58 protein-coding genes (2 of these 58 only partly in view) are annotated in these 56,674 nt (G+C 64.8%); 19 read left to right on the top strand and 39 right to left on the bottom strand.

Annotated features, from left to right (window positions below; all coding sequences use genetic code 11):
• From CH290_RS27170 to CH290_RS27145, 5 genes are all read left to right on the top strand, one after another.
• Positions 1 to 354: the 3' portion of a plasmid mobilization protein gene (locus CH290_RS27170; protein ID WP_033188213.1), read on the top strand. It extends 27 nt beyond the left edge of the window; only the last 354 of its 381 coding nucleotides appear in the window; the start codon falls outside the window, past its left edge; the stop codon is at positions 352 to 354.
• A 26-nt stretch (positions 355 to 380) separates the two neighbouring features.
• Entirely contained in the window at positions 381 to 2,111 is a 1,731-nt protein-coding gene (locus tag CH290_RS27165; protein ID WP_230620861.1) for a relaxase/mobilization nuclease domain-containing protein, read from the top strand.
• Between the two features lie 146 nt (positions 2,112 to 2,257).
• Entirely contained in the window at positions 2,258 to 3,709 is a 1,452-nt protein-coding gene (locus tag CH290_RS27160) for a DUF8370 family protein (RefSeq protein ID WP_033188215.1), read from the top strand.
• An 11-nt stretch (positions 3,710 to 3,720) separates the two neighbouring features.
• Entirely contained in the window at positions 3,721 to 3,936 is a 216-nt protein-coding gene (locus tag CH290_RS27155) for a hypothetical protein (protein WP_033188216.1), read from the top strand.
• Positions 3,937 to 4,190: 254 nt separating this feature from the next.
• Positions 4,191 to 4,871, top strand: coding sequence for a hypothetical protein (locus CH290_RS27145; protein WP_033188218.1), 681 nt, complete (start codon positions 4,191 to 4,193; stop codon positions 4,869 to 4,871).
• Positions 4,872 to 5,077: 206 nt separating this feature from the next.
• On the opposite strand, the gene CH290_RS27140 is transcribed toward CH290_RS27145, so the two are convergent.
• The 4 genes from CH290_RS27140 to CH290_RS27125 all read right to left on the bottom strand — a co-directional run bounded on the left by CH290_RS27140 (position 5,078) and on the right by CH290_RS27125 (position 10,282).
• Positions 5,078 to 6,646 (bottom strand): hypothetical protein, encoded by a 1,569-nt coding sequence (locus CH290_RS27140; RefSeq protein ID WP_052082998.1) that lies wholly within the window; start codon positions 6,644 to 6,646, stop codon positions 5,078 to 5,080.
• On the bottom strand, positions 6,643 to 7,422 hold the full coding sequence (locus CH290_RS27135; protein ID WP_230620862.1) for a DUF4913 domain-containing protein: 780 nt from the start codon (positions 7,420 to 7,422) through the stop codon (positions 6,643 to 6,645). The genes CH290_RS27140 and CH290_RS27135 overlap by 4 nt, the downstream gene beginning before the upstream one ends.
• On the bottom strand, positions 7,419 to 9,299 hold the full coding sequence (locus tag CH290_RS27130) for a type IV secretory system conjugative DNA transfer family protein (RefSeq protein ID WP_033188219.1): 1,881 nt from the start codon (positions 9,297 to 9,299) through the stop codon (positions 7,419 to 7,421). The genes CH290_RS27135 and CH290_RS27130 overlap by 4 nt, the downstream gene beginning before the upstream one ends.
• A gap of 344 nt (positions 9,300 to 9,643) precedes the next feature.
• A complete protein-coding gene (locus tag CH290_RS27125) occupies positions 9,644 to 10,282 on the bottom strand; it encodes a hypothetical protein (protein ID WP_033188220.1) in 639 nt (212 codons plus the stop codon).
• 225 nt (positions 10,283 to 10,507) lie between these two features.
• Between CH290_RS27125 and CH290_RS27120 the strand changes: the two genes are divergently transcribed.
• Entirely contained in the window at positions 10,508 to 12,172 is a 1,665-nt protein-coding gene (locus CH290_RS27120) for a hypothetical protein (RefSeq protein WP_094623552.1), read from the top strand.
• 37 nt (positions 12,173 to 12,209) lie between these two features.
• Here CH290_RS27120 and CH290_RS27115 read toward each other — a convergent pair whose 3' ends face one another.
• The 16 genes from CH290_RS27115 to CH290_RS27040 all read right to left on the bottom strand — a co-directional run bounded on the left by CH290_RS27115 (position 12,210) and on the right by CH290_RS27040 (position 28,196).
• A complete protein-coding gene (locus CH290_RS27115; RefSeq protein WP_033188222.1) occupies positions 12,210 to 12,788 on the bottom strand; it encodes a hypothetical protein in 579 nt (192 codons plus the stop codon).
• The gene (locus CH290_RS27110) at positions 12,785 to 14,482 is read right to left on the bottom strand and encodes a M23 family metallopeptidase (protein ID WP_033188223.1); all 1,698 of its coding nucleotides are present in this window, start codon (positions 14,480 to 14,482) and stop codon (positions 12,785 to 12,787) included. The genes CH290_RS27115 and CH290_RS27110 overlap by 4 nt, the downstream gene beginning before the upstream one ends.
• A complete protein-coding gene (locus tag CH290_RS27105; protein WP_033188224.1) occupies positions 14,479 to 14,844 on the bottom strand; it encodes a hypothetical protein in 366 nt (121 codons plus the stop codon). The genes CH290_RS27110 and CH290_RS27105 overlap by 4 nt, the downstream gene beginning before the upstream one ends.
• Positions 14,841 to 16,748 carry a putative type IV secretion/conjugal transfer ATPase gene (locus CH290_RS27100; protein ID WP_033188225.1) on the bottom strand — a complete coding sequence of 636 codons (1,908 nt, stop codon included), beginning with the start codon at positions 16,746 to 16,748 and terminating at the stop codon, positions 14,841 to 14,843. Before CH290_RS27100 ends, CH290_RS27105 begins: the two co-directional genes overlap by 4 nt.
• A gap of 72 nt (positions 16,749 to 16,820) precedes the next feature.
• The gene (locus CH290_RS27095) at positions 16,821 to 18,314 is read right to left on the bottom strand and encodes an SCO6880 family protein (protein WP_033188226.1); all 1,494 of its coding nucleotides are present in this window, start codon (positions 18,312 to 18,314) and stop codon (positions 16,821 to 16,823) included.
• 100 nt (positions 18,315 to 18,414) lie between these two features.
• Positions 18,415 to 19,974, bottom strand: a complete 1,560-nt coding sequence (locus CH290_RS27090) for a hypothetical protein (RefSeq protein ID WP_176460606.1) — start codon at positions 19,972 to 19,974, stop codon at positions 18,415 to 18,417.
• Complete coding sequence (locus tag CH290_RS27085; RefSeq protein ID WP_052082999.1) at positions 19,971 to 20,852, bottom strand: DUF8175 domain-containg protein; 882 nt, start codon at positions 20,850 to 20,852, stop codon at positions 19,971 to 19,973. Before CH290_RS27085 ends, CH290_RS27090 begins: the two co-directional genes overlap by 4 nt.
• Entirely contained in the window at positions 20,849 to 21,538 is a 690-nt protein-coding gene (locus CH290_RS27080) for a DUF8175 domain-containg protein (protein WP_052083000.1), read from the bottom strand. Before CH290_RS27080 ends, CH290_RS27085 begins: the two co-directional genes overlap by 4 nt.
• Before the next feature lie 47 nt (positions 21,539 to 21,585).
• Entirely contained in the window at positions 21,586 to 21,972 is a 387-nt protein-coding gene (locus tag CH290_RS27075) for a hypothetical protein (RefSeq protein ID WP_080748608.1), read from the bottom strand.
• A 21-nt stretch (positions 21,973 to 21,993) separates the two neighbouring features.
• Positions 21,994 to 22,287, bottom strand: coding sequence for a hypothetical protein (locus tag CH290_RS27070; protein WP_052083001.1), 294 nt, complete (start codon positions 22,285 to 22,287; stop codon positions 21,994 to 21,996).
• A 100-nt stretch (positions 22,288 to 22,387) separates the two neighbouring features.
• Positions 22,388 to 22,753 (bottom strand): hypothetical protein, encoded by a 366-nt coding sequence (locus CH290_RS27065; protein WP_033188229.1) that lies wholly within the window; start codon positions 22,751 to 22,753, stop codon positions 22,388 to 22,390.
• Complete coding sequence (locus CH290_RS27060) at positions 22,750 to 23,316, bottom strand: hypothetical protein (protein WP_052083002.1); 567 nt, start codon at positions 23,314 to 23,316, stop codon at positions 22,750 to 22,752. Before CH290_RS27060 ends, CH290_RS27065 begins: the two co-directional genes overlap by 4 nt.
• Complete coding sequence (locus CH290_RS27055) at positions 23,313 to 24,206, bottom strand: hypothetical protein (RefSeq protein ID WP_141216179.1); 894 nt, start codon at positions 24,204 to 24,206, stop codon at positions 23,313 to 23,315. Before CH290_RS27055 ends, CH290_RS27060 begins: the two co-directional genes overlap by 4 nt.
• Positions 24,203 to 25,246 (bottom strand): DUF8176 domain-containing protein, encoded by a 1,044-nt coding sequence (locus tag CH290_RS27050; protein WP_052083004.1) that lies wholly within the window; start codon positions 25,244 to 25,246, stop codon positions 24,203 to 24,205. The genes CH290_RS27055 and CH290_RS27050 overlap by 4 nt, the downstream gene beginning before the upstream one ends.
• A 143-nt stretch (positions 25,247 to 25,389) precedes the next feature.
• Positions 25,390 to 26,619 (bottom strand): hypothetical protein, encoded by a 1,230-nt coding sequence (locus CH290_RS27045; RefSeq protein WP_052083005.1) that lies wholly within the window; start codon positions 26,617 to 26,619, stop codon positions 25,390 to 25,392.
• Between the two features lie 29 nt (positions 26,620 to 26,648).
• On the bottom strand, positions 26,649 to 28,196 hold the full coding sequence (locus CH290_RS27040; protein ID WP_230620863.1) for a cutinase family protein: 1,548 nt from the start codon (positions 28,194 to 28,196) through the stop codon (positions 26,649 to 26,651).
• Positions 28,197 to 29,346: 1,150 nt separating this feature from the next.
• Here CH290_RS27040 and CH290_RS27035 point away from each other — a divergent pair.
• From CH290_RS27035 to CH290_RS27015, 5 genes are all read left to right on the top strand, one after another.
• Positions 29,347 to 29,820, top strand: coding sequence for a helix-turn-helix domain-containing protein (locus tag CH290_RS27035; protein WP_254924966.1), 474 nt, complete (start codon positions 29,347 to 29,349; stop codon positions 29,818 to 29,820).
• Positions 29,821 to 30,076: 256 nt separating this feature from the next.
• The gene (locus CH290_RS27030) at positions 30,077 to 30,760 is read left to right on the top strand and encodes a helix-turn-helix domain-containing protein (RefSeq protein WP_052083006.1); all 684 of its coding nucleotides are present in this window, start codon (positions 30,077 to 30,079) and stop codon (positions 30,758 to 30,760) included.
• Complete coding sequence (locus CH290_RS30035) at positions 30,744 to 31,298, top strand: hypothetical protein (protein ID WP_141216178.1); 555 nt, start codon at positions 30,744 to 30,746, stop codon at positions 31,296 to 31,298. The genes CH290_RS27030 and CH290_RS30035 overlap by 17 nt, the downstream gene beginning before the upstream one ends.
• A gap of 8 nt (positions 31,299 to 31,306) precedes the next feature.
• Positions 31,307 to 31,909 (top strand): hypothetical protein, encoded by a 603-nt coding sequence (locus CH290_RS27020; protein ID WP_141216177.1) that lies wholly within the window; start codon positions 31,307 to 31,309, stop codon positions 31,907 to 31,909.
• Complete coding sequence (locus tag CH290_RS27015) at positions 31,897 to 32,856, top strand: hypothetical protein (RefSeq protein WP_141216176.1); 960 nt, start codon at positions 31,897 to 31,899, stop codon at positions 32,854 to 32,856. The genes CH290_RS27020 and CH290_RS27015 overlap by 13 nt, the downstream gene beginning before the upstream one ends.
• On the opposite strand, the gene CH290_RS27010 is transcribed toward CH290_RS27015, so the two are convergent.
• A complete protein-coding gene (locus CH290_RS27010) occupies positions 32,846 to 33,445 on the bottom strand; it encodes a methyltransferase family protein (protein WP_033188235.1) in 600 nt (199 codons plus the stop codon). The two genes, CH290_RS27015 and CH290_RS27010, sit on opposite strands and share 11 nt — an antisense overlap.
• A 71-nt stretch (positions 33,446 to 33,516) precedes the next feature.
• On the opposite strand from CH290_RS27010, the gene pgfA reads away from it, so the two are divergent.
• From pgfA to CH290_RS26990, 4 genes are all read left to right on the top strand, one after another.
• Entirely contained in the window at positions 33,517 to 34,557 is a 1,041-nt protein-coding gene (gene pgfA, locus CH290_RS27005; RefSeq protein ID WP_052083007.1) for a cell envelope lipid trafficking protein PgfA, read from the top strand.
• The gene (locus CH290_RS27000; RefSeq protein ID WP_230620864.1) at positions 34,550 to 35,686 is read left to right on the top strand and encodes an acyl-CoA dehydrogenase family protein; all 1,137 of its coding nucleotides are present in this window, start codon (positions 34,550 to 34,552) and stop codon (positions 35,684 to 35,686) included. Before pgfA ends, CH290_RS27000 begins: the two co-directional genes overlap by 8 nt.
• 114 nt (positions 35,687 to 35,800) lie before the next feature.
• On the top strand, positions 35,801 to 36,013 hold the full coding sequence (locus CH290_RS26995; protein WP_033188236.1) for a hypothetical protein: 213 nt from the start codon (positions 35,801 to 35,803) through the stop codon (positions 36,011 to 36,013).
• A gap of 174 nt (positions 36,014 to 36,187) precedes the next feature.
• Positions 36,188 to 38,059, top strand: a complete 1,872-nt coding sequence (locus CH290_RS26990) for a hypothetical protein (protein WP_141216175.1) — start codon at positions 36,188 to 36,190, stop codon at positions 38,057 to 38,059.
• 76 nt (positions 38,060 to 38,135) lie between these two features.
• Here the strand turns inward: CH290_RS26990 and CH290_RS26985 are convergent, their stop codons facing one another.
• Positions 38,136 to 39,554 (bottom strand): GTPase, encoded by a 1,419-nt coding sequence (locus CH290_RS26985; protein ID WP_033188237.1) that lies wholly within the window; start codon positions 39,552 to 39,554, stop codon positions 38,136 to 38,138.
• The gene (locus tag CH290_RS26980) at positions 39,551 to 41,485 is read right to left on the bottom strand and encodes a dynamin family protein (protein WP_052083009.1); all 1,935 of its coding nucleotides are present in this window, start codon (positions 41,483 to 41,485) and stop codon (positions 39,551 to 39,553) included. The genes CH290_RS26985 and CH290_RS26980 overlap by 4 nt, the downstream gene beginning before the upstream one ends.
• Before the next feature lie 323 nt (positions 41,486 to 41,808).
• On the opposite strand from CH290_RS26980, the gene CH290_RS26975 reads away from it, so the two are divergent.
• Positions 41,809 to 43,125 carry a DUF7373 family lipoprotein gene (locus CH290_RS26975; RefSeq protein WP_170947512.1) on the top strand — a complete coding sequence of 439 codons (1,317 nt, stop codon included), beginning with the start codon at positions 41,809 to 41,811 and terminating at the stop codon, positions 43,123 to 43,125.
• Between the two features lie 187 nt (positions 43,126 to 43,312).
• Here the strand turns inward: CH290_RS26975 and CH290_RS26970 are convergent, their stop codons facing one another.
• The 7 genes from CH290_RS26970 to CH290_RS26940 form a co-directional block, all read right to left on the bottom strand.
• Positions 43,313 to 43,870, bottom strand: a complete 558-nt coding sequence (locus CH290_RS26970; RefSeq protein ID WP_033188238.1) for an RNA polymerase sigma factor — start codon at positions 43,868 to 43,870, stop codon at positions 43,313 to 43,315.
• Between the two features lie 168 nt (positions 43,871 to 44,038).
• Positions 44,039 to 44,476, bottom strand: a complete 438-nt coding sequence (locus CH290_RS26965) for a hypothetical protein (RefSeq protein WP_052083010.1) — start codon at positions 44,474 to 44,476, stop codon at positions 44,039 to 44,041.
• Positions 44,477 to 44,585: 109 nt separating this feature from the next.
• Positions 44,586 to 45,695: a C39 family peptidase gene (locus CH290_RS26960; RefSeq protein WP_052083011.1), complete on the bottom strand. Its 1,110-nt coding sequence runs from the start codon at positions 45,693 to 45,695 to the stop codon at positions 44,586 to 44,588.
• A gap of 131 nt (positions 45,696 to 45,826) precedes the next feature.
• The gene (locus CH290_RS26955; RefSeq protein WP_176460154.1) at positions 45,827 to 47,011 is read right to left on the bottom strand and encodes a RodZ family helix-turn-helix domain-containing protein; all 1,185 of its coding nucleotides are present in this window, start codon (positions 47,009 to 47,011) and stop codon (positions 45,827 to 45,829) included.
• Positions 47,012 to 47,239: 228 nt separating this feature from the next.
• Positions 47,240 to 49,219 carry an Hsp70 family protein gene (locus tag CH290_RS26950; protein ID WP_052083012.1) on the bottom strand — a complete coding sequence of 660 codons (1,980 nt, stop codon included), beginning with the start codon at positions 49,217 to 49,219 and terminating at the stop codon, positions 47,240 to 47,242.
• Between the two features lie 203 nt (positions 49,220 to 49,422).
• Complete coding sequence (locus tag CH290_RS26945; RefSeq protein WP_141216174.1) at positions 49,423 to 49,803, bottom strand: hypothetical protein; 381 nt, start codon at positions 49,801 to 49,803, stop codon at positions 49,423 to 49,425.
• Positions 49,800 to 50,117: a hypothetical protein gene (locus CH290_RS26940; RefSeq protein ID WP_033188240.1), complete on the bottom strand. Its 318-nt coding sequence runs from the start codon at positions 50,115 to 50,117 to the stop codon at positions 49,800 to 49,802. Before CH290_RS26940 ends, CH290_RS26945 begins: the two co-directional genes overlap by 4 nt.
• Before the next feature lie 133 nt (positions 50,118 to 50,250).
• Between CH290_RS26940 and CH290_RS26935 the strand changes: the two genes are divergently transcribed.
• Positions 50,251 to 50,442, top strand: coding sequence for a hypothetical protein (locus tag CH290_RS26935; protein ID WP_141216173.1), 192 nt, complete (start codon positions 50,251 to 50,253; stop codon positions 50,440 to 50,442).
• A 40-nt stretch (positions 50,443 to 50,482) separates the two neighbouring features.
• On the top strand, positions 50,483 to 50,851 hold the full coding sequence (locus tag CH290_RS26930; protein ID WP_033188242.1) for a hypothetical protein: 369 nt from the start codon (positions 50,483 to 50,485) through the stop codon (positions 50,849 to 50,851).
• A gap of 154 nt (positions 50,852 to 51,005) precedes the next feature.
• Here CH290_RS26930 and CH290_RS26925 read toward each other — a convergent pair whose 3' ends face one another.
• The 8 genes from CH290_RS26925 to CH290_RS26890 all read right to left on the bottom strand — a co-directional run bounded on the left by CH290_RS26925 (position 51,006) and on the right by CH290_RS26890 (position 54,983).
• Positions 51,006 to 51,530 (bottom strand): hypothetical protein, encoded by a 525-nt coding sequence (locus CH290_RS26925; protein ID WP_033188243.1) that lies wholly within the window; start codon positions 51,528 to 51,530, stop codon positions 51,006 to 51,008.
• A gap of 380 nt (positions 51,531 to 51,910) precedes the next feature.
• Positions 51,911 to 52,534, bottom strand: coding sequence for a hypothetical protein (locus CH290_RS26920; RefSeq protein ID WP_141216172.1), 624 nt, complete (start codon positions 52,532 to 52,534; stop codon positions 51,911 to 51,913).
• On the bottom strand, positions 52,531 to 52,764 hold the full coding sequence (locus CH290_RS26915; RefSeq protein WP_141216171.1) for a hypothetical protein: 234 nt from the start codon (positions 52,762 to 52,764) through the stop codon (positions 52,531 to 52,533). The genes CH290_RS26920 and CH290_RS26915 overlap by 4 nt, the downstream gene beginning before the upstream one ends.
• A 71-nt stretch (positions 52,765 to 52,835) precedes the next feature.
• A complete protein-coding gene (locus CH290_RS26910; RefSeq protein ID WP_033188246.1) occupies positions 52,836 to 53,087 on the bottom strand; it encodes a hypothetical protein in 252 nt (83 codons plus the stop codon).
• A 134-nt stretch (positions 53,088 to 53,221) separates the two neighbouring features.
• Positions 53,222 to 53,602 carry a histone-like nucleoid-structuring protein Lsr2 gene (locus CH290_RS26905; protein WP_033188338.1) on the bottom strand — a complete coding sequence of 127 codons (381 nt, stop codon included), beginning with the start codon at positions 53,600 to 53,602 and terminating at the stop codon, positions 53,222 to 53,224.
• A 290-nt stretch (positions 53,603 to 53,892) separates the two neighbouring features.
• The gene (locus CH290_RS26900; protein WP_033188247.1) at positions 53,893 to 54,099 is read right to left on the bottom strand and encodes a hypothetical protein; all 207 of its coding nucleotides are present in this window, start codon (positions 54,097 to 54,099) and stop codon (positions 53,893 to 53,895) included.
• A gap of 134 nt (positions 54,100 to 54,233) precedes the next feature.
• The gene (locus CH290_RS26895) at positions 54,234 to 54,419 is read right to left on the bottom strand and encodes a hypothetical protein (protein ID WP_141216170.1); all 186 of its coding nucleotides are present in this window, start codon (positions 54,417 to 54,419) and stop codon (positions 54,234 to 54,236) included.
• Between the two features lie 117 nt (positions 54,420 to 54,536).
• Entirely contained in the window at positions 54,537 to 54,983 is a 447-nt protein-coding gene (locus CH290_RS26890) for an Hsp20/alpha crystallin family protein (protein WP_052083036.1), read from the bottom strand.
• Between the two features lie 217 nt (positions 54,984 to 55,200).
• Here CH290_RS26890 and CH290_RS26885 point away from each other — a divergent pair, with 217 nt between their 5' ends.
• A complete protein-coding gene (locus CH290_RS26885; protein ID WP_230620865.1) occupies positions 55,201 to 55,539 on the top strand; it encodes a hypothetical protein in 339 nt (112 codons plus the stop codon).
• Between the two features lie 355 nt (positions 55,540 to 55,894).
• Here the strand turns inward: CH290_RS26885 and CH290_RS30990 are convergent, their stop codons facing one another.
• Positions 55,895 to 56,674, bottom strand: the 3' portion of a protein-coding gene (locus tag CH290_RS30990; RefSeq protein ID WP_080748614.1) for a GGDEF domain-containing protein. 393 nt of this gene lie beyond the right edge of the window; only the last 780 of its 1,173 coding nucleotides appear in the window; its start codon lies off the right edge, out of view; its stop codon occupies positions 55,895 to 55,897.

Raw genomic sequence — 56,674 nt, 5'->3', positions numbered from 1 at the left:
CGCACCCGTCAGTCGAACGTCGTCGGCGGCCGGATGCACCGGCATGTCGTCAAGTTGACCGATGAGCAGGAGCTCGCGGTGCAGGCTGCTGCGCGGGTGCAGGGTGTGACGGTGGCTCGGCTGCTAGCGGACTCGGCGTTGAAGGCTCCGCGGGCGTCGGTGTCACGTGAGGATCTGACGGAGTTGTTCGCTGTCACCAAGCTCATCGCTGCGGTCGGTCGCAACCTGAACCAGCTCGCGAAGGTCGCGAACGCGGCGGGCGAGGTGCCACCGGAAACTGCGGCGGCCGTGGATGCAGTGCGCAGGGTTTTCGATCGTCTCGAACGGCTTCCACGCGATTTGGTCGGTCGTTGATTCCGAACATCACTCGGGGAGCGAAGATGACCGGGCTGGTTCTGTATCTCGCCGGGCCGGGCAAGTCGAACGAGCATGAGAACCCGCACATCGTTGCCGGGCATGAAAGCATCATGTACGCGGCGGCTTCGGGAGAGCTCTCGCACGAGGACGCGATCGAGCTCGCTGGAAAGTTGGACGCTGCGCGGGTGGTGTTCGGTACCGAGGTGACCGTCACGAGCAAGCGGAAGATGAACGCCGCGATCGACGACGGCGTATCCCGGTCGGTCGCGTTGGCCGATGCGACATCGGATCAGAACGTGTGGCATTGCTCGCTGTCGCTGAACCCGGACGAGGGTAAACTGTCGGACGAGAAGTGGGCTGCGATCGCTTCGGACTTCATGAAGGAAATGGGGTTTGACGACCCGGACTCTCCACGCGCACCGGCCCGGTGGGTGGCCATCCGTCACGGCAAGACCACGGCGGGCGGTGACCACATCCATATCGCTGCATCGGCTGTTCGTGAGGACGGTACGAAGGTCGACACGTTCAACGATTTCAAGCGCGCCCAGACCGCCTGCAACGTTCTCGAACACCGTCATCAGTTGGTGGTCCTGGCCTCGCGTGAAGCAGACCGCGGAAGCCGCGGTATCAAGCCCGCCGAAGCGGCACGCGCTCGTCGCGCGAATGCGCCGGAGACCGCGCGTGAGGCGATGGAGCGGACGGTGCGGGCGTGCGCAACGGCATCGAAGACCGAAGCGGAATTCGTGCGACGACTGCGCGCACGAAAGTTGTTGGTGCGCCCGCGCTACGAGAAGGGAACCACCGGCGCAGTCGTCGGATATTCCGTTGCCACGGCACCGACACCGGCCGAGCGAGTAAACGGCGGCCGACCAGTTTGGTACGGCGGCGGACGGTTGTCGAAGGACCTCACACTGCCGCGGTTGCGCGACGAGTGGGACCAGAGCGAAGACGCACGTACAGCGGCGGCCGCGGAGTGGGGGGCAACGCGCCGCGGTAGCGCGGTGACCGTGAACAACGGCCGCGAACGTACGCCGATCGACCCGACGTTGATCGCCCGCGCCGCGCAGGACATCGGCAAGTGGAACACCTACCTGGCGTCGATACCGACCACCGATACCGCGCAATGGGCGCGTGCTGCGGGCCGCATATCGGGTGTGTTCGCAGCATGGTCTGCGCGAATGGAACCGACACCGGGACCACTTGCAGCAGCGGCACGCACGTTGGCCGACTCGGCGCAGATTTCAGCGCACCAGCGTGCCCCGGTGTCACCGAAGAGACTGTCGGCAGGCGGGGCCGCACTGATCTTGTTGCAAGTGGGGACCACCGATCCGGCCGCGGGGTACATGCTGCTGTTGCACCAGTTGACCAAGACAGTGCAAGCGATAGCGGACGCGCACCGTGCCGCAGGGGATCTGGCCCGAGCGTCGACGGTGGAAACGTTGGCGCGAACCGAACTCGCGGCTGTGCGTGCACGATTGCAACCCGTTCCGGACGCACAGGCTTTGTCGTCGTCACCGGTCTCGGTTGCCGAGCGCACGCGGCCGTTGACTGCCAGTGAACAACGCAAGGCGTACACCGCGGAAGTCGATGCGCGCACCGACATCTCCGAAGAGATTAAAGAAGTCCTCAAAGCACGGCATGTCGACACTGTCGGGCTTCCTGTTCAGGCCCGTGCCTCGGGCCAATCTCAGTCTCCGCAAGCTGCACCCAATCGATCATCGACCCGCCAAAACGAACCCGGTGTAGAGCGTTGACATACAGACACGTCTGACAGCTTTGGGTCATGCGTGTGCCAGAGCTGCTGTCCTTCGGCGTGGCAGCTGGCAGCGATGGCATATTCATGATCCGGTAAAGAATTAGCTTCGGGCAGACCGGGGCTCCGAATGCTTCGGGGGCAGTGATGCGGTTCTCAGACGAGTTCTCGATCTCTCGCAACGACGACGACGACTGGTTCGATCTCGAGTGCACCGAAGACACGCCGTTGTATGTCGACCCGTTCCTTGTCTTCGACGATGCTGACCCGTATTGGTCCGGCACACATGACCAGTTGACAGACTTCTTCGGACTTGCTCTTGGATACGTCGCGCGAGCCAACGGAGACAAGAACTCGCCAGCATGGCGCAAGGCCGAACGCATGCTTCTGTTCCCCGAACCGAAAGAGTTCGCGCTCGGTCTGTCGATGGGACACCCAGAAGGATCGGGGACCGGTAAAGACTTTGCCCGGCGCATGGCCGAAGCACTCGGCATCCTGAACTCACACGCGATCGACACAGTCGATTACGTCGAGGCATTCGCTCTGTTCTGCGATGGGATGGGCGTGGACCGGATCAGCGATGCGTTCTGCAACATCGTCAAAGCAACCTTCGTCGACTACACCAACCAGATTGTCGACCGGCACACGATTCCGACGACCGACGTCATGGTCAAGCACGCTTCGTGGACCAAAGAAGGGCGATGGAACGACCAGCGGCTCGCGCTGCCCAAGAGCCCCGCCGTCAGTGGCGGACTTCTGCTGGTGCCAGAACGTTTCCTGAAGGACATCCCTCGTGTGACAGCCGACGGCTTCTGGGGATGGGCCGAGGTCACCGAGGCCGACGTACTGCGAGATGATCTGAATTACGATCTGGAGGAGTCTCTGACAAAGCAGGCAAAGACCGCGCGCGGTCATGCTGTCGCCCGAGCTCGACCGGACATTGCTTTGCGCTACCTCGAAACTCTCGAAGACGAAGAACTTCTGCCGTACGACGTGCAACAGGATCCCAAACTGTTGGTCGGCTGGGCTGAGGCCGGTCGCCAGGCTGCAGCGGGGGCGAGTTCGAGCGTGTCGCAGCCGAAGTCGCAGTCCGACTTCATGGACTGGGTCAAGGATCTTGCCGATGAGTTCAGGACGGCAGTCGAAGACACCGACCTGTGGAAGGCTCTGTGGAACGACGACCTCACCAAGCACCGCGACGAGAAAATCGTCCAAGCAATTGCTGGAGCTATGTGGGTGCAGCAGTGCAAAGCCGCCGACGTCGATATCAGCAAGGAACCCAACATGGGCCGAGGGCCGGTCGACTTCAAATTTTCGGCCGGTTGGACCAAACGCGCTCTGATCGAAGTGAAGTTCATCGCCAGCACCAAGTTCTTCCAAGGCGCGGAGAAACAGCTACCGCAGTATCTCGAGACGGAGAAAATTTCCGGCGGCTACTACCTGTGTGTCGGATTCACCGACCAAGACTTTTCCACCGCTCGCATCGACAAGGTCAAAGACACCTGCAAGACCCTGAGCGAGCAGAAAGGCGTCACGATGAAGCCGCTGATTGTCGATGCCCGCCACGACAACAAACCATCCGCCTCGAAGATCAAGTAAGGAGACCAGAGGTGGCCAGATTTGAGGTCCTCTACAACAGCACCAGACGAGACTTCGACAAAGTGATCGAGGCCGATTCGTACAAGGTAGACGCCAAATTCTTCACCTTCGTCAAAGACAAAGAAGTGATTCGTTCGCTGAAGGTTGACGTCGTACTTCAGATTCGCCGTATGAACGACGACGAACAAGAAAACGACAACGGCCAAGGGAATCCACCGAGTTCGTAGTTGTTGTGCACGTGCAACCTGATAGAGAGGATTGACTGTGGACGCGTCATCAGTGGCCTTGCTCATTTCGGCTCTGTCGTTCGTACTGGCTGGGCTCTCCTTGGGGTCGAGGAGGGGTGCGCAGAGTTCTCCAACATCACCGGCCTGAGCCAGCTTCGGTACCCAGCCAACAGAATCTCCGCGACTTACGAAGACCTCCGCTAAGTCCTGGAGCGGGAAGGTCTCCTGTAAAGAAGCGCCACTAGGATCATGCGGTGGGATTCGACAAAGGCAAAGGTGGCATCGTCGCCGAGGCATACAGACGGACATCCGGCCAGGTCGCTTACCTCGACGAGTCCTATCAGGCGCCGGATCCGACGGTGACGACGTCCAACACCTTCTACATCTTCACTGCAGTCGTCGTACACAAAGAGGCCATGGACGAGCTGAGACGCGATCTCGGTGACATCGCGGACGGAACGTGGTGGCACACCACAGACGCACTGCTCGAAAAGGGCGGCCGGACAACGACTCGCCGCATGCTCGAATATCTGGGGGAGGGCTTCGAGGCGTGCGTGATCGCCCACAAAGTCCCCGTCGACGAAGACGACCACGACGCCGAAGAGGCCAGACGGGCATGTTATCGCGCGTTGGCTATCGAACTTGCTGCCGGAGTCACCGGCAAGTGGGAGCCGGTGGAGCTGCTGGTGCTCGAAGAACGCAACCAGATGAACTTCCGGAACAAGGACAGGCTCAACCACAAAGAGCTGGTCGCCGAGAAGAGGGTTCCGCGTAACACTCGGCTGTTGCAGACCTCGCCGAAGTTCGAGCGGCTGCTGTGGCTACCCGATGTTGTCTCTGCGGCCTACCGGCGCACTCTCACCCACACCGACGAGACGAGCACGATGTTCGACCTGATCGAGAAGCAAGTGCACTTCGTCGACATGACCGAATGATGGGTCCCAGCGGTCGGCCAAACTTGTCCCAGATACAAAGCAGCCCCCGGCTGCCGTAGCTACACCGAGGGCCAGACCAACTGTCGAGGCGCTACACCTGGAGGGTTGGTTCCTTGCTCACGAATACTCTAACACTGTGCCGCTAGCTTTTCATCCCGCCGGATGGACGTGACGTTGTTGCAGGCAACTGGCGAGCACGCCGCTGGTCAGCGATCTCCGCGTTCGGTGCTCACCGATCGACTACCGCTGCGGTCGCCTTTGCTCGCTTTGGGGGACTTCGCCGTGGAGGCAGCGGGGGTTCCGATGGGGTGTGCGTTGTCGCGGTCGGCGGCGAGGCGGGCTTCAATGGCGTCCGGGTCGACGCCGGCGGCGTGTAGCTGTTCGGTGAGTGCGTCGCGGCGTTCTTTGGAGTCGTACCGGGTCGGTGAGGCCGAACTTGCTGATGCGGTTTCAGGCTGTGTCCCAAGTGCGGCGTCGACGCGTGGGCGTCCTGCTGTGGACCATTCTTGGATCAGCTCTGCTCTCGCCGTCAGGTAGTCCTGACGGTTGGCCGATACTTCGGTCTGCGCGAATTGCACTCCCAATGCAGGAGCGTGCTCGGTTGCCCAGGCTTTGGACTGTACGACTTCCCATCCGGTCGTGATGGTCTCTCGCGCTGCGTCTTTGCGTTCACCGGCGGCGTAGACGTAGCGCTCGGCGTCGCGTGGCACGGCAGTTTTCGCCCATTCCAACGCGGCGTCGAACTCGGCGGCCCGCGCATCGAGCTGTGTCCCGGGTGCGGGGGTGGACTGTGCTCCGCGTGCGGCGTCGACGCGGTCGGCGGTGGCGATCGCGGTGACGGTGTCCGAGCGTTCGCGTGTCGACTTCTCGGCGCTGGCCGTGGCGGCGCGTTCAGCGTTCACAGCAGCGAGGCGGTCCGCGAGTTCGTCGGGTAGGCCGCGGGAGGTGGAGGCGTCAATTCCGTAGTGGCGTGAGATTTGATCTTCCATGCGGGCTACGCCGTAGGCGGCGTTGTTGTGGATGAACTGCTCGTAGATTTCAGCGATCTGATGCTCGGCCGCCATCTCCCACCACCCGTCTTCGTGTACGAGGTACAGCGGCGGGACGGGTCGGTCGAGGCCTGCGGCGGCGACGTCGTTGCAGAAGAATTCTGGTGCCCATTCGTTCTTGTCGTCGCGAGTGAGGAACACGGACCAGTGCTTCGGTGCCCCGTCGATGGCGGCGCGGTCGATGTTCTCGCCGTTTGCCTGGCGCAGATCCCAGGTCGGGATGAACCCGCGGCCGAAGGGGCGATCGTCCAAGACGGTGAAGCCGCGCTCGGCGAAAGAGTTCGATGCTGCTTCCCGGGCGGCGCGTTCGTTCATCACTGCGGCCAGTCGATCCGCTACACCGGCCTGTTCGACGCCCAGTCTGGTCGTGTCGATCCCGTGCCGGGCGGAGAGCTGATCGTCCAGGCGTGCCAGCGCGTCCGCAGCGACAGGTGACTGGTCTTTCCATGCGTGGGCGGTGCGGTAGGTCTCGGCGAGGATCTCGGGTGTGGCTGCGTCCCACCACCGAGACGAGTGCAGCGGCCTCAGTTGAGCTTCGGCGGATCCTCGTTCGGCGCGTAGCCGGGTCTGGAATGCGCGTGCGTGTTCTTCGCTGCGTTGGCGGGCCTCGCGGAGCCGGTTCTCCCGGCGGCGCGCGATCGCTTCGCCGGTGAGAAGGGCGACTTGCAGGCTGGTGCGCAGTGAACGGCCGAGGTCGTCGGTGAGGGTGTCGGGTGCTTGCGTCATCGTTGTGCTCCTTCAGTGACGGCGATGGTCGAGGGGGTATAGGCGGTCGGTGGGACGTCGGCGGCTGCGGTGTCGGGATCGGCCGGGATCGCGAACAGGGCGGGGTCGGGTTCGTCGGCTGGGAGCGGGGGGAGAGTGGTTTTGTGTCCGTGCCGAACTCCGCACGCGGAGAACGGGCCTTGTGGGTCGAGGAGCATGCCCATGTGGTGGTCTGCGTGGTCTTTCCACCAGACGCTCGCCCCGGTGTTCGGGTCTTTGCGCAGGTGTTCCCACGCTCGCCAGAGGGCATCGAGTCGTCGGTAGGCTTCCCCGTGTGCCCACCACTGTGGGCACCACTTCTTCTGGTTTCCTTCCGAAACCTCTCGGCGGTAGTGCGGGCGGATCACCTCGTCGACGAAGTCCAACAGGGTGGTGTAGACCGGTGTGGCTTCGGCGTCGTCGGCGGCCGCTTGTGCTTTCTGCACCTCTGTGTCGAGGGTCGCGGCCAAAGCGCGGGCGGTCGCGGCCTGCAGCTGTCCGAACAGTTCCGGGGTGAGGATTTCACCGAACTGCGCGTCGGCGATCGCTGCCACTTCCGTGCGGATCCGGGCGGAGACCGCGGCGTCGATCTGCTGTTGGAAAGTAGCGGACAACTCGTCGCCATCTGCTCCGCTGCCGCTGTCCAACATCGGGTGCGCGCCTTCGGCGTCGACGTCGTCGTGTTCGGTGCCGGCAGGCTCCGAATTATCCCCAGGGGTTGGGAGTTCGGTGGCGGGGTCGAACTCGTCGTCGCTCACAGCGCCTCGCTCTCGATCCCGGTGAAGCTCGGTGTCTTACCCAACGCCACACCACCGCTGCGGACGGGGTCCTGTCGATCGCCTGAGTCGTCCGCCGACGTTGTCGTCTCGTCTGCGTGTGCGGTCGCGGCCTGCACGGCATCGGCGTGGGGTCCGTTGGTCCATTGCACGGTTTCGACCAGGACAGGCCGGTTGCCGGAGGAGCGGATGATCGCGCGGCCGCGGGGGAGCGCTTCGAGGTCGGATTCGGTGAGGGTGCGGACCTGTGTGCGTTGGCGTGAGCGGGAGTTGCCGCCGCGTCCGGAGGAGATCGAACCGGTGATCTCGTAGTGATCGCCGAGGGCGGTGGACATGTTCCGTAGGAACGGTCCGTCGTCGACTTTGACGCCGCCTCCGTAGACGGCGACGTTGGCGGCCGACCAGAGGGCTTTCATACCGTCCTCGCCCCAGCATCGTGCGCCTTGCGACCAGGACTGCAGGATGGACATGATGATGATTCCGCGGGAACCGAAGTGGCTGTAGAGGCCGGGGAGTTCTTGCCAGCGCACGACATTGGCTACTTCGTCGAGTGCGAACAGGAACGGTGTCTTCAAGCGGCCGCCGGGGATTTCGCTGGCTCGTTCGAGGATCTCGTCGCATACTGCCACGGTCAGTGCGGTCACGATCGGACCGACGGAACCGATGCCTTCCTTGGAGAGGCTGTAGAGGGTGTCGGTGTCGGAGCGGGCGAACTGTGCGGGGTCGAATTCGGGCCGGGTATCGCCGGGTCCGGTGCGTTCGATCCACGGGTGCACCGATCGGAACTTGAGGCAGTTGATCATTTTCTTGGCGGTGGTGAACACTCCGGAGCGCTGTTTGTCGGTGGCTGTGTAGTGCGCGGACAGTCCGTCTGCCATCAGCGCGTAGCCGGCCTGGCGGAGCAGGGTGATCGGTTCGAGGTTCTGCACGTCGGTGACCCACCGGTAGACCTGTGTGATCGGCCTGCGGGCAACCGCGGCCGCGAGAATCAGTGAGGCGAGCAGATCCTCGCCTTCGGGGTCGAAGAACGCGTCCTTCTTTGCAGCCTGTCCGTCCTCGCCGACCGCGAACTGTTTCGCCAGCGCTGCGGCTTTGCGTTCCTGTACCGAGACATCGGCGGCGAGGGTGTCGAGGTCGCCGGCGTCTGCGGTGGTCACGGTGTCCGAGCGCACCCAGGACAGTGGATCCCATAGGAACGTTGCCGGTTCCTGGGCGACTCGCTGTGGGTCGAAGATTCGCACGGTGCCGACCTCGTCGCGGTAGGCGCGGGTGACGTCGACGACGTCGCGTTTGTTGCTGGTGGTGAGCACCGAGCCCATCGCGGCGAGGATCGCCGGTATGACCCGGGAGGTGGTCTTGCCTGTACGTGGACCCCAGATGTCGACGTGGGTGGATTCGATGTCGGCGTACAGGCGGGCGCGGGTGCCGACCATGATTCCCAGCGGCACACCGGGTTCGCTGCCCCGGTCGACGGGTGTTCCGAGGCGCTCGGCCACCGAGCGGCAGGATTTGTAGGTCAGCGACCGTACGTCCTTGATCCGAGCCAGATGCTTGGCGGCGTCGTCGACGCGGCTACGCCGCGTACGCCAGCGACCGAGGGCAACGCCGAGCGCGCCGAGCAGGGCCAGCATCGGCAGCGTGAAGAACACGGCCACGACGGTGGCACCGGTTGTCCACACCAGATCCCCGGTGTAGAGCTGGGAGACGACGTCGGCAGGATTCGCCGGGACCTCCTGCTCGCTACCGACGCGAAGCGACAGCGACGCTCCGCCGCCGATCAGCACAGCGGCGGAGGAGAGACCGCCGAGCAGCCACATCGCTGCTGTGTCGTTGCTGGGGTCCTTCACGTTGTCGCTCACTGCACAGTCACCGTTTCGACAAGTGATGTGAGCGGGGTTGAGACGTGAGAAGCATCTTGTATGGGCAATGCAGCTTGCATGAGTCGAGGCCTTCGGTAGGTGTTCCTCGGCGTTTGAACGATGCTCAGCGCAGCGTCAAACCACGAGGTGGTCTACCGAGGCCGCCCGCACGACGGTCCCGATGATGCAACAATACAAGGGGTAAGGAAACACAGCGAGGACGGTTACGAACACTCCCGTCGCTGCGCTGATCACCCTCAGCCTGGCCTACCGTCGCGGCAGGCATGGAACCTGGAACACCCAATCTGTGCGTCCGCATCTGGGGCTCATTGGAATTGGCCTGTTCATGTGAGGTAGACCAAAGCGTGATCGCCCCCGCGGCATTCAACTGGGTAGAAGCCACTGCAATACATCTCGTAGTAGCGCTTCATCACGGGACTCCAGGCAGTGACGGTCAGCTGACGTGGTGCACCATCAGGGGAAGACGGCGGGCCATCGGCAGCCAGGTACGAATCCCGAACCGCGTTGGCGAAGCCGCAATCGGTACGCGGAAAGTCGCCGTATCCCTCGCCGCGGCCAAGTGCGGCTCCGGTGATGGCGGTCGCGTACGCGCCGGCCTGGTTCGAGCAGACCCTGGAATTGACGGGCAAATTGAACCCTGCTGGTATGTATTCGGGCGGATTGACTAGGTACGCGGTGCTCGTCGTCGGCGACGTGTCACTCATGATCTGCTCGAACAAGTACTTGCATCCTCCGGTCGCGCTGACTGCCAACACGTCGAGTCCAATAGACGCAGGAGCGCTCGGGGTGAATTTGGTTGCAACGGAAATTATGCGAATCACAACCCCGGTGAGCGAGCACACCACATCAACGACGATTTCGGATTCTTCCTCCTTGCAGGCCGTCGCCGTGGAGATACAAGCGAGAACGAGAATCAGAGCAATCAATCGACGGACCAGCAGGGTTGTGATGAATCGGGTCATGAGGATCTTTCCTTGTGGTAGTTCAATCCGAGACGACCAGATTGTTGTCGTTCAACGAGTATGGATGGGGATGAAAGATGCTGCAACAGAATGGATTAGGATAAAATATGTTGACCGTCCCGCAGTAACTCGACCCGTCTTAAGCGCCTAAACTGCACCAGTCGGGTCGTCTTATGTATTGTTATCGCGACCTGCCGAGTGCGGGTCGGCGAAAGGGAAACGGGCATGGACGGCGAATACTGGGGAGAACTCGAGGGCTTGGGTAAGCGTGCGAGAACCGAGCGAGGCAAGCATGTAGCCGCTCTGGCACGGTGGATGGTGGACGATCCAGAGAACGCACTACCCAGACCGATCTCGCGAATCCCGGATGCAATCGTGGGGGCCACGTCAATGAAGAAGTACTTCGCTAAGAAGCGAACCTTCGGGGACCAGTGGGGTGGGGTGTGTCACGCAGTCCTCGAGCACTTGCGCGAAAGTTCGCCCCGCACTGATCCGCCCGAGACGGTAGTCCTGCATTCGAACAGATATAGGAAGGCCCGTTCGCGTTACACCGACCAGATTCCCAGGACTGCCCAGCATTCCTATAGCCAGACCCAGTTTTCGTTATGGACAGAATCGGAACTGCTGGACGCGGTAGCGGGGGATGATCTGAGTCAGGCGGTAGCAGCTGCCAGATTTGTTGTCAATAAGCATGATTCGGCTATGAGGACCCCAGGCCAGTCGGCTTTCGAAACAATTGGCGAAGTCGACAGACGGACCGGAAACCAGAAGGCTTTGGAGTCTGCTCAATCAATAATAGAGATAGCCCGATTGATCCTTGATCGACTATCCGAGCGCGGTAGCACGCGTCCGTCAGACCATGTGTTGGAGGATTGTGTCCACATCTTCGAGTCCACGGCTGACGCTCGTCGTCTTCGTTCACGTGACCCTGCGCGAGAGAGCAACGAGCTTTACGAGCTAGTCGAGTTACGTAGAGCCGATCTCAAAGTGACGCGACGTGTTCGCGCTCCGGTCGACCGCGTATTTGCGGAGTACCACCGTGATGCAGTAGACGCGCTTCTGCGCGACCCTACCGCCGAGGTCGCAGCCGTCGGGAAGATGCTGGGCGAACTGAACCATCTAGTGCATGGCAAGAATGGCACCAAACATCGCCAGGAGATCAAAACGGATGCTTTTCTGGCCGCGGTGGCCAGGCTCGCTTCGTACGGAGTGGTTTACCCCGACCTTCGCGAAACGCTTCGGGAGAGTGCAGCGCTAGCCGACAAGATTTATCCGCCGAGCCTAGAACATCAGGAGATTCGAACCCTGTTGAATCAAGCTGGCCTCCTATGGGAACGTACCGAAATACCAAGTCCAACTCAGCTTCTGCAGATGGCGCGCTACCGCGGTGTCGGCGAACTTTTGTTGGCCCGGGCTTTAGTTCGCATCGGGCTAGCGGATGCTGAGACACCTGGCCTGAGCAAGTTCCTGGGTGAGGATCGTTCGGTGACGTCTCCTGTCCGGCCGAAGGCATTGCAGCGGGCGGTGATCTATTACGAGCGGTCGTTCGCATGGTTGCGGACAGCCGGAGCGGCTGGCAGGGTTCGTGAGACTGCATTTGTCGAGTGCAAAGCGCTGAAGAGCCGACTACGACATGAGGACAGTTCAGAGCATCCTCAAGGTCCAGACGCGACGAGGCCAGACGTGAGACTGAGAAAGCTACAGGATCAAATCGATGAGATCATCGCCGACTCCATCATCCGTACCGACTTCACGGGACCTCATGGACATGGAGCCTATCGGGTCGGTGTCGCACTGAAAATGACGCTGATGCAGGTGCTACGTGTCCTCGACGATCCCTTTACCGCGTCGCTGCGTACTGACATGTCGCCTATCGAGTTCCCAGGGTGAGTTGGGTAGAACTCAAACACTTCCAGCCGGATGCGTTTCAGCTGCGATAGCGATAGCGGTAGTTGGACAGTCGCCACCCGCTGGGTGTGGAGATGATCGTGGTGCGCCAGGTTTCGACCGGTCGCAGCGTCGACGCGCCACTGGCGTGCAGGACGCGTTGGCGGCAGTCGAGGTCGACGATGACGGTCCGCATACCCTCCGGGCTGGCAGGGGTGTCGGCGGCCGGGGTGCACGTCGTGGTCAGTGTGTCTCCGGATGCTGCCCAGGCGTCCCATTCCCTATCCGGGCGCAACGACGTCGAGGTCTGCGGCGCGTCGAGAGTGTCGGTGAGTGGCACCGTCAGCCAGGGCCGGGCGCGGGCGAGTGCATCGGCCTTGCTGGTGTCGAACGCGGGTTGCCAAGACAGGATCGCGTTCATCGCCGCCTGTGCTGCCTGCTGTGGCCCGAGGGATGCGGGGTCGAGGGGGTCGATCTGCACGTGGGCGTCGGTTCCTTCGGGGATCGGTTGCGGATCGGGAGAGCTACCGCAGCCAGCGGCGAGCATCACGGCTGCGGCGGTGGCCACCGATACCAGCACCCGAGTGCCGGACGTGGAGCGCGAGGCGTTGTGTTTCATGAGTTCTGGCTCCTGAATGTTGGTTCGGCGGCGATGATCTTGTCCGCGTACGGGCGGGTTTGAACGATGTAATCGTTGGAGCCGGTCGGAAATCCCCCGGAGGAGAGCACTGCGCCTTCGCCGGCGTTGTAGCTGGCGAGGTAAAGCTCGGTGGGTCCGTTCGGTGCGCTCACCCGGCCGTCTGCGATCCCGGCATCGATGACCCCGGCGATGTCGCACATGTACTGGCCCTGCGCCATGACCGCGTCGCCGATGGAGTTGATGTCGATCGACCCGTCGCCGTCGTAGTCCTTGCCGTAGCTCGCCCAGGTGCCCGGCATGAACTGCGCGGGGCCGCCGGCGCCGGTGCTCGAGACCGGGGCGTTGGGGCCGTAGGAGAATCCGTTCTCGGCGTCGAGCTGTGCTGCGAGGAGGGAGGACTTGATCTGCGGGCAGATGCCGCCGGCTTTGCGGAGCCAGGGTTCGAACTCCGCGGGTACCGACCCGGCGGCGAGATCCTCGCCGAGCCCGGCCCCGGGGGTGGTGCATCCGGGGGCGGCTGCGGACGCACCCGGCCCTGTGGCCGTTCCGCCGGGTAGTTGGCCCCACACTGTGCCTGCGTCGTCGAAGCCGGAGGCGTCGACGGTGATGTGGACGTGGTTCATATGGTTTTCGTTGTCCGAGCCGCGGTCCTCCATCAGGGAGGGCTGCTGGCCGGGGAAGTGGATGGTTTGGCGCCAGATGGCGTACTCGAGGTGGAAGAAGTCGGCGTTGGCCATGACGTAGTCGAGGATCTCGTTACCGAGTGCGACTCCGTCTCCGGAGGAGTAGTTCGGGATCATGGCGTCGACAGCGCGGCCTTGCAGATGATCGTCTGCTGCTCCGCCGCTGCTCCGCCAGCCGCCGAGGGAATCGAGACGGGTACCGAATTTGATTGCCAGAGCGCGCATCACGCGTTTGGTACCGACCTGCAGGTTGGTCTCGGTTCCCATCGATGCCGGGGTGGGCGTCGACAGATCCCCGCCAGCGCCTGGGACTGTTCCGGCGAGCTGATCGACCGGCCCAGGAGCAGGGGTGTCGGGCGCTGCGGGGGTCTGCGGCGTCGCGGCGGCCTCACCGGGAGCGGGCGCGGCATCGTATTGGGCGAGGGGATCGATCGCGCTCCCGCCGGCGCGGCCGCCGTCCCAGATCTCGAAATGCAGGTGCGGGCCGGTCGATTCTCCGCGGTTGCCGCTGGTGGCGATCTGCTGCCCGGCGCGGACGGGCTGACCGGCCGCGACACTGTAGGTGTCGATGTGTCCGTAGACGGTGGAGACGGTTTTGCCGTCCAACACGTGATCGAGAACGACCCACTGCCCGAACCCGGACGCTTCCCCGGCGTCGTAGACGGTGCCGTCAGCGGCGGCGTAGATCGGGGTTCCGATCGGGCCCGCGAGATCGATGCCCTGGTGCATCGATCCCCACCGCATACCGAAACCACTGGTGAAGGTCACCGAGGTGGGGTCCACAGGTTTGACGAACGAGCCCGGGGCAGCAAGCAGGTTCCCTGGAGCGGCGCCGAGCTGTGAGGTTCCGGGAAGGCAGTCGGTCGACGCAGCGGCGCGGTCTTGTTCGTCCTGGGCGAGGAATGCTGCGAGCACTGCCGCGCCCAACAGCACCCCGACGGCTGCGATCGCGACTGCCGTCAGGCCCGAGGAGGCACCCCGATCGCTCACCGCAGCTCCGTCGACGGTGTGTCTCTTCCGGCGGCGAGACGATGGTTCAGTTCGGCGGCCGCAGCCAACGCGCGGCGCAGTTCGAGCACTTCGTCGAAGTCGGTACGAGGGCGTCGGCCGGAGTCGTTGACCCACCCGCGGACGGTGGTCGCGGCGACACCGATGTGTGCGGCAACCACTGCGCAGGCGGCGGTGAAGGAGGTTCCTTGTTCGATGGCCGTGCAGACGGTTCCGATCGCAGCATCGCGGGTCTCGTCGTCGACGAGCCGGTACCTACGGCGCTCACCTGCGGCGGAATAGGCCCCGGCGGATTCGGCTGCGTTCGGTGTCAACGTCGTGTGTCGGGCGAGGTGGGCGCTCATCGGGTGACCGCCGCGCGTCGCTGCTCTTCCGCGGCTGCGTCGAGGCGCTCATCGGTGTTGTGGATTCCCGACTTCTTTTCGGCCGGGGTGACCCACACCCGGAACGGGACACCGGGGCGGCTCCCTTCTCCGAGTTTGAGCAGGAAGTGACCCATTCCGGAGGGTGGCTGTTTGACGGCTTCGAGTGGTTCGGCGATGTGGTCGGTGTCTTCGAAGTACTCGTGGGGGTCGATGGCGTCGCAGTGCCGCGCATCGCTGTCCTGGTGCACCCACATGGGGGTCTGCGTGCCGGCGAGGAAGAGCAGCGACCTCGAGCAGTGCTTGCAGCGGATTCGGGCTGCGGTCATCGCTGTTGCGGCCGAACCCAGGTCGGCCGAGTCGGACCAGTTGGTGAGCATGGTCTTCTCGCGTTCGGAGAACTGCATCACCTCCGAGAGGCGGGCGACCTCGCTGCGGGGAATGGGGCCGATGATGCGGGCACGTGAGCGTTCGAACACTCCTGTCGCGCCGACTTTTTCGAGGTCGGCCACCGAGTGGCTGCACGCGGTGACACCGACTCCTTTGGTGCGCTGCAGGCGCTGCACACCGTCGATGCGGTCCACCATCGTCGGACCACACGAGAGGACCTGCCACAGCTCGTCCATGAGGATGGAGAACGCCAGATGGGGGCCGTTGCCGCTGGTGGCGCGCAGGTGCGCGGCGTCGACCGCGGCGAAGCACTCCGACCAGCCCGCGACCAGGACAGCGGCCCGCATCAGGGAATCGCCTTCGGGAACGGCGGACATGTCCAGGCAGGTCGAGGGGTTGTCGACGTCGATCCGGACGGTGGTGGCGGAGTCGAACGTTTCCCCGAACCGGCCCTTGGTGAGCGCGCGCAGGGTTCGCAGCAGTGGCTTGACCTGCCCGCGGTACTCCTCGGGGCTGTCCGCGACGACATCGTTCTGCAGCTCTTCCGGGCAGCTGTCGACGAGGTCGAGTAGATCCGACAGACGCGCGGGCCGCTCGACGTCGTGTCCGCGGCCACCGTCGGAGACGGGGGTGTAGAGCAGGCGGATACCGGAGTCGATGACCGCTTCCTCGTAGTCCTGCAACGGACTTCGGCGGACGATCTCGCAGAGCGCCAGCACGAGATTGACCTGACGGAAGTGCAGTGCGAACTCGTAGCGCCGACGCAGGTCCGGGTCGATGGTGATGTACCGGGCCAGTGCGACCCCGATCGGTCCGGGATCGAGAGGGTTCAACGATCCTGTGCCGTAACCGACTTCGTTGACGCCGGTGGTGCAGACCGCTTCGGTGAGCTTGCGGCCGTCGGGTTTGACGTCGCCGGGCCACATCACCCGAATACCGGCGGCGATGTCTCCCAACGCCATGCGGCGTAGCAGAGTCGATTTACCCATTCCGTTGAGCGCGATGATGATGCACGCCGGTGCGGTGACTGCGCCGCGTTCCTTCGCGGCGAGCGGTGAGAAGCCGACCGGAGCGCCGGTGGAGAGGTGTGGTCCGAGGATCGGTCCGAGGATCGGGGCGGAGGCACCGAAGATCCACGGGTACAGCCCGGCGACCTGTTTGGTGGTGCCGCGGTATTCGACCGGCGGTAGGACGGTGGCCATGCGGCCACTGCCCGCACCGGTGAAACCGCGTTCGTCGGATTCGGTGAACACTCCGCTCTGGCTGCCGTCGCCGAGGAGAGCGCGGTCGCGGTCTCGGTTGCGGCGGTGATTGTCATCGCGGTTGAGTAGCGCTTGAAGCCAGCGCGCTTTGATACCGGTCGTGGACGCGGCGCGCGCTTCGAGTGCGCTGCGGTCGGTGTCGGAGAGCACCCGATATTTGTCTGTCTTGACCGGCTTTGCGGGCTTCGAGGCGGGGGCGGGGCGGGGCGCGCGTTGGGTGAGAGTGCCGGGCATGACGGGTGTTTCCTCTCGGAGGGGGCAGGATCGGCGGGCGGGCTGGTGCGGGGTGATGACCGGTGCGGGGTGTTATCCGTCGGCCAGACGTGGCAGTGAGGTGTGTTCGGGAGCGGAGACCCCGATCCCTAGACCGACGGCGAAGGCTGCGTCCTGCCAGTAGTGGCTACGGCGCACCGACAACAGCGCTTGGACGGAGACATCGCGCAGGATCGCGTCGATGCGCGGGACGTCAGTGGTCTCGGCAGGGCCGGTGACGGTGACCAGGATCGCGAAGCGGGTCATGCCGTGGCCGAGGGACTGCTCCTGCTGAGCCAGGCTCGCGGCGCGTTCGTCGTTGACATCGCTCATGTTGTCCAGGCCCGTGCGGCCGGAGCGGCGGGCGCGGGCGTTGCGGTAGTCGCTGGCGGCGACATCGGCGGCCTCCCCGGCTGGATGGACGCGATAGAGGATCGTGACCCGTTTGTGTGGCAGCTCGGCGTGCGGACGGATCAGGCGTTCGAGGACTCGCTCTGTCACAGCACGTTTCGGTGCCACCCGCATCTCCCAGGTCACCGACACTGCACCGTCGTGGAAGTAGCGGTCACGTTTGCGGAAGGTCGTGCGGGGTCCGCAATCGGACCACGACAAGCCTGTGCCCTGCCCGGAATACAGGGCCGCTTCCACCGCTTCGAGAGCTGCGGGATCGTAGGAGCGGCGCACGGTGCCGGCGACCTCGTCGGCGGTCATGGGGGTGCAGATGACTCCGGCGGCTGCTGCGGCTGCGGTGATTTCGGGCAGTCGGCGGGCGATCTCGACGGCTTGCTCGATGGGGTCTTTGCGCCGCTCGTCGGTCTGGGCTTGGAAGGTGATCGCCAGACGTGCGGCCATTCGGACGCCGCCCTTGGCGGTGCCGGTCGCGGTCTCGTACATCGACCGGCGAGCCAGCTCGGGTGCGTCGCGGCGGACACGGGCGCGGACGGTTTCCATCAGCACCGTTCCGGTGTCGGGCACGGTTTCGAGGACTGCGGCAACCAACGGGATGTCGGCGACGTCGCCGAACCCGCCGAGTTGCTGGCCCCAGTTCGCCACTGCCCGGTCCAAGTGTTCTTGGTCGAAGTTCTCCCCGCCTTGAGGTTCCGCGGCGAGCTGCACGGTGTAGTAGTGGGTGTCGGGTAGGTGGATCATCGAGAACGTGCGGCCGGCGGAGTCGATGCCCTCGTAGAGATCGGTTCCCGCGAGGACGCCCGGTAGACGCAAGACTCCGCCGGGGACCTTGGAGAATGCGCCGGAGGCGTAGGTGTCCTCACCGCGTCGATTCGACAGCAGCGAGGTCCGCCAGCCGGAGAAACGCCGGTGACCGCTCTGGCCGTCCTTGTTCATCACCATCGGCACGATCACCACAGCCCCGGCGGCCAGGACGAGTCCCGATGCCGACAGTGACCGGGTGACTGCGTAGGTTCCGATGACAGCGACCGCGAACGCCATCCCGAGGATGGTGACCGCGAAGCTCACCCCGAATGCACCGCCCGAACGTGGCAGTCGCCATGCGCCGTAGGTGATCGGCGCCCTGTGCTCGTTGGTCATCGGGTCGACCCGTATGTGCGTTCGATGTCGACTGCAGCCGCACTACGGCGGGCTTCGTACGGTCGGGTTGATGTCTGCGTTCGGTGTGAAAACTGTTGTGTCATATCTGAAATCCCCTGTTGTTGTCGTTGCCTGCACTGTCACCGGGAGCTGGTCCGCTGCTGGGTCCGCCCGCACCGGATCCGAACGAATCCGGAGCCGATCCACCGGAGGCGGCAGGGGGTGCTACGGCGTCGGAGGAGCGGCCCGCACTCTGCGCGCCGGTGTCCGCGCCGCCGCTACCCGACGGCATCGAACCGCCGCTCGGGCCCCCGTCACCTCCGCCGCTGTCGCCGCCGCCACTGCTGCCCCCACCTGCGGGGCCGACACCGAAGGAAGCAGGGACCGATCCGGACGACGACGAGGGAGCCCATCCGTCGACACCGCCGCCAGGAGCTGTGCCTCCTGGTGCTCCTGCACCTTCGGCTGCTGCGCTCCCGCCACCGGTCGCTATCATCGATCCGACCTGGACGGCGGCGCCGATCATCGCGCCGGCGGCTGCGAGACCGCCGACACCTCCGGCTGCTTCGGGCATCAGTAGTTTCATCAGCGACGGCAACACCAGAGCGGTGCAGGCGAGCAGTAGTGCGCCGACGACGGCGGTCATCATGCCGCCGTCCTGATCCTGCGAGGGCGCCGATTGAGCGAACAGCATCGCCGAGATCCCGATGACGAACGCACCCACGGGTTTGAACAGCAGGAATGCGAGCGTCCAGGCGATGAGCCGCTCGTAGGCGCTGGCGCCGATCCGGGTGCCGCCTGCAGCTGCGGCGATCGGTAGGAACGCCGATACCACCACCAACATGCCCATGCGCATCAACAGCAGGAACACCAGGAACAGTCCGCCGATGATGCCGATCAATCCGATCGCGAAGAGCATTGCGATACCGCCCGGGGTGGCGAAGGTGGTGATCCGCACCATCGCCTCCACGAGCTTGGCCGGGTCATCGCCCACGGTCGATTCGAGGAACCACGTCGAGATCCCGTCCGAGAGCCGGGTGCCGACGACGACGAAGAACCCGATCGAGCCTGCGATGACGGTGGCGCGGGCGAGCTGGCGGAAACCTTCCTCCGAGACCTGCCGGATCGCCCCCGATCGGGCGAGGGCGAGTTTGCCGCCGAGCAGAATGATGGAGACCATCAGAAACGCCAGCTGAATGTCGTAGGTGTAGGAGCCGACCTTCGACAAGACCGTCTGATACGCGGCCTCGTCCTGGCCGGGAATCGAAATCCACCAGCCAAGAGCGAATTTCAGCCCGGCAGCGCCTGCTTCACCGAACGACAGTCCCGCCTGCTCCCACGCCCCTTCGGCGACGTTCTTCACCGCTTCCAGCGGGGCGGCGGCCACGCTGGAAGCGCCGTCCACGCAGCTCGGCATACCGGTATCGATACCGGCGGCGCCGGCGATCTCGGTGATCGCGGACGTGGCGAGTCCGGAAATAGTAGTGCATTGTGCTATATCCGCGGCGGTGTCCGCGATGTCGGAGACGATCGACGAATCATCCTCGCTGGGTGCCGGTTCCGGATCCTGCGCTGCCGCTGGAGCAGTGCACGCGAACATGACTGCGATCGAGACGAGTGCCGCGAGGATCGATGCCGTCCGTCCGCTACGCGGGTTCACCACCACTTGTGCCACCCCGGTTCGAAGGGCGTCGAATCGAGCTGCACTCCGATCGTCGGGCCGCGCTGGTCGCCGTCTCGTCGCCCCTGCACGACCCACCCGCGGCCGTCGTCGCGCCAGATCACGTCGAGGTAGAGCCGCCGGTACTGCGTGCCGCCGGTATCGAGGTTGGCCGAGTATCCGAACCAGACCCTGGTGAGGGCATCGGTGTAGTCCACGCGCACCGAGGGCAATGCGACGGCGGGTGCGCCGTCGGCAACCGATCCGCGGCCGCGGAGATCGTTCGCCTGCCGGCGCACCTTGAGGTCGGAGTCGGGGTCGTCGATCTGCTGCGATACCGCGATCATGGCAAGTCGATCGTTTCCGGCAGCCAGATATGCCATGTAGTGCGCCCCGGCCAGTGCTGCACCTTGCTGGGTGTGCGCGAATCCCGTTGCGACACCCGATGAATCGATGGCTGTAGGACCGTCTGAGGTGGAGAACGGCAGGATCATGTTGTCGTGGATGCGTTGCAGCATCACACCGGACGGCACGGCATCTGCAGGTCGACCGGCGGGTGGGGTGATCTGCTCGAGGATGACCCCGTTGGGGTCTTTCGGAACGTAGGTCACTCGGCCCAGGGTGTCGAACTCGGGGTCGGGTTCGAACAGTTCCGCCTCCGGGCCGGGTGTGGCCGGGGCCGATGATCCACCGGCGTCGACCGAGACCAGGGGAGTGTCTTGATCCCTCTGCAGTACAACGAGACTGACGACGATTCCGGCGAGGATGATGACCACGACAAGACCGACGCCGATCAGGCCGACGGTGCCGATTTTTTTGCCTTCGGGTTCTGGGGGTGATGCCTGGGGCTCGGCGGCTGGTGTGGTGGGTTCGCTCATCGGGGCGCACCGCCCAGCGCGACCATGTCGGTTGGCACTGTGTCGAGGGCGGTGACCGGGTTACCGGCGACTTCGGCGGTCACGAAATCCTGCGGGACCGGCTCGCGTGCGGGTTCGGGGAGGGCGAGCTTCCAATCCTGATCCGACCACACCACCTTGGCTGCGACCGCAGCCAGTGAATCGTCCGAGAATTGCTGGACGATCGAGACCGTCGCAGCATCGGGGCTGTAGGCGGGCAGGGTGTAGCCGATGATCGAGGGGACCACGGCCGGATCGGTTCCGCTGACTTGGATGAGCGCGCGGTTTCCCGCGTACGCGTCACGGCCTGCTCCCGCTGTGGTGACGGCGGGCAGAATCGTCGACCACGCAGTGTCGGCGGCGGTGGAGAGCTGCACCGACTGCCCGATCGCCGCCAACGCCGCCCCCTGCGGGGTACGGGTGAAACCGGTCAACGGTGCGCCCGGCGTCGAGGTCGGACCGTCTCGCGTGCCCAACGGGACCGCGATGCCGCCGAAAGTGGTCCACGACGCGATCTGCGGTGGGGCCGTGACATCCACTGCGGTGGGATCTTCCGCCGGCGTGTCGGTAGTGGGATCGTCGGAGCCGCAGGCTGCGGCGAGGAGCGCTACTGCCGTAGCGGAGACCGCGGCGACTGCGGTTCGCGTGCGGATGCTGGTGGGTGTCATGTCGTACGTCCTTCGATTCGGCCAGAGGTGTTCTCTGGCGGCGGTTGTCAGGGCGGGCCTTGTTCGCCGGTTGGCTGCTCACCGCCGAGAGGTGGGTTGATCTGTTCGATCTGTTCGACGAGGTTGCCGCGTTCGGGTTCGGCGGGTGTGGTCCCGGTGGTGTCGAGCAGTACGGCGGCAATACCGCCGGCGGCGGCAGCGGCGAGGATCCAGCCGATGACAGCGGCGAAGAACTCTGCGGACACCGGTGATTCGACACCGGGGGTGTGCTGGTGATCCCACGCCAGGCGGGCTCCGACGAAGACGATCTTGCCGACGCAGGCGACCGCGACGAGGGCGAGCATCCATCCGAGAACGGTGTTGATGTCGCTGACCACCTGCTGCGGTAGCGCGGACACCATGTCGTTGCCTGAGCTGAGAAGTGCTGTGCTCATCGTTCTCTCGCCCCGGCGGGTTTATGCGCCGGCGACGGCGTTGAGGATGGCGTTCGCACTGCCGGAGACGATCGCTCCGACCAGAGCACCGAGGAGGATCTTCGGGGCCTGGATGCTGCCCTGGTTCCATTTCTCCCATGCCATCTTCCCGCCGGAGAAGACGATGGCAGCCATGCACGCGAGAAGCACACCCCAGAGCAGCCAGTTGAGCAGCTTGAGAAGCCCGTTCGCTCCGGGTGGGAGCTCGGCGGTGACGTTGAATTCGATGGCTTGGACCGAGAAGTCCTGCACGGCCTGGGCGGTGGCGAGAATCATGAGTGATCGATCTACCTTTCGGGGTTCAGGGCGAGGCGAGTTCGTTCGCGTTGGTCGACACTTGCGCCGCGGCGAGTCGACGCGTCGGGGGTCTCAGCGGTCATGACAGCGCACCCTGTGCCCGGTCGGCCAGGGTGAGAAAGCCGGAAGACACGATGAGAAAAGCGATGGCAACGAACAGCTTTCGAGCAGGTCCCCGCCCGGTGATGCTTTCCTCCCAGACTCCCGCAAAGGCGACTGTTCGGGCAGCGAAGACAACGACCAACACTCCCGCGCCCGCAATCCCCACGAACATCACCACCCGCACGATGTGGAGCAGCGTCGATGGCCGCGATCCCGAGGCTATCGACGAGTGCTCGACGAGTGTCCGGCCGGCGGCAGCCCCCGCACCGGCAACGGAGGCGGTCGAACCGGCTCCGACGTCGATCACAGCCAGGAGATCGAGGATCGCTGCACCAGCGCTCATGCGGACACTCCTGAGGCGAAGAGGGTGGGGATACGTCTGTGGACGGTGTTGGTGAGTTCGATTGCAGTGGTGTGGATATCGGCGGGTAGGCCCGCGACGGGTGCGAGTGCGCCCGAGTCGAGGGGATGCCAGCGTGGGAGCTTGCAGAGCGAGGCAGAAAGCAGGTGGCGGTGCCAGCCGATGTGCCAGACCTTCTCGAACGCAGCGGACACGACGTCGCGGTGCTGACGGATCGGCTTCTCCAGGTTCGGTGCGGCCGCGACGGTGATCAGACCGAGCAGCTCTGACCCCGCCCCGAGCTCGCCGCGGGTATACGCGAGGCCGAGATTCTGCGCGGCGGTAAGCGATTTGAACGACTCGCGGGCCACGAGCACCACGTACGGGGAGACACGTTCGCGGTCATCACCCGGGGGCCAGGAGCCTTCACCGTCGGCAGTGAACGCCCAGAAGCGTTCCAAAGTGCTCACCCCGGCTTCGCGGGTGGCGCCGAGGAGCCACAGCGCCGGTGAAATCCATTCGGTACCGGCGGCGGAGGGTTGCGGGGCTGCGTAGGGGGTGCTCATGCCTGTTCCCTTCTCTGGTTGTCGGGGTCGATCCCGCGGCGAGGTACGAAGTGGTGGTCCTTCTCGACCCGGTGCAGAGTCAGGTCGGCGAGGGTCTGCAAGGCGTGGGCGGTGTCCGATGCGATCTGCCGGTGATCGAGCAGCCCCGGTGCGGCCAGGACCGGATCGAACGGAACTTCGATCACACCGGCGACCAGGGGCGTAAGCGCGGCGCGGATCGGTTCCAGGTCCAGAACGGAGCCGGGAACGGTGTGGGTGAGCACGACGACCGTCCTGGTGAGTGCTTCGTGGCCATGGGTCCAGCGGAGTCGATCGAGAACCGTGCGAAGGCGGGTCAACGGTTGTGCGCGAACCGGCGCGGCGAGCACCAGCACTGCATGTCGGCGCAGGGCCGCCGCGCGGGGTGCGTCGACCGCTGTGCCGACGTCGAACACCCGCGCCACACCGCGGGAGGAGAGAATCGAATCGAGCAACATCAGGTCACTGCTCTGAGCAGGATCGACACGGCGCGCGTGGGGCTCGCGGTCGACACCACCAGCGCCGAAGTGCTGGTCCTCGAAGCTGCCGGTGGGCAGTGACGCTGATCCGCACAGGACGATGCCTCCGGTACTCGCAGCCGAGGAGGCCGGGATCGCGGCGGTGATCGAGGTATCGGGCAGCGGCCTCGCGGCAGCGCGGTCGAACAGATCGCCGCCGTCGCTGCTGGCATCGACCGCTGCGACCGGAAGGCGCTCGGCGAGGGTATGTGCCACACCGAGAGCGATGGTCGTTGCACCCGCGCCGCCGGACCCGGCACCGATGACGATGCTGACCTGCTCTGGTGACGGTGTCGATGGGGTCGGCCGCAGTGGTGTCACGGCGCTCGGTGGCGGCCGTCGGCGTTGCTTCATCGGACTTCCTCGACGTTCGCGATGGCGTAGCTCTCGCCCGCGCGTGCGGTGGTGATACGCGAGGCGATTGCCGACTCGGACCCCGACGGGGTGCGCAACGAAAGGGCGACGGCGTGGACATCGGGGATGTCAGTAGCGGCGATGGTCACGCAGTGCTCGGTTCCTGCTGGGGTGCGGTCGATGACGGCCTGGATACGGTCCGCCGGTGCCGGGGAGGTCATCAGCGCTGCGACGGCTGCGCCGGAGCGTTGTACGTAGTAGGCGTGCTCGAATGCGGCGATGACGCCGATGGCGCTCTCGCGGTTGCCGGCGTCGTCGGTCGTCGTCGCGTCGGCCGTGGCGGCGGTGGTGCACCATGGGGCCGCCACCGGAGTCGTCGGCGCGGCAGTGGAGTCAGCGGTGGACGCGGGCGGGGCTTGCGATGGCTCCGGAGCGGCGGCTACCGGAGTAGCGGGTGTCTGGTCGGTTCCGGTCACGACAACGGCTGCGCCGATGAGCGATGCTGCGGCGAGTACTCCGCCGGCGATCCAGCCGAAAGGGATCGGGCGTTTCTGCTGCCCTGGGCGAGGTGTCGCCTGCGATGGCGCGTCGATGTCGGGTGTAGGAGCAGGCGTGGCGGTGCGGCGGCGACGGAAGCGGCGGTTCGGCTCGCCCATGACGAGCTTGTCAGCCGGTACATGTGCACTCACCCAACGCGGGACCGGCACCGTGTCGATCGCGTAGTCGTCCTCTCTGTAGGAAACCGGCAGGGGAGCGTCGAGTTCATCGCCCAGAGCGGGGGAGAAGCCGGCCGCTACGGCGTCGTCGTCGTCGACGAAGGGGTCTTCGTTGTACCGGTCGCTTGCAGCCGCAGCGGGGTGCGGGGTCGACGGGTCGACGTGCTGCAGCGGCCCGTCGTCAGAAGCCTTGTCGAGCTGCTGCTGCGAGGCCTCGATGTTCGGTGCGTCGAGCTCGGCGACCGTCTGCCACCGGGGGTGGTCGAAGTGTTCCTGCGGATCCGGAAACAGGACCGCGGTCTGTCGGTGATTGTCGGTCGCCATTGTTTTCTCCTGTGCCTCTTCGGTGCTGGGCGAAGCTGGGATAGGTCGGCAGTGGGGGATGGTGCTTCGGAAAGGGCCGGTTCCGGCCGCGTGCGGGACGGTCGGAACCGGCCCTCCCCGAAGCGGATCAGAGGGGACTGAGGTCAGGCAGGCACGACCGGGCCGAAAGCGGCAGTGATCGCAGCGTTGATGGCATCGAAGGTCGGCGCAGCGGCAGCCGCGGCCTGGTCCACTGCATCGAGAACCTGCGGGCCGCCGATCTGGGTGGTGACGAACCCGCGGGCGGTGTCGACAGGGGTCGTCGGCTCCGTCCACACCGACGCCGCCTGAACCAGCGGAGCGGGGGTCGGTGCGATGGGCGCCGGGGCGGTGGGTGCGGGCGGTGCCGCCTCTGGAGCGGGGGTAGGCGCGGTCTGGGGAAAGTCGGGCAATTCGATCTTCTGCGGTTCCCCGAGATCGCCTGCACCGTAAGTGGTTCCGAGGAGAAGACCGGTTCCCAGTCCGGTCAGACCACCGACGACAGTGGCCGGGCCGCCGACTACCAGCGCTCCGACGGCTGCGCCGCCTGCCGTTCCGGCGATACCGGTGGTGATCGGTGCGATACCAGGCGCGATCGGGATCAGCCCGCCTGCAAGGGCGCCGCCGATACCGCCGATGGTGCCGCCACCGAGTGCACCGGCCAATGTCGCGGGTGCACCGAGCGCGACCGCGCCCGTGACCAAACCTGCACCGCCCGCCGCGATCTGGGACGCACCGAGTCGCTGAGCCCGGTCGGTCGGGACTCCGATCGAGCGCCAGAAGTCGGTGACCTGCGCCTCGATCACGGCGGTGGAGTTGTTGGTGCGGTCGCGGTCCTCATCGGAAAGCCAGCTCGGCTGGTCGGCGTACCAGTCCCCGACCTTGACGATGTTGTCCGGAGCTTCGATCGGAACGGTGGGGTCCTCGACGGCGACGGGGCCGTGCAGGGTGTTTACATCCAGTGGTGCAGCCGGTTCGACGTCAACGGCTGGAGCAGCCGGGGCGGGATCGGCCGTCTCGCTGTCGGTGTAGGCCCCGGTGGTCTCGTCGTCGTAGTAGGCGTCCCAGGTCTGCCATTCGCTCTGGTCGTACTGAATCGGCGGCGCTACCCAGTACACACGCTCGGCCTGTGGTGCTGGTGCGGGGGCGGTCAACTCGCCTTGAGTCGACGGTGCATCGGAAGTCAAAGGGCCCTGGGTCGACGGTGCAGCGGTGGTGATGTCGCCCTGAGTCGCGGGCGCGTCGCCCGGTGCTGCCGCCGCGGTTCCGTAGCCGAACACGGCCATGGCCGATGCTGCCGTTGCTCCCGCAGCGATGCGGGTCAAGGAGCGGGTGGGGATCTGGTGCTTACCCATGAGGAAAGAGCCTTTCGAGTCGGTCGAAGCTATTGAATGGGGGTGTGGTCCGGCAGCGATGTAGTGCTGGCGGACGTGGTTGTGGTGGAGGGCACTACAGAGGTGGTGGTCGATGGTGTGGTGCTGCGGGTCGTGGTCACAACCGACGTTGTCGCTGTCGGCGTTGTCGGTGACGTCGACGAGGGGCCGGCGGCGGTGGTGGTGGTGTCGCCGACATCCGCAGCGGCGGCGGCGAGCCAGTCCGCCACGAACCGCGTCGCGGACTCGCCCTGGGGTGTGGCCACAGCGGAGGCATAACCGGTGTGGGCGGCGATGGTATTGGCGTAGGACGTCAGAGCGGCCAAGTCGAACAGATCCTTGTTCGCACTAACCTCGCTCTTGACGACGGTGAAAGCCTGCTGCACCAATCTTTTCGATGTCGCCGGTGGTACGAGCTCGATAACCGCTTTGGCGGTCTTGGCTGCGATCACAGCGAACGCTGCTGCAGGATTGGACAATCCGGCCGCAGAGACCTCCGCGATGGTCGCCGGGGTGATGACCTTCTTCGCGACCGAGACGACGGCGTTGACCGCGACGAGGCCGATCTTCGTGAGGGCGGCGATGGCTTCTTGTCCGGTCGGCGGCTTCGCCGCCGGGTCGGAGGCTTCGGCGAAGCGTTGCGAGAGTGTCTTCTTCGGTGTGATGGAGAGGTTCTCCAACGAGTTCTTCGGCACCGAGATGTCCTTGTTGACGACGTCGACCGCGACACCGAACGACGTCGAGGCGAGCGCGAGGCCGATGGACTGCATTGCGCGGAAGGGGTCGCCGCCGACTTCGACTTGACTCGCGACGTTGGTCACTGCGCGTGCAATGGGCGCATTTGCCGGTGCGTCGCAGGCCAGGTCTCCTGTTTGGCAGAAGGACGCCACCCGGCCGGAGAGTGACCCGAAACTAGTAGCGACATCGCTGGTCGGGCCGATTCCGGCTCCGGTCGGTGTCGGTGCAGACACTGGAGGAAGCGCCGAGACGTGGTCGCTGGAGGATCCTGGGGCTGACGCTGGGGTGTCGTTGCTGCTGCCGGGAAAGACTGGGGAGCCGGCGGCGCGGGTCGGGGATCCGAACAAGGCAGCGGCTGCGATGCGGTCGGCCGGTACCGCGCCTGTACCAGCGCCGATCGCTTCGAGAAAGTTCGATGCCGCGTGCGCGCCCTGGCTATATCCGACGATCGCCAACTTCGTTGCAGGGCAATCGGATATCACCTTCTCGGCGGCGGCTTCGAGGTTCGCTGCCGCTTCCTCCACCGAGACCGTGTAGGGCTGCTTTCCACCGGGAACCGCACCACCGAACGCGGCCGGGTACGGAACATAAGCCCTGTCCAGCGACGAACCCAGAACACGGGCAGCGTCCAATGCCGGACCCAGGACCGTACCGAGCATTCCGGTATCAGCTTTGATCGGCGCATCCAGCGACGATTCGCCCGTGCCCTGGACGGCAAGGGTGAACAGTGCCGGGCAGCCGGTGACCAGATCATCGAGCCACGGCTGCTCCGGACTGGCCGATGCAGTGAGCGGCACCGCAAGCGTCAGTGCGGCGGTCACAGAGAGTGTGCACCCCACGACGTCGCCGATGAATCTCAAAATACCTCTGATGGACAATATTTCGGCTCCTGTCGAGAAGGCGAGGTGTCAAGTGGCAGTGGAATGGGGAGCCCGAAGCGGGGTGGCCCTGAAGGCCGTCGCTCCCGCCCGAGGGGCAACTGAAAAAGCTGAACCACAACGAGGGTTGCGAGAGGAGTCAGAGCTACAGAACTCTCTTTTCAATCCGAGAGAGCCTGCACATCGGGCGATGTCCCGGCGGGGTAGCCACGGTTCGGTACTCGATGAGGTCGAAGCGTCGTCGTGCAACTCTCGCGTTGGTCCATCAATAGAGCTACGCCGTCATGACGGCCCGGGCGGGGGCGCTCGTTACGCGTAACCCACAACTACGTGCCTGGGGCGGCGTGCAGTTGTGCTTGTGGAGTTCAGACGGCGTGCACGCCGGGTGCTTCGGCAGCAGGTTGCAGAGGGCACGTGCTATCTCTGCGGTACTGGGCGGTGACTCGTCCAGGGGCCCGCCAGCCAGTATTCGCTTGCGTGACAGGCGGATCTGCCGTGCGAAGCGAGCAGGTCGCCTGGCCAGGCTCTGTCGTTGATCGCTGGGCAGAGTTCAGCGGGCGCTCTGTGATGAACGAGGTGTAACGCAATCTTGTCTGTTGAAGATTGCATGAGTGTCCTCCATATCTAGGCGTACCTACTGACGGACGCGGCTAGGCTGGGAGAGCCCCGCATTCATCCATGGGCTACGGCTTGCTGGTGGTGTGGGTGGTGATGAATGCCCTGGGTGCGCTCTGATTGGCGTCTGACGCACCTGGGGTTTCTTCATTTACGGTTGTCTCAAGGGCCACCTCGGCTGTAGCTGTCCGTCGTTCTGACCGTGCGGGCTCGGTGAGGCGGTAGAGCCAGTGTGCTCCGGACGTACTTGTAGCCCGCATGATGAGCAGTCGCGGGAGCGAGCGCTGTTGCGGGCATTCGTTGGGATCCGGCGGTAGGCATGGCTACTGCGCGACGCGTCATCAGGCTCCGAGCAACGTTTGGAAGCGAATGAGTGGTGTTGGTTGTTGGACAAGTTCTGGTTGGCGGGACTACCTACCACGACATTTGCATCGTTTAAGGTCATGCACAGATTAGACCTTAGTTGAGGTGCGGCAAGGTGTCTAGCAATGAACGGAATGCGACAGTGAGTCGACGCGTCCTGCGGGGGTTCGACCCTGCGCGGCTGACGTCCTTGCGTGAAGGCAAAGGTATGAGTCGGGCTGACCTCGCCCGGAGAGCTGGTCTCGGTGGTGCCACCGTCCAACAGTGGGAGGCTGGAACGCGTAGTCCGCAGGTCGACACGCTGGCCCTTGTCGCGAGGACTCTGGGCGTGCATATGGGCGATCTTGTCCTTGTGCCGCGTAATGAGCGCTTTCCCGGGGATTGGAGGACTCTCCTTGGGCTTACGCAACCCCAGCTTGGATCGCTGGTGGCAATCAGTACCTCGATGATCGCCCGTATCGAACGCGGCGAGGTGAAATTGACCGACGAAAACGCACGTCGTCTCGCGCATGCGCTCGATATCGAGATCGACGAGCTGGTTCGCAGCTATGAGCGAGCGCGCAACCGGCCGGCGGGCATGCAGGCATAACGAAGGAAGCGCAGCTCGATGTCGCCCACTAGCCAACCGGGGTGCGGCCCCGTGTAACGACGTGGGTGGTTCGGCAACGAAGGGCATGGGTGCAGTATCCACTCAATTTGTAGTCTGTAGCAACTGCGAAGCAAAAAAAAGGCAAATCAACTCAATGCGCGGTAGAGAGGGGCATCTATACTGCTCTCAACCACGACCTAGAATGGATTTGGCTTCACAATTGCAAATAATTTGCAAACAGACGTAGTATGCGACAGTGGAGAGAACAGGCGGCCTGGGCCGTTTCGGCGAGGTCGTAGCCGCCCGGAGAGCGCGGCTAGGCCTAACTAGATTCGAGGTTCGCGACGCCGGTGGTCCATCCGACACCACACTTGGCAACATCGAGAACGGCACGCTCGGACGTGCACCCAGCCCGGCAACACTCAAGAAGCTCGACCTGGGCCTGCAATGGGCGAAGGGCAGCGCAGCAGATGCACTGGCCGGCGGCGAGCCCATTCCGCTGGAAAGCCGATCCGATGAGAACTCTCGACCCGGCAATTACTCCTCTGGGCCCGACTCGATCGTGCTTCCCCTTGATGAAATCAACAACCTGTTCGCGCTTCACCGGGAACTCAATGCCGTACAGGAAGGTTGTCGAGGGTCCGATCAACCAGCCGACCTTGACCAGATCACGGCCAGCTTCAATGCCTTCGTTTCCCGAGTTGCCGGTCGGTATGCGACGGCCGTTCTTGAGCAAAACGGGGGACCCGACTCGACCCTGCCCTTGGTCGCTGAAATGGCTTTCGCGCGATTTCTAGACGAGCCCGCCACCGGCGAAGACCCGCTCGAGTACGAAGAGCAACTCTACCGACGTTGGCTGGCCGGCCGCCACGCTGAGATCGACGAGGAGATGGACGCCAGGTTCAGAGAACGTTGGGGGGAGCGTGAGCGACGCGGTTGAAGTTGCGATTGAAATGGGCAAGGGTGCTTGCTCGGGACCAGGCGTCTTTTGGCAGTACTCCGCGGGGAGAGATTGGAAGGAAGTCACGATGTCCAGCGCGTTACCACTACACGATCGAGTCAGCAGGCTGTTCGAGGGATTCCGGCATATGGGCTCACCAGATGATCTCGATCCAGTTGTTGCAGCGCATGTGAGCGACAGAGTGGGATATGTCGTGAGCGCGGCCGAAGTGAAAGCGTTTCGCAATCATGGTTCCGATTCGCCGGATCCCGCTGTCGTGGAGGCAGTAGCGACGTTCTTCGAAGCGCCCGTGACCTACCTGCTCGGCACGGTCGCCGAACAATTGAACTACAACGACCAGCTCGATTACTACGACAATGTACGGAACTCGCAGGCAACCGTATTCGCTTTGCGAACTCGCGTGCCCCAGCTGACGCCGGAGATTGCCGAGCGCTTGAGCGTGCTCGTCAGGGACACCCATGAACGTTTCGAGGTGCAGAGTCGGTCGGAGTCAACCGGGACCGGCGAATCGAAGTAATGGGTTCGGTGCAGGACGCTGCCGCCGCAGCGAAGACTGTCGATGATCCCGAGTTGCGTGCCAGTGTCTTCCTCGATGCGCTGGACATTCCGTTCGTCCGACCGTGGTCGATCGACCAATTTGTTGCCGAAGTCGGGTTCAAGATCGGCCGGGTGATTGTGGTACTCGACCTACCCGACGATCTCAGTGAGAGCGGTGAAGTATCAGGCTTCTGGGTACGGACTGCCCCGGTTGACGTCATTTATGTTCGCATCGATGTCGATCCGCTGTTCAAAGAACAATGCATTCTCCATGAGGTCGCCCACATACTTCTCGGACACGAAGCCGACATCGTCGTGACGGAGGCAATTCTCACCGAGTCGTTCATGCGAATGGCACCAGCCATCCCCAGAACAATGATCAATGCCCTCGCTGAGGAACAGCGCAGCAAGGTCTGTTTCACCCGAGTTCCGGACTTCCTGCAGCCAATCGAGGCAGAGGCCGAATGGCTGGGGACAGTCATGCTCGCTCGCGCCGATGCACTGCGCAAGCCCTTCTACCCCAGGGGAATAGACCCGAAAGATGAAGAGACCTTGCGGAGGGTGGCCACAATTTTTGGGTGGCAGATGTGAGCCTTTTCGCCGAAGCAATCATCCCTGTTGTCCTGCTGCTGTTCTCTCTTCAACGACTCCCCATGTTCAGGTCGAAGCCGAAAACGCGGCCAATGACAGTCCTATTGTTGACGCTCAGCACGGCGCAGTTCTTTCGAATTCACGCCCTCGCCGACGACAAACTCGACCCTGTGTTCCACAGCGTCACCGGTCTGTGGAATATGTCGGTACTGATCGCTCAGGCCCTTGCGGTCTGCGCCGCAACCCAGTTGGTCGGGATTGTCGCCCATTCCACTCAAAGGAACTTTCCTCGCCCCTATCGCTATGGGCTCAGTGCGGCATTGATGGTGGCATTGGTCATCACTTTCCTCCTCTCGCCCGCACCAACCAGGCCGACCTACTACCTCAGCCAAACGTTCGTTGCCGAAGGATGGATGCTCGTCTACTGGGTCATCTTTCTCGGGAGCCTGTCGCTGTGTGTGACAGTACCGCTCTACTTGTTGGTCCGAATGGCGTGGATCGTGAAGACCGGTGAGCTCGCAAGAGTTCTCGTCGGAGCTGCACTCGCGTGTGCGATGGTCTTGCTCTACGCAGTGCATAAGATCGCATACCTTGTTGCGTTCGGACGGAACGTCGATAACTGGTACACCCAGCACACGGTGCAGATCTCGCTATTCCTCATCATGTCCCCACTACTTTTCGCGGGTTACGTCGCCTGGGTTTATGTCTGGACTTCGTTGCTGCCTCGCATTCAACGTTATCGACGCATTGTGTCGTACATGGAGCGGTGGCAGACCTTGGCGTCTCAAAGCAACGCCATCCTCGCCGAAAACTTGATACCAAGCTCCAAGCGCGCAGCGTGGCGCGCCAGCCGTAACTCAGTAGCGTCTACCCGACTGATGGTCGAAATGGTCGACGGCGAGGCTGTTGCAAGCCAGGTCTCGACCGTAATGGGAGCTAAAAAATGAAAGGCACCAATCGTTTCGAGCGCAACACGTACTCGGCGTACCCGGCTCCCAGTCCCTCAAGCATCGCAGCTTCCTCCGACGGGATTCGGTGGACATATCCGTTGACCAGAAACGCGACCATGGCGGGAGAAAGCCAGTTCCCGTACGCGACGCAGAAGCCGAGTGCGCAGACCAATGCCCCGGTGTACGACGGGTGGCGAATAAGCCGATATGGCCCCGTTTGCACCACCGGCTGCTCGGGGTGCGTGTGGACTTTGAAAGTGAATGACTCTCCAAGTTCGCGCGCTGCGGCCAGTCTGAGTGCCTGTCCAAGCGCTGCGGTGGTCAGTCCTGCCACGAACACCGTTCGTCGACGACCGGTGCAAACAGTGGCTGACGAGGCCACGCTGAGGAGAAGGCCCCCTCCGTACGAGACCACCAGACCGCGACCGACGGCCCGGCCCGAGCCGCGGTCTCGATTCACAGAGCCCACGCGCGGCTTCTGCTTGCTCATCTTGTATTCCGACCACACAAAGCCAGCAAACGCCGTTGCGAGCGCTGCACCCGCCGGACGACTGGTCACGAAAAAGGGCAGCTTCCTGGCGTTCACGCGACATAGCTTCTCAGATCCCGAACCCGCCCGGAGCACCAAATGCACCGGCCAACTTTGAGGACGACCACATGACCACGGCGACACGACCCGTCAAAGGACTGGCACTGGTGGGCGTTGGCGCGTTTTTGGCCGCAGCGTCAGCAACGATGGCCTTCTACATGGCTCCGAACCTCGTGAAGACCCCACTCGACGGCGATTCGGCGACGGTCGCTACTGGTACCGCAACCTTGTTGGATACCGAAGCACTCATTCAGGGCGTCTCAAAGGTCGACCGTGATGTTCCGATCCGTGTGCTGCAGCAAGTCACTGTCGAGGATCCCTCGGACGGTAACAAGATCACGATGCAGTCTGCCGTATTGCTCCAGCGAGAGGACAGGCCGGGAGAACGAGGTACGGTCAATGCCACTGTCGACAGGTTCACCGCCGACCGTAGATCGGCGATGCCGCTGGATGATCCGATCGGATCTATTCAGAAGTACGTCGACCAGCCCGCCGACGAGGTCACGCACGACGGGCTCTCCCTCAAGTTTCCTTTCGACGTCGAACAACGGTCGTATCCGTATTTCGACACAACGGCACGTCGAAGCCAGGCGATCGACTTCGCCGGCGAAACGACCATCCACGATTTGGACGTATACCGGTTTGAACAGGACATCGCGCCCCTCGATACGGGCGGGAAGCTGACACTCCCCGCATCATATTGGGGCATCGAAGGCGATGAAGAGATCCTGATGCACAGGTTCTATACGGCGCGGCGCGAGTTGATGGTCGAACCTACGACAGGTGCAGTGGTTTTCGGTAAACAAACCGTGCACCAGTATTACGGTCGGACAGCCGCCGACCCGAACGCGGTCACGATCATCGAGATGTCCCCACAACTCGATACGAAGACTGTAGAGGCCCAAGTCCAACGGGCTGCAGAGTCGAAGCGCCTTGTGGAATGGGTCGAGCTGTACGGCCCACTTAGCGTAGGGGCTGTCGGTCTCGGTGCACTGACAACGGGATTGGTACTGCTTCGGCGCAAGGGCGCAGAAGGACATACAAGCTCGACAGGCGAGGTCGACAACAGCGCGCCTCACACATATGAGGAGGCGAACGTCAGTGAGTAAGAAACCAGATCCCGAACCAGCAATGGGCAAGCAAGCAGCCGACGCGACTGATTGGATCGATGAGGCGAAAAAGCTGAGCACTCGTTTACTGGAACCGGCTGCTGCACAGGTTGATCAAAGCGCAACAATCCCCCCTACACATTTCGACGAACTAGCCGAGCAAGGATTCTATGGAGTCGCTCTGGGCAGTGACAATCCCTTGCAGACACTGTCTGCGGTGGGAGAAATTCTGGTAAGCGGTTGCCTGTCAACGGCGTTCGTTTGGGCGCAGCACCATGGAACCCTGCTCAGACTCGCCACGTCGCGCAATCAAGCCCTCAAAGAACGGTACCTGCCCGGTTTACAAATGGGTTTGGTCCGCGCGGGAGTGTCAGGTGGGGGTTACGCCGCACCTCAGCGTCCCTTGATCCAGGCTCACCGGACCTCGGACGGCTACTCGATCGAAGGGTCGGCGCCATTCGTGACCGGGTGGGCTTTCGTCGACGTCCTGGGAGTTTCTGCATACGACGAGAAAAATGACGAAACGGTGACGTTCCTTGCGCCTGCATCGATGGACTCCGGACTGTCGGCGATGCGACTAGATCTGGCGGCGGCCAACGCTTCTCACACTGTCGCAGTAGATTTCGACGGCTATCACGTCGACGAGACCGATGTAATGCATGTCGCGCGACGAGTTCGAAGCAGACAAGGAAGCATGTCAATGCTTGATCGAGCGATTGTTCGTATCAACGGATCGCTTGCCCTGGGACTAGCCCGTCGAAGCCTCACGGCTCTGGACGCGTCGGGGCATGGCAGTCAGACAATGGCCAACAAGTTCACCGCAGTCAAGAACTCATTGGATCGAGCTGTTAGCGACACAAGTGTTGACATCCACGGCGCGCGTGCGCAGGCCGGTCGCTTCGCCGTCGACGCATCGACTTACTACACGGCTGTCACTGGTAGTCGAGCCGTGCAACGTGGAGAAGTTGCCGAGCGCACCGCCCGTGAGGCAAATTTTTCGCTCGTCTGTGCCACTACGGCTGAAATCAGGGCTCAAGTACTGGCTGGTGTCTTGCACCAGCAGCAGTCGCAGGTGCTTCGGTCCGCTCTTTCTGAACAGTCGTCAGTAGACGAGGGCGCGGTGAATTAATGACATGGATGTTATTTCCCGCATTTTGTCGGCGTGTCACAGCGGCTCGAAATTGATTCTGGTTCAGGATAGACATCGGTTGGGACCGAAGACGTAGACGAAGGAGGCCATGCCATGCCGATGCCCAGTAAAGGTGACCGGACGTCGCTGACTGTCCGGCTCCCGTCAGAGCTTATTGACACGCTCAAGGCACAGCGGAGTTCGGCTGGCGCGACATCTCTAAGTCAATACGTCGCTGATCTCATCGCGATCGCCAGCGACCGTGAAGATCTGGCGCGCGAGCTAAATGGCGCGCATGAGCAGGGGGTGCTGCCCCTGACTGCGTAGCCGTTTTGACCTGAACCGACATTCGGGTCATACGTTCAACTGAATCTACGCAGCACCACGAAGACGACAAAAGCCCCCGGCGTGCGGGCCGAGGGCTTTCGAAGTCGGAGAAGCGAGTGACTAGCTCGCTACTCGTGTTTGGTGCTCTTCCCCGAAGGGACTGTCTTGGCGGACATGTCTCAGGGTACATCGCGCCCTGAAGTAGGTACAAGATTTAACGCTCGTGTCGTCGCTCCGGAAGCGACTCCGGACCGGTTGTGGCGTCGTTTCGCGCCGGTTCTGGCGGCACGCAACTCGATGCGGCTCTACGACCCGACCCTGCGAAAATACGGGTCGGCGGGCCCGCTGACGGTCAAGCGGCCAGCGCTACCGGCTGCCGTACCGCTGTTCCTTCGCGGGCGCGCTCGCGTCGTGGCGTTGGACTTCGATACCAAAATCCACGGTCACACAGCTGTCGTCGCCGATGTGCAGCGAGTCTTGGAGTGGTTGACCGACTGCGGCGGCCGTGCGGTCGTCGACCGATCCACCAGTGGTGGACAGCATGTCTTGATTCCGCTGGCCCCGGGCCAGACGGTCTCCGTCGACGAGATCAAACCACTACTCCGCCAACTCTCTGTGCGGCTGCCCACACTCGACATCACACCGATGACGAACGCAAAGACCGGTTGCATCACCGTGCCCGGCTCGTCCTGCAAAGAAGGCGGCCATCGCGAGCTCGTCGACCTAGACCCCGCCGCCGCATTCGACGTCCTGACTGTCGGCTCCGCCGCCGGCACCCTGACCCGCCTCGAAGCTCTCCTCGGCGGAACCGGCCGTCCGGCCACCAGCCCGGTGGATACACACATCCGCCTCGAGACGGTCACCGAACGCGTCCTCGGCGCCGGCGACGCCGCGCGCCTGCACCCGCGTTTCTGCCGCTCCGCGGCCCCGCCGCGCAGCGTCGCCGACTTCGCCGCCACCGGCCGCCTCGACACCAGCCGCTGGCCGTCCCGCTCGGAAGCGCGGCAATCGGTCATCGCGCACGCCGTCCTCGCCGGCGCCAGCGCCGCCGACATCCTCACCCGCGCCCAGGCGCCCCACTGGGCCGGCGTGCGCGCCGCCTACGCCCACTACGCCCAACCGGCGCGCGCTATCCGCCGCGACACCGCCCGCGCCCTCGACTGGGCCGCATCGACCCTCCCCGATCCAGTTCGGGATACCGGGCACAAGCAAAAGCACACAGGGGGTACCTACGATCCCGTTCTTCGTTCATGGCTTACCCACGCGCAAACCTGGGTTACATCGGAGTTCTCTCACCGGCGTGACCGTTGGACTACTCATGCCGTTGTTCAAGCCCTGGCATGGGCCGCAGCAGTGTCGGGACAGATCATCGAAGGCGTACCGACAGTCGGAGTAGGAGGACGGTCACTGTCGATCGCCGCAGGGATGCTTCCCGAATCGACGGTGTGGTCGGTGCTGGAGCGACTGCGGGATATGGAGGGGGCGCCGGTGCTGCTGATCGAGCGCGGTGTCGGGCAGAACCCTGATCGGTACGCCCTTGTCCTCACCCCGGCTGGACGAGTGGCCGCCGCTCCTGAGGTCGCTGCGGGCGCGGCGGAGGTCGAGTCGGTACACCCAGCGTGGAGCGTCATCGGATGGCGCCACCGCATCCTCTACGACGCCGTGAGCGCGGCATCGGAACCGATGACTCCGGAAACCCTGTTCAGCGCGGTCGGGATCGGGCGCACCAGTGGCTACGAAGCTCTGATGGATCTGCGGATCGCCGGCCTGCTCACGGTCGAGAACACCCAGGTGAGTGTCGGGTCGGTGGACCTCGACGACATCGGCCACCGACACGGCCTCACCACTGCGGTCCGTGCCCGGATCGTGCGTCACCGCGCCGAACGGATCGTGTGGCGGGAATGGCTCGCCGCCCGTGAGGAGGCCCGAACACCGCCGGAACCGGACCTGGCACTGTTCACCGTCCCCGACGAGAATCCTGTCGACGTGCTCGAGCCGGAGTACATCGCCGCGGTGATGAACACCGGGCCACCCGATCCGTTCTAGCGCAGGTCGCGGGGGAACGGCCGCACGACCGGTACCGGGTGCTTGCACGCCATCCGACCTGTTGGCGGTGCTGGGGTCAGCGGCTCAGGAGCCCGTAGGTATGGATCAGCGCGACCAGCGCGGCGTCTTCGGCGGCGGTGAAGGTCGACAGGGCTTGGGTGTGCGCCCAGGTGAGCTTGCTGTGGGCGGCGGCGCGGATCTTGTCGGGGCCGGCGGAGGGGGAGAGGCCGAGTTTGGTGGCCGGGGTCGGGTGTTCGACCAGGCGTCGTAGTTCTGCGGTGACCGGTGAGGCCGGGTCGGCGCCCAGCATCGCTTCGAGGTGCCCGAACAGCACCACGGTGTGCAGGGCCGGGTCCGAGCGCAGCCGGTCGACGATGTCGCGGATCTGCTCGCGTTCGGGGCGGGTGTAGGCGAGGCGGTCGAGTTCACCGAGGATGCGGTGGGCACGTTTGACGGCCGCGAACATCCCCAGATGCGCCGAGAGGATGCGGTGCAGCGCTGCAACCCCGGAAGACGCGACGAGCCACTCGTTGAGCGCCGCTGCACCTGCTGCGGCGATGTCCCGGCCGTGTAGAACCCCGTACTCACCGAGCAGATCGACCAATCGTCCGCGCAGCTGCGGCGGCACGAGCGCTTCGTCGTCGGAGTCGAGCAGGTCGATCAGATCGAACGGCGCGATACCAGCAAGGGCGTGCAGGGCGCGGGCGTCGGCTTCGGTGAGTGCGCCGGTGTGCGAGGTCTCGGCGAGCAACCCGGCGACCGGGACGACCGTCATCACCGTGTCCGCGAGCTGCCCAGCCAGCCGCGCTGCATGTTCGGCCGCGTGCTGAAGGGGATCACGAACCCCGAGTGCCCCTTCTCCGAAGCCATCGGCGCGCGAGAGAACTCCGAGGGTGGTGAGCGGGGTGAACCCGAGCTGACGGAGAAAATCGATCTCGTCGGCGCGGGGAGCGCCGTCGAACAGGAACACCGCAGCGTCCGCATCGACCGAGGCGGTGCGGGTCTGCTCGAACCCGTCGATGAGCACCCGCCGGGTACGGGCCTCGTTCTCGGCCGTCAACGTCGCCAACCCGGGGGTGTCGACGAGGGTGTAGTCGCGGATCGCCGCCGAGGGCAGCCACCGGTGCAGGTAGGCGATCTGTTGCGGAGCCACCGGAAGGTCGGTGACGGCGCCGCGGTCGGTCGGCACCGGCGCCCTCCTGTTGTCGAGCAGGACCGCTTCGGCGCGTGCGGGAGCGCCTTCCTGATACACCGAGACGATGGTGGTTGCTTCCAGTGCGGCGGTGTCGGCGACCTTGGCCCTGATGAGTGCGTTGACCAGTGTCGACTTACCGGCTTTGAGGCGGCCGACGATCACGATCCGCGGCGGTGACCACAACAGGGCGCCGATGCGGTTGGCGTGGACTGCGGTCTCGGGGTCCAGGGCTGCGAGAGCGTGCAGGGCGCGGTCGAGTCCGGCGCGGACCGGATCGAGCGGTGGCTGCGGCGCGGTCACGGGCGCACCTCCGCCGGCTGCGCCGAAGGTGTCCCGGTCCCGCCGGGTGGGGCGGCGGGGGCGGTGAGCTCGGCGATGAGGGCTTCGGCGCGGGTGATGTTGCCGCTGACCACTTTCAGGTTGTTTTCGAGGCGGGCCAGTTTCTTCTCCCGTGTCGCCGAATCGGAGCGGGCACTGTCCTCGGCGTCCTTGATCTGCTTTTGCAGCAGCGCCGTCGAGGATTTGAGGTGTTCGCGGTAGCGGATGACGATGTCCGGGCGCGCCAACGCCAGCGCCCCTTCGAACATTCGCGCCGCAGTGGTTTTCGTCGCTGTCGTGGTTTCTCGCATCCAGGTCAACAAGTTCGTCTTTCCTGCGCGCATCGCCCGGAATCCGAGATTGACTCCCACCCAGGCGATTCCGACGACCGCACCGACGCCGATGACGGTGGAGACACCGACGATGCCGCCGAGCATCGACGAGCCCATCACGCCCATGGTGAGCATCGACGGATCGAGCAGCCCTTGTCGTTTCCCGGCGACCGAATGGGTCTCGATCCCGCGACCGGCGAAGGTCTCCGCGACCTTGGTGTAGATGCCGTCCCATACCACCTCGGAGTCGAACCGCGGTTCGACGATGGTGGTGCGGAGCTGGGAGAGGAACACCTCCATCGACCCGGCCAACGCCGACTGGAAGTCCCGCTCCATCTCGGCGGTGAAGTGCTGCGGATTGCGCCGCAGGACTTCCATGCCGTTCTTGTTGATCCGCGTGGTCCACTTCTCCCGGATCTCGTCCAGACGCCGGTCGAGTTCGTCGGTGGCGGATTGGCGGATCAACGTCAGATCGCGTTGGAGGTACTGCTCCCACTGCTGCGCATGATCTTTGAGCTCCCCAAGTTCGTCGAGTTGCGCGGTCAGGTCCGGAACGAGGCGGTCGGCGTCGGTGATCGCCGAGATCTGCACCCCGAGATCCTCTGCGAGAGTCCGCAGCCCTCCGATCGCGGTCCGTAACCCGCTTGCCGCCGGAAGCTGATCGGCGACAGCAAGTTTGGCATCGATCAGCGAGCGCAGTGCGGTGATTCCCGAACGTGCCTCGGCGCTCTCGCGCGCCGGTCCGGGATTCATCTCGGCGGCCACCACCGCCCGTAGACTCGAGACCCCGAGGACGGGGATCTCGCGCCCGAGATGCTCACGCAGCAGTGCCGTGTTCTTCTTCACGATCGGTTTCCACCGGCGCACGTTCTTGTCGGTTTTCGTCACCGCCACGATGAGTGCTTCCACGCCGGCGCCGGCGGAGGTGATGAACTCCATCTCCGGTGCGGTCAGTGGCGTGGAGGCATCGCACACGATGACCACCACGCACGCCTGGGCTAGGCCGGCTGTAGCGAGAGCGGCGTAGGTGGGGTCCAGACCCCCGACACCGGGGGTGTCGATCACGGTGGTGGCGCCCATGCGGTTGCCGGGCACCGACACCACTGCCCGCGTCGGGAGTTCGGTGGCCCGGGCGTCCTGCACACGGGCGCCTTCGCACGAGACCCAGTCCGCGAGCTCGGCATGCGCGATACTCTCGCTGCGGTCCGGGTAGATCAACTCCGCACCCGCACCCGCACCCGCACCCGCACCGCCCAGGCCGGAGCCGGTGTCGGTGTCGGTGTCACCGTTGGTGAACGACAGGGTCGTCGAGGTCGTCACATCGACCCCGACCGGGGAGCCGTCGCGGTACCCGACAAGGGCATTGACGAGAAAGCTCTTGCCGCGCTTGACTTCCCCGACAACCACGACAGTGCGGGTGCGGTGCTCGGCGGCGCGTGCGTCGGCGATATCGGCGATATCGGCGTAGTCGAACGGCCGCAGAATCTTGGTGGTGATGGTCCCCAGCAACGCGGCAGCCCGTTCGATCGCCGGTACAGTGCGTTCGGTTGGTGGGGCGGGGGCAGCTGCCGATTCGCTCATGCTCGTGTTCTCGCCCTTTCTCCGTCGTCGATGGTGTTCGCCCAGCCCCGCGCGTCTTCGGGGGCGTGGGGTGGCCGGGTCAGACTGTAACCCGCATACCGCAGCGCAGCTCGATGCATCCCCGGGCCCGTTCTCATCCTCGCGCACCGGCAAGGGGGCGTGGCAGTGACCGATCGTCGGGGTGGGGTGCGGTGGCGGCTGCGGGAACCTTTTCCCGGTCCGGCCGCATCCAACTGTCAGTGACACCGACACCCACCCTCACCCCCGCACCCCCCTGAAGGTTCGGTGGTCGGGCGGATTCCCCTAGTGAAAGGATCTTCCGCGTGCGTTCGAGAACATCGCCGAGACAACCACAGCCGAGACAACCATGGCTGAAACGAGCAGCGGCGCTGCTGTGCGCTGGAGCGGTCCTGGCCGCGTGCGGCACCGACGACGGCAGCGTCGACGGTGAGCCCGTCGCGAAATCCGGCGGCGACTCCAGCAGCTCGAGCAGTGCGGTGGATCCGGCAGCCCTGGACACCGGTGACTACCCGACCAGCCCCGCACCGGAATTCGGGCGCGCAACCGACGAGAACATCCTCGACGTCGAAACTCAACGCCTCGCCGAGTTCGTCGTGGCACCGTTCGAGGTCGATCCCACCCTGGTGTCGGTGAAGATGCCCACCATGGTCATCCGCAGCTCGCAAAACCTCGGCGTCGTTCTCAACGGCGGCGCACCGGACATCGCCAAGAACAACGGCCTGCTCTACGGCTACGTCTCCACCGCCGCGACCCCGACCGCTGCGGTGACCGATCCGTCCAAATCGGTGGTGCAGATGGTGCTGCGGTTCACCACTGCTGACGGCGCCGCAGCGGCCGCGCAGCAGATCCACACAGACCTGACCACCGTCGACTCCGACGACACCGGCCTCGACACCCCGGAAACCATCGCCATCCTGCCCAACACCCTCGTCTCGACGTCCGAGCACAGCTTCGACGCCGGCCCCACAGTGTCGGTGAACGCCCTCACCGCACACAACGATTACCTGCTCTACACCTACGCCAGCGCCCCCGCCGATCAGAAGGACTGGACCGCGCAAGCCGTTGCGACAGCGCTCGAGCAGCAGGGTCCGTTGATCGATCAGTTCCCGGCGCAGCCGACCAAAGAGCAGAACGGCGGTCAGGGAGCAGAGTTCCCGATGATCGATCAGGACAAGATCCTCATCTACGCCCTCCCCGAAGAAGACGCCCAAGCCCAGTCCGGCAACGACATGGCCTCCTACGGACCGCGCGGAATGGCGCACCGCTCGACGAACCCGCCGCTGACCTACCGCGTGCTCGAGGAGACCGGCTCCGAGCACAACGCGGTCTACAAGACCACCGTCTACCGCGCCTCCGACGACGACGGCGCGCAGAAGATCGTCGACGAGTTCTACAACGACCTGACCTCCCAGGGCTACGCCGACGCCCCCACCCCGCAGGGCCTGCCCGATGCGGTGTGCGTGGCCAAGGACACCGTGGGCGGTACTCAGGACTACTGCATGGTCACCGTCGGCCGCTACGTCGGCGAAGCCTCCGGCCTCGACAACAAGATCGATGTCGATCAACAGATCAGCGCCCAGTACCTGATCCTCGAACAAGCAGACCAGGACGCCGCATAATTCGCTCGTACGCTCCGCCGACAGCGACAGAGCCGTACACCGCAGAGCCGTCAGGTATACCCCGCCCAGGGTGTCCACCGGGCGGCTCTGCTGCTGTCTACGCCGAGAGGCTGCGGGAGCCTGGCCAGGAAGGACTCGCGGCCGGCGCGATCCGGCGAAGGGGCGACGGGCTCGCCCGGCGATTCGGTCAGATGCCGGGATCGAGGCTGTCGATCTCCGGTGCGAGCAGGCCCGCGAGTTGTTTCCGGGCCCGGTGAATGCGGGTCTTGACCGTCGCCACCGACACACCTTGATGTTCGGCGATGTCCGCATACGGCAGGTCGGCGAATTCGGCGAGCACGATCGCCACCCGGAAGTCCTCCGGGAGTTGATTCAAGGCGTGCTGCACGACCGCGGTGGTGACGATGTGATCGTCGAAGCGGGGACGAGCGTCTACGAGCTCGATACCCGGCTCGTCGGTGTCGACGTCGAGACTGTCCACCGGTTTGCGGCGGCGCACGACCGCGAGGGCGGCATTGGCGGCGATGCGGTGCAGCCAGGTGTTGAACCGGGCGTCACCGCGGAACTTGTGCAGGTTCTGCCAGGCCGCGGTGATGGCGTCCTGCAGCGCATCTTCCGCGTCGTGGGTGTTGCCGGTGATCTGCAGGCACACATGCCAGGCGTGAGTACGGTAGCGGCCGACGAGGTCGGCGAACGCCCGGTGATCGCCCAGACGGCAGGCAGCGATCAGTTCGGTCTCGCTCATCTACCCCCCGATCCGTACCTCGCACCCAGCTCTAGTAGGTGAACCCTGCGTGCCCGCGCGCGGCACGATTTCCGCGGCGCGGAGAAATAGTACCCATCGGTAGGTACCGGGCAGGGCTGAGCATGCTCGCAGCCACGCGGACGTCCGCACGCGCGTGGAATGGGCGGGTCAGAGTAGGTCGTCGCCGGGGTGGCCGCCCGGGCCGCTCGGGTCGAGGTGACCTGCCGGATCGATCTCTCCTGCACCCATGTCGCCAAGACCCGTGTCGCCGAGACCGGTGCCCGGGTCGATGTCCAGCTCGTCGCCGGAATCGATGTGGCCGACATCGTGGTCACCGTCATCGCCGTGGTGCCCATCCTGACCTGTGCTGCCTGCATCGTCGTCGCGGTCGGCATCGGCATCGGTGTCGTCGAGCAGGATGCCGAGATCGAGATCGTTGTCATCCGCCACGACCGGGAGATCGTCCTGTTCGGGAACGAGATCGGCGTCGACGGCGGCGTCGGGGTCGAAGGCGGCCGCGAGGGTGCGCTCCCAGACCTCGTCGGGTAGCGGCGGCAGATCACCGGTGAGGTCGCGCAGCGTCGGGGACGGCTGATCGTCGGTCATCGTTCACCTCGCTGATCGTCGTGTCGCTGGTACCGGGGTGTCGTCGGTACCGGGGGTGTGGTCCGCGTTCGGTGCGGCCGGGTCTGGTGTGTTCATTGTGCCTGGTGGGTCACGGCCGCAGTGAGATGACCGTCGATCGCGTCGGCGTAGGCGCCGCGGCAGCCGAGGTCGATGTGGTTTCTGCGGTGGACGGGTTCTCCGGCGGCGCTGTGGGAGCGGCGGGGATCAGGTCGGGATCGGGGTGGTCGGCGACGAGCATCTGATTCCCGGAGTCGGCCCAGGCCTGCTCGAACTGTTCGATCGGAACTTCGAGATGACTGCCGTTCGGAACTCCGGGGTCGGAGAGGATCACCACGCCGCGTTCGTCGTCGATACCGGCGACGACCAGCACATGGTCGGGGGTGTTGTCCTCGGCGCCTTCGCGGCTGGGTTGCCAGATTTCCCCGGAGTCGACCATGGCGATGACGGCGTGCCCGTCGCCCAGGCGCGCGCGGAGGTCATCGAGCGATCCGGAGCTGATGGTGGCCGGGACGCCTTGGTCTTCGAGGAGTCGTTCGATGTCGGGCAACGTCATTCCGGCGGCCGGGTCCTCGGCGGAGAGCAACCCGAGTTCGACGGCGCGGTCGACCAGATGCTGCGGGTCGGTGATGTTCGCGCCGGTGTACTCCGCAACGAGCTGCCCGACGACCGCCGGACCGCAGTATCCGTCGACTTGTTGGTAGAACCAGTCGATCGTCCACTGCACCGGGTTGCCGTGCACCCCGCCATCGTTTCCGGTGTCCGAGGCAGCGGTGGCCTCCGGTTCGGGATCGGCACCGGTGTCGGGATCGTTGTCGTGGTGACGCGGGTTCGGTGCGCCGGCACGGTCGATGTTCGAGAGGTCGATGTCGAGTGCCGGGTTGCCGGTGAGCAGCGGACCGGGCGAGCGGTGTGGGATTGAATCGGTTTGCGCCGCAGCGTAATCGTTGGCGTCTCGGCTGCCGGGACGATCGGCGGGCTGGGGGCCGGCCGTGGGGTCTCCCTGATCGATCGGCACCGCATCGTCGCCGTACCGGGAGTCGTCGTCGTCGCGAGCAGCGCCGTCGTAAGGATTGGTGTCGTTGTACTGAGCGTCGTTGTACTGGGCGGTGGTGTCCCCGTACGGATCCGAGGTGATGGTCTCGGCGATATCGTCTGCGACCGCGAACGAGAACAGTGCGCCGTCATCGAACTCGTGCATCGGTCGGCCCCCAGAATCGATATGGATCAAGATGGATATGGATCAGCGGCTATAGGTCGGCGCCGCAGTGCCCTTCGGGTGAAGGACACTGCGGCACGGTGAATCTCGCGTGTATCTCGCGTGGTGCGGTCTCAGACGTCGGTGTCGACGCTGCTGTGCGGATCTGCGGTGTAGGTACCGGCCTGGGCGTGGTAGTGATCCTCCGCCGGAATCGCGGCTTCGAAGGCATCGATGCTGCCGAGGTCGGCGTCCGCACCCGTCACCACCGTGTCGAGCGATCCGTCACCGTCGGTGTCGACGCTGGCCAGATCGAAGCGGCCATTGGCATCGGTGTCGACGAGAGAGACATCGGTGTAGCCGTCGGCATCGGTGTCGACGATCGCGGTGTCGAAGCGGCCGTCGCCGTTCGAATCGAGCAACCGGGTATCGGCGTTGCCGTCGCCGTCGGAGTCGAGGAGCGTTTCGGAGATCAGGGATCCATCGATGGTGTCTTGGCGAACCGGCGCGCCGGTGGCCGGGTCGTGGAAGGTTGCGACATCGACACTGCCGTCGTCGTCGAGGTCTTCGGCGACGCGGATGGTGCCGTCGCTCTGCTGATCGGCCGCGGTCTCGTAGGTGCCGTTGACGTCGGTGTCCTGCTCGATCAGGGTGATCGAACCGTCCTCGTCGTAGTGAGTGATCGTGTCGATGCCGTCGACCCGGGAATGGGCCAGGTCGACACGGCCGTCGCCGTCGACATCACGCGCAGAGACGTAGGTGACCTCTCCGTCGGCGCCGATGGCCTCGTTCGCCGGCGACGATGCACCGGACCCCGCCGGCGTCGCGGCGGCCCCGCCCGATCCTGCCGTGGTGTCCGCACCCGTCGCTGTCACGGTCTCACCAGTGGGCGTGGGTACCGTGGCCGAGGTCGATGCCGCGCTCTCGCCGTAGGTGGCGGTCGACGGATCGGCAGTGACCTCCGTCGACGGCGCAGCCGCGCCAGAGGTGGGCGCAGCGGTGGCCGGCTCCGATGCAGTGGTCGACGCCGGGTCCGCCGCCGAGGAGTCAGAACCCGAGGTGCTGTTACTCGAGTCAGTGTCAGTGTCAGTGGTGGCGCCGGAAGTAGCAGGCACATCCGTCGAGGCCGATTCGGACCCGGAGTAGGCGGTGATGGTGGTGGCCTCGTTGATCTCGTCGATTTCGTCGGCGATGGCCTCGTTGACGGCGTCGACCTTGGCGTCGATGCTCGCGTTCGGATCAGTGGCGATCGCTTCGAGCTTGGCGTCGTACTCGGCGACGTCGGAATCGTCGTAGACGCTCTTGTCGTCGTTGTCCATGATGTGTCCTCTCGCAGGGGCGGGTCCGAGGGCATGTCTCTCGGCGTTGTGTTGCGGTCGATAGTTGGATGCACCCGGAACCGGAAAAGGTTCCCGCCGCCGAAGAAATCGGTGTGGACAGCCCGCCCACACGGTGCGCCTGCGAGTACGACAAAAGGGGTCTGCCAGCACCGTGCACGGTGCTGGCAGACCCCTCTCGGGTACGGCTTTCTGCGGAGTCGGCGGTACCTAGTTGATCAGTCCGGCGCGGCTGAGAAACGTTTTCGCGCCGTCCATTCCGACTGCGTCGCTGTAGTTGAGCATCACCCCGGTGGCGCCGTTGGCGTAGACGATGGAGTACGTATCGGCATAGCCCGGCCCGTACACAGCCGCTGCCGCGGTGCGGGCCACGTTCTCCACGATCTCGTTGTCAGCCACCGCGGTGTTGTTCTGATACCCCTGCCGCAGACCGAGGACGTCCTTCTTCGCTTCCCGCACGTCGACCGAGACAGTGATGTAGGAGGACATGCCGTCATCGTCGACGATGCCGCCCAGCAACGAACCCGCCTGGGACATCTGGCACTGCAGCTGCAGACCACCGTTCTCGGTTTCCCCGGTCTGCTTGCATTCGGACACTTCCGATCGCAGCGCGGGTGGAAGCGAGGCGATGACCGCTTCCTTCGTCGACGGCGGCGCCGTGCCTGCGGCGTCCCCGCCGGATGCGGCCGCGGGATCAGCACTCGCAGGTGCGGCAGAACTCGCCCCGGCAACTGTCGTCTCGGGGGTGTCGCCGCCGCGGCCGAGCAGAACGAAACTCGCTGCCGCGGCGACAGCGACAACAGCGACAGCGGCGCCGGCCAGCAGTCCCTTCGTACGCCCACTACCGGCCTTGGCCGGGCGCGGCGCCGGATCACCGTGCGGCCGCGTCGAACCGGCGGCGCCGCCGCTCTGGGCGGCAGGCCACGGCGACGCGAACGCCGCAGTCGAGGGCTGCTGTATCGGCGGCTCCGGGCGCATCGACGGGTCCACCGCCGGCGGTCCGGACTGGGCAGGGGCCTGCCTAGGTTGCGGGGCGCTGGTGCGTTCTCTGCTGGGTGCGGCCGCTGCGATGGCCCCTTGTGCTACTACGGTTTTCGGGTCGTCGAGGGTGGCGATCGGCCCGAGTGGGCGCAGCCGTTCGTGCACCGCGGGGATACGCGAGGATCCACCGGTGAGGTACAGCGCATTGAGCTGTCCGGGTTCGGTGACACCTGCGTCGAGCAACGTCGACCGTGTCAACGTCACCGCTTTCTCCAACACCGGTGCGATCAGTTCGTCGAGTTCGTCGCGGGTGATCTGGAAGCGTTCGGTGCGCCCGTCGCCGGCCACGGTGATCGTCGCCGACGGTGCTTCGGAGAGCAGCTCTTTCGCGCGTCGGATCGACTCGTCGAGCCCGTATCGAACATCGAGCGGCGCCCGGGTGCGCAGGAAGTCGAGCAGGTCCGGATCGCGGACGTCGAGTTGCTGATCGAGCCAGCGCCGCAGGTGCGCATCGAGGTTCTTACCACCCAGACCGTTGTCCCCGCGGGCGGCGACGATGTCGAAGCCGCCGCGCTCGGTGGCTTCGAGGACCGCGATGTCGAGGGTGCCGCCGCCGAAATCGAATACCGCGATCCGCGCACCGGGGGCGAGGGTGTGGGCGCGGGTGTAATAGTGCGCTGCTGCGCGGGGCTCGGACACCGTCGTCACCTGCGAGGGATGCAGGCCCACCTGCGCTGCCGCATCGAGCAGGACCTGGACTTCGCGCCGCGACCACGCTTCGGGGTGGGTCAGCACCAACACTCCGGGCCTGGTGCCGCCGTGCGCGGCAGCGGCGCGGGTGATCACCGAATCCAGCACCGCGGACACCGGTAGCGCGGCGGGAACGGTATGTCCGTTCACGGTCACCACGCCCTGACCGACGGCGCGTTTCGGGGCCGGGATGAACGCGGCCGGATTCGACTCGGCGCGATCGAGCGCGACATCACCGACGGCGATACGGTCGGGGGATTCGACGAACACCGACGAGGACATCGTCGTGCGATTGTGCGAGAGCATCAGCGTCTCCACGGCGCCGCTGATCGGGCTCGTGTGCGCGGCGGCGGTGTTCGAGGTGCCGAAGTCGATACCGAGAGTCCACTCACGTGGCGCCATCACCGAGCCGCCCTCGTCGCAGCCTGCTCGGGTGGGCGCCTCAGCGCCCGTTCGCACCTGTCCATCTGTATCCGCCCTTCTCGCATCGGCCCGGCACGAGTGGAGGGGAGTGCCTGGACCGGGAAGAAAACTACCGTCATCTCGGATGTTGGATGCAGCGAGAGCGCCGAAAGGTTCCCGCACTCACCGACGACACCCGGCAGAACGGCGATCCTGCGCACCGACCGCGGCGGGTTCTTCGGGGCCTGTAGCGCGGGGTGTCACCCGGTAGCTGCTGTAGGGCGGGGGCGAACGAGTGCTCGGTTCGGTGGGAACCCTGCAGTGTCGAGGGCTGCGTGGAGGGCGCCGGACTGCTGGGATGTCCAGTGCGCGGGATGGGTGATCACGACCTGTTCGGGGGGTGTCAGAACTCCGATACGGCGGGCGGCTGCGGCGCCGCACTGGGAGAGGGCATCGGCGAGGATCTCCTCCAACGGCTGCGCCGTAGCCGCAGGGCCTCCGGTGATGGGGAGTTGTTCGACCACACCGTCGGTCGTCAATGTCACCGACGCCGAGGCATGTGTATCGAACACGTCGAGCGTGAGCACCAACAGCTCGTTCACCAGATCCGTCCCTCCCACCCATCTCGCCCCGAGACTCATGCCGTTCGATAGTTGCTGTAGTACTGCAGCCGGTCAGCATCCGGCGTCGACACTCTCACGACCTGCCGCGGCTGTCTGCCGTTCGAGCTCGCGTCGTCTGTGCGCGCCCGGGGCGTCGATCGAGCCAGGGGCGTCGATCGAGCCAGGGGTTGGCGCTGCGCCGGTGCCCTCACCTCGTGATGAGCTGTGCGTTCGGCGTCGGCAACACCGCGCAGCAGCGCCACGACGTCGGCGATGGCGCGGCGGGTGCGCGGGTCGTCGGGGTCGTATCCCTCGTCGATCACTGCTCGGCGGTACTCTGGGTCTTGTTCCACGTAAGGGTTGGACGCAGCCGAGAGTGGATCGGTTCCACCGGGTAACGACGATCACACCATCTGTCCCGTGTCGAGTGGAGCGAGGCCAGTTGTTCAGCGGACTGTGTCGGTGGGTGAGCTGATAATCGCTGGTATGAGGATCCGAACGTTGCTCGGCCCGCCGCTGCCGCACGAGATCGTCCGTGACACCGCTACCGCGATCGTGCTGTCGATGACCTACGAGAAACCGGCGAGCGTGCAGAATGATGTGCTCGCCGAGCGGATGCTGCGGCCGGCGCCATGCAGGGCCCGGCCGCAGCACGAGCGGGATACCCGCGCGAGGTAGCGCGGGGTTCGTGTCGGTGCCGCGTACTACTGTGCGGGGCATGCGCGAGAGCGAGACTGCGGAGGTGGCCGGTGTGTCCGAGCGCGTCCTCGACGAGCTCGCCCAAACACTCGCCGAGAAACTCGACGTGCTGCTCGACCGGCTGACCGATCGCGCTCTCACCGTCCCCGACGCGGGCACCTCGGCGTGGCGGGAACACTGGCTCGAACGCGACAGCGAAACCGGACGCCAGCACCACGCCCGGCGGCTCTACATCCGCGCTGTGCTCGCCAGCCGAGCAGGAATCGGACTACAACAGGCGTCGATACCGCCCACGGCCGACCCGACACCTGCGATCACACCCACCCCGCGTGCGCGGACTGCGCGTCGGCGCGCCGATCACAACGACAACCAACTAGCGATGTTCTAGGAAATTTCTTCGCCGGCTGCGGGAACCATTCGGGGCTGCGGCGCATCCGACTGTGTGGAGGGGTGGTCGGCCGTCTGAGGGGGAGGCCTGCCACCCCTCTCGAACCTCGGCGGACTACTTACCCGCGATGAGGCTCAGAAGGACACCGTGGTTCTCAGCCAGCGCTACCTGTACCCAGAAGTGAACCGAGGTCCGGCAGCGCCGGTGCGGACTCTCCGATGGTGACGATGGGTGATGCCTGCGCCACGGTGTACGACGTCCACGGCACAGTCGCCAGCACCTCGGTCAAGCCCGGGTAGTCGGAGATCCACACTGTCGCCGGGTCCACATTCTCGGTTCCGCACGTGGCCAACGCGACATAGGATCCCGCGGGAATGTCGGTGACCGACTGTGTGCTGACTCCGGGCTGGCCGGCAGCGTCGGTCGAGTACAACGTCTGTCCTGGTCCGATGACCTCCCAGACCGGAGGCAAGACACCACCCGGTGCCGGAGCCAGCGATGTAGCGCACGTCAAAGCACTGCCGGAATTGTTGGTGATCGTATTGGTCACCGTCGAACCCTCGACGGTGAACGCGTAGGTCACATCCGCCTGTTCTGCCGCTGACGCCGCTGCCGGAAAAGCCAACAATGCTGGGGCACAAACACACACACCGAGAAGCACCCGGTTGATCGATCGCATGACAATCCTTGTCGTCGAGTGAACAATGTCCGACTCGAGAGTGTGCAGCAAAAAAGACCAACAGGCATCTTTCGGACCGAACGCAGCAAACCACGACGGAAACCGGCTGACTCCTCGTTGCGCCAGCCACTCGTGTCGAGGCGGCTGCCCCCGCGGCCACATCTCAGTTCGGGGGCTTCCACATGGCCCGGACGGGTCATCCGCACACGTGGAAGCAGCGCGATGTACGTTGCACGGCACCGAGATCAGGAACCGGTGCGCGACACCTCGAACACGATCGAAAAAACCGATGCGATGCTGCACTGCGCCTGCGCACAGTGGTTCGCGTCATCGATCAGAATCTTGGGGGTTCGCCCCGGCGGCCTGGTGCTGTGGCCAGCTCACCGGTGACGGTCGTCGAACTCCGACAGCAGAGCCGCCAGAACCCGCGACCGTGCCCGGGTTGCTGCGTGCGTGGGGATGCTGTCCGCTGCACGGGGTGCACTCATACCGGCAACTGCCGCCACGACCACCGAGGTGATCTCATCGATCCGTGTTCGCTCTCCGGCAGAACAGTCCGGTCGTGGTGTGAGCGCGTGGGCCATCCAGGCGGTCAACACCCGGTAGATGCTCGGCAGACCGGTATCAGCTGCTGTCGTGCTCATTTCCAGAGCATGCAGCGCACGCACCACCGGGTCGGCGGCCGCCTGCTCGACCAACGCTGTCGCGCACGCCGACACAGAGTCGACAGCGGTCATGCGGGGGTAGCGGCGAGCTGCGCACAGGGCGCTGACCCGGCGGTGCCCTTCGACGTACACCGCGGCCACCAGCCCGCCTCTGGACCGATACATCCGCAGCAGACGATCGCGGCCGATCCCAGACGCCGCATGGACCGCACCGATCGACACCGCACCCACACCGCGTCCGAGCACCAGCAGGGCCGCCGCCTCGATCGCAGCGTCGTGCGCCCGGGCGTCCCTCGGAGGTATCCCGGCTGGTGGACGGGGCGAATCGCGTGTGCTCACGTCTCGGAGTGTCGCGCCGCGATACCGTTCACAGTGTTTCGGTGCCGGATGGCCCGCGAGACGAGGACGAGGACCGCGACTGCCGCGGTGGTCAGAGCGGCGTCCGGAGCACCGGCGGCGGCGGAGATGACCGCGAACAACGACACAGCGCCGAGGATATCGAGAACCGCCCGCAGTGCGGCGGTATCGAGCAGCACCACTGTCGGTGACGTAGCAGAACCCCCAGGCATCGACGTGGACGCCGCCGATACGGCAGGTGCAGCAGCCGGCGTAGTTGTCGGCCGCGGTGATCGGTGCGCGATCACCCCTCTGAGCGCTCGCGGCGAGCGGCGACGATGTCGGTGTCATCGGCGAACATCAAGGTTCCGTCGGAAAGGGCGACCGCCCAGCGGCGCGGTGTGCCCCAGTCGCGTCCCACCGCCTCCGCGGTCAGCACGAAGTCAGCGAAGTCCTCGACGAGGGTGCCGGACACGATCTGTCCGCCTGCACGCCGCACTTGGACTGTGTCACCAACACCGGCGTCCACGTGTGTGAGATGTCCCGATGTGCTCATGACGGTATTGAAACAGACCGCGCTGGTGGGGCGACGCGCGCACCCAGGGAGTACGGGCCGCACTCGCGGTGTGCGGCAACGGTTGCGATCGCCGACGTGCCGGCGCGCAGACGCGCAGACACGCAGGCGGAGGGTCAGTGCGCTGCGTCGTACGCGTCGACGATAGAAGTGGGGATACGGCCCCGGTCGGCGATCTCGTATCCCTCGTCGGCGGCCCACTGCCGGATCGCGCGCGTAGCGGCAGGAGCACGTGTAGGTGCGCTCGCAGCCCTGGACGTCGAGGAAGGTGTCGATCCGCTGCCTGCGGGCTTGGGCCGGTGCCGGCGTCCACCGGTGCGGGTAGCGTGGTCAATGTAGTAAGCGAGTTTGCGGTGGAACTCGGCAGCGTTCTTCGCTTTCAGGTCGATGACGTAGTCCACTCCGGCGACGGAGAATTCGATGGTTTCACCGGCGCCGTCGTCGATGACGGAACCGTCGAGATCGTCGACCAACTCGACGGACACTTTCTTGGCCACGATGCGTGGATACCTTCCGTTCGGCGTGTGCTGCTTGTCGGACTCGAGCGTAGCCGCCGTACACGGGGCGAGAGAGAAAATGCCCTCGCACGCAAATCGTGTGCTGGAGTGTAGTGCACCGCAAACGACCAGACCGGCCGTTGTGTCGGTTGTGTCCGAGCCGCGCCGGCGGACTGCCATGTTGATACTCAGATATGTTGTCGCGCTATCGTTTTGATGCAGTCAGTCATGACCGGGCTCAATCCGAACCGGGCCGAACACACTGCCCGAATCCCAGTCGAGGATCTCTATTACGCCGCGGAGAGCTCTCGCGCCGTCATATCGAACCGGGTAGGGATGCCCTTGTCCGGGCCGCCGCCGTGGCCGACCCGCCGCAAGGCGTAATCGATCATCGCGTGGTCGTGGTCGTGGTCGTGGTCGTGGTCGGGGTAGGTGTGGTCGGCTGCTCGCCCGCTGTCCGCGGTCGACCGGACAGGTTGCTCGACCATCGGCGTCATCTGCCTGATCCCCCCTTCACCGAGCCGAGTATGCGCATTGGCCGTGGGCGCGTGAGGGGCGGCGGCAGGGCGTCGACACCTGCCACCGCCCACCTGACCCGGCGGCACCCCACAGTGCTGCCGAGAAGCGCGGCTCACGCGGCAGCGGGATGCAGGGTCCGTGGATACCCGTCGTCGTCCATGTCGACGGCCCGCTGCTGATCGACGAGATCGGATGCAGTACAACTTTGTTCACTGATATCGATGCCCAGTACCGTGGCCCACCACTGCTCGCGATCCGGGTCATCGGGCCATACCACCGGATCCAGCATGTCCATCACCGAGAGTCACCTCCGTCATCTTTCACTCTGCCTGCGTTCGGCACATTGTCAGAAAGGGGGTGGAGTTCCCGGCAACGACTCGGCGGTCACTGCCGGGAACGAACGAAGCCGAGACGGTCAGGTCGACTGCGTTTCGATCGAGCGTTGACCGCCGCTGCTGCCTGCGCTGATGTCGATCTTGCGCGGCTTGGCGCGTTCGGCGAGGGGGATGGTCACCGACAGCACTCCGTTGTCGTAGGACGCGGAGATGCGCTCGGTGTCGACACCGTCGCCGAGTGCGACCTGTCGGCGGTACGTCCCGGCGAATCGTTCCGATGAAATCCACTGCACTCCATCGGTATCGGGTGCGGTGCGGTGGGCTGTGAGAGTGAGGGTGCCGCGGTCGACATCGACGTCGACCGAGCCCGGGTCGACACCGGGAAGGTCGGCGGACAGAACGTAGTGATCGTCGAGTTTGTACAGGTCCATCGGCATGAACCGGGGTGCACGATCGGAACCGCTCGAGGTCCCCAGCATGGCCGAGGTAATCGAATCGAGGTCACGGAACGGATCGAAGCGAAGCACAGCAACCACCTCCTGTATTCCCAGATGCACCCGCCCCTGTAGCGGGCTGCTCTTGACTGTGCGAAACAGAAATTAGCACTCGAAGGCCGCGAGTGCCAAGATGGTGTTGCAACTTTTTTCGAGAATTTTTCGGGGCAGGCACCGTCTCACGAGGACGGTCAATGATGCTGCGCGAGCACCACATCGGGCAGTGTGCGACAAGGCGAGGAGGATCGCGATGACAACGAACACGATGGTTACGAATACGCCGAGCGGCAGTGAGATCACCGGTGGTCCGGGTGTGCGGCGGTGGTGGAATCGGCGCGCGTTCAGCCGGACCGAGAACACCGATTCGGCGTTGATGATCGGCGCGCTGTCGATCGTGAGTTTCTGGGCCCCAGGCCTTGGGGTTGTGCTGGGCATCCTCGCGATCTGTGCCGCGCTGTGGGCTGACCGGAGCCCGATGCTGTCGGGACCGCGCGCGACGCGCGGGGATGCAGCGCTCGCCTACGGCGCCGGGATCCTCGGGGTCATCCTCGGGATCGGGTTCCTGGCCATGGTCCTTCCGAACTGGTGACCTGCCCTGGCCGAGAACAGCCTTCGCGAGTTGAGTGTTTTCGAACTGGATGCGGCGCTCGCCGACACCGAGGAACAACTGCGTACGGCGCGCTGTGAGGGCGCGCCGGCGGCGGAGTGCGGGACTCGAGGTGGCCCGGCGCCGGCTGCTCGACGATTTCGTCGACGCGGACTCTGATAGGGGCCCGACGATTCGGCGGCGCCACGACGGTCCGAGGTATCGAGCTGAGCGTTAACTGCCGATCACCCGGGTGGCGCTACGGCGATACTGTTCAGCTATGGGAGACGAACACTGCTCGTAGTGTCAGCGCCGGGTAGCGGGCGCGGCAGGACGGAGGGGTTCGGGATCGGACGCTTCACGGACGGTGCTGCGCGAGTGTGAGTGTGCCGCAGTGGTGGGCGCGGTCGCGACCCGCTGTTTTCGCTGCGTACAGTCCGCGGTCGGCGGCGCGGACGATGGAGTCCACCGTCCGCTCCACCCCGAGACGGGCTTGGTCGACGGGATTCGATTCACCGGTAGTCGCCGTGTCGGGGGCGCCGCGGTCGATGCGGGTCGGCGCGATCCTGGAGGCGTCGTGGGGTGTCGGCTCGACCTGGACTGTCACCGACCCGGCGCTGACGGTGACTTCGCCGCTTGGTCGGACTGCTTCGACGATGGTGGTTCCGAGCGTCGGATGCGCACCGGGCATGAGGAGAAGGAACTCTTCGCCTCCGATGCGGGCGACGATCGATCCGGGCTCGTCGGATCGGGTCGCGGTCTGTTCCAGTGTCCGGGCGATGGTGACGAGGACCCGGTCACCGGCGGCATGTCCGTGGGTGTCGTTGACGGTCTTGAAGTGATCGACGTCGACTACGACAGCAGTCAGGGATGCGGCTTGGCCGCCAGCCGTGCGCAGTGCCGTCTCGGCGGCGGCGAGTAGTCCACGTCGGTTCAGCAGGCCGGTCAGTGAATCGGTGTTGGCGAGTGTCTCCAGCCGTTGGTTGACGGCGGTGATGGAGCGTCGAAGAGCGAGGATCAGGGTTACGGGGACCAGCACAGTGGTGACGGCCGCGCCGACCGCGATGATCGTGACGGCGATGCCGGAGGATTTCATAGCAATGACGGACAGTGTGGTGGCCATGGCCATCGATGCTGT

This window comes from Rhodococcus sp. 06-156-4 (assembly GCF_002259345.1).
In the GTDB taxonomy this organism is placed as follows: Bacteria; Actinomycetota; Actinomycetes; order Mycobacteriales; family Mycobacteriaceae; genus Rhodococcoides; species Rhodococcoides fascians_E.
Note: the sequence above shows the minus strand (reverse complement) of the source record. Positions and strands in the feature narration are given on the sequence as shown.

What these genes read in the sequence shown, in the direction of transcription:
- CH290_RS27060 (WP_052083002.1), bottom strand. Translation starts at nt 23,316, where the DNA reads ATGAGCACCCCCTACGCAGCCCCGCAACCCTCCGCCGCCGGTACCGAA.
- CH290_RS27055 (WP_141216179.1), bottom strand. Translation starts at nt 24,206, where the DNA reads ATGAAGCAACGCCGACGGCCGCCACCGAGCGCCGTGACACCACTGCGG.
- CH290_RS26910 (WP_033188246.1), bottom strand. Translation starts at nt 53,087, where the DNA reads ATGAGCACATCGGGACATCTCACACACGTGGACGCCGGTGTTGGTGAC.
- CH290_RS27125 (WP_033188220.1), bottom strand. Translation starts at nt 10,282, where the DNA reads ATGACCCGATTCATCACAACCCTGCTGGTCCGTCGATTGATTGCTCTG.
- CH290_RS27045 (WP_052083005.1), bottom strand. Translation starts at nt 26,619, where the DNA reads ATGGGTAAGCACCAGATCCCCACCCGCTCCTTGACCCGCATCGCTGCG.
- CH290_RS26930 (WP_033188242.1), top strand. Translation starts at nt 50,483, where the DNA reads ATGCGCGAGAGCGAGACTGCGGAGGTGGCCGGTGTGTCCGAGCGCGTC.
- CH290_RS27070 (WP_052083001.1), bottom strand. Translation starts at nt 22,287, where the DNA reads ATGATTCTCGCCACCGCCCAGGCCGTGCAGGACTTCTCGGTCCAAGCC.
- CH290_RS27080 (WP_052083000.1), bottom strand. Translation starts at nt 21,538, where the DNA reads ATGACACCCACCAGCATCCGCACGCGAACCGCAGTCGCCGCGGTCTCC.
- CH290_RS27165 (WP_230620861.1), top strand. Translation starts at nt 381, where the DNA reads ATGACCGGGCTGGTTCTGTATCTCGCCGGGCCGGGCAAGTCGAACGAG.
- CH290_RS26945 (WP_141216174.1), bottom strand. Translation starts at nt 49,803, where the DNA reads ATGAGTCTCGGGGCGAGATGGGTGGGAGGGACGGATCTGGTGAACGAG.
- CH290_RS27160 (WP_033188215.1), top strand. Translation starts at nt 2,258, where the DNA reads ATGCGGTTCTCAGACGAGTTCTCGATCTCTCGCAACGACGACGACGAC.
- CH290_RS27050 (WP_052083004.1), bottom strand. Translation starts at nt 25,246, where the DNA reads ATGGCGACCGACAATCACCGACAGACCGCGGTCCTGTTTCCGGATCCG.
- CH290_RS26955 (WP_176460154.1), bottom strand. Translation starts at nt 47,011, where the DNA reads ATGGACAACGACGACAAGAGCGTCTACGACGATTCCGACGTCGCCGAG.
- CH290_RS27100 (WP_033188225.1), bottom strand. Translation starts at nt 16,748, where the DNA reads ATGCCCGGCACTCTCACCCAACGCGCGCCCCGCCCCGCCCCCGCCTCG.
- CH290_RS27075 (WP_080748608.1), bottom strand. Translation starts at nt 21,972, where the DNA reads ATGAGCACAGCACTTCTCAGCTCAGGCAACGACATGGTGTCCGCGCTA.
- CH290_RS26970 (WP_033188238.1), bottom strand. Translation starts at nt 43,870, where the DNA reads ATGAGCGAGACCGAACTGATCGCTGCCTGCCGTCTGGGCGATCACCGG.
- CH290_RS26935 (WP_141216173.1), top strand. Translation starts at nt 50,251, where the DNA reads ATGAGGATCCGAACGTTGCTCGGCCCGCCGCTGCCGCACGAGATCGTC.
- CH290_RS27095 (WP_033188226.1), bottom strand. Translation starts at nt 18,314, where the DNA reads ATGACCAACGAGCACAGGGCGCCGATCACCTACGGCGCATGGCGACTG.
- CH290_RS27105 (WP_033188224.1), bottom strand. Translation starts at nt 14,844, where the DNA reads ATGAGCGCCCACCTCGCCCGACACACGACGTTGACACCGAACGCAGCC.
- CH290_RS26900 (WP_033188247.1), bottom strand. Translation starts at nt 54,099, where the DNA reads ATGACGCCGATGGTCGAGCAACCTGTCCGGTCGACCGCGGACAGCGGG.
- CH290_RS26915 (WP_141216171.1), bottom strand. Translation starts at nt 52,764, where the DNA reads ATGCCTGGGGGTTCTGCTACGTCACCGACAGTGGTGCTGCTCGATACC.
- CH290_RS26990 (WP_141216175.1), top strand. Translation starts at nt 36,188, where the DNA reads ATGTCTCAGGGTACATCGCGCCCTGAAGTAGGTACAAGATTTAACGCT.
- CH290_RS26965 (WP_052083010.1), bottom strand. Translation starts at nt 44,476, where the DNA reads ATGACCGACGATCAGCCGTCCCCGACGCTGCGCGACCTCACCGGTGAT.
- CH290_RS27065 (WP_033188229.1), bottom strand. Translation starts at nt 22,753, where the DNA reads ATGAGCGCTGGTGCAGCGATCCTCGATCTCCTGGCTGTGATCGACGTC.
- CH290_RS27115 (WP_033188222.1), bottom strand. Translation starts at nt 12,788, where the DNA reads ATGAAACACAACGCCTCGCGCTCCACGTCCGGCACTCGGGTGCTGGTA.
- CH290_RS27140 (WP_052082998.1), bottom strand. Translation starts at nt 6,646, where the DNA reads ATGACGCAAGCACCCGACACCCTCACCGACGACCTCGGCCGTTCACTG.
- CH290_RS26925 (WP_033188243.1), bottom strand. Translation starts at nt 51,530, where the DNA reads ATGCGATCGATCAACCGGGTGCTTCTCGGTGTGTGTGTTTGTGCCCCA.
- CH290_RS26995 (WP_033188236.1), top strand. Translation starts at nt 35,801, where the DNA reads ATGCCGATGCCCAGTAAAGGTGACCGGACGTCGCTGACTGTCCGGCTC.
- CH290_RS26980 (WP_052083009.1), bottom strand. Translation starts at nt 41,485, where the DNA reads ATGAGCGAATCGGCAGCTGCCCCCGCCCCACCAACCGAACGCACTGTA.
- CH290_RS26885 (WP_230620865.1), top strand. Translation starts at nt 55,201, where the DNA reads ATGACAACGAACACGATGGTTACGAATACGCCGAGCGGCAGTGAGATC.
- CH290_RS27085 (WP_052082999.1), bottom strand. Translation starts at nt 20,852, where the DNA reads ATGAGCGAACCCACCACACCAGCCGCCGAGCCCCAGGCATCACCCCCA.
- CH290_RS26960 (WP_052083011.1), bottom strand. Translation starts at nt 45,695, where the DNA reads ATGCACGAGTTCGATGACGGCGCACTGTTCTCGTTCGCGGTCGCAGAC.
- pgfA (WP_052083007.1), top strand. Translation starts at nt 33,517, where the DNA reads ATGACCACGGCGACACGACCCGTCAAAGGACTGGCACTGGTGGGCGTT.
- CH290_RS27120 (WP_094623552.1), top strand. Translation starts at nt 10,508, where the DNA reads ATGGACGGCGAATACTGGGGAGAACTCGAGGGCTTGGGTAAGCGTGCG.